Annotated in this window: 56 protein-coding genes (1 of these 56 cut by a window edge); 30 read left to right on the forward strand and 26 right to left on the reverse strand. The window is 53.1% G+C overall.

The annotated features are described in order from the left end of the window. Positions 1-4: 4 nt before the first annotated feature. From nudK to napF, 6 genes are all read right to left on the reverse strand, one after another. Entirely contained in the window at positions 5-580 is a 576-nt protein-coding gene (nudK, locus tag SGR01S_RS18705) for a GDP-mannose pyrophosphatase NudK (protein WP_061808258.1), read from the reverse strand. Between the two features lie 130 nt (positions 581-710). Continuing rightward, entirely contained in the window at positions 711-1,328 is a 618-nt protein-coding gene (gene napC / locus SGR01S_RS18710) for a cytochrome c-type protein NapC (RefSeq protein WP_082797642.1), read from the reverse strand. An 11-nt stretch (positions 1,329-1,339) separates the two neighbouring features. Beyond that, positions 1,340-1,789: a nitrate reductase cytochrome c-type subunit gene (gene napB / locus SGR01S_RS18715; protein WP_037426319.1), complete on the reverse strand. Its 450-nt coding sequence runs from the start codon at positions 1,787-1,789 to the stop codon at positions 1,340-1,342. Positions 1,790-1,844: 55 nt separating this feature from the next. Further along, positions 1,845-4,331 (reverse strand): nitrate reductase catalytic subunit NapA, encoded by a 2,487-nt coding sequence (gene napA / locus SGR01S_RS18720; RefSeq protein ID WP_061808259.1) that lies wholly within the window; start codon positions 4,329-4,331, stop codon positions 1,845-1,847. After that, positions 4,328-4,594, reverse strand: coding sequence for a chaperone NapD (gene napD / locus SGR01S_RS18725; RefSeq protein WP_037426321.1), 267 nt, complete (start codon positions 4,592-4,594; stop codon positions 4,328-4,330). The genes napA and napD overlap by 4 nt, the downstream gene beginning before the upstream one ends. Then, a complete protein-coding gene (gene napF, locus SGR01S_RS18730) occupies positions 4,584-5,081 on the reverse strand; it encodes a ferredoxin-type protein NapF (protein WP_061808260.1) in 498 nt (165 codons plus the stop codon). The genes napD and napF overlap by 11 nt, the downstream gene beginning before the upstream one ends. A gap of 424 nt (positions 5,082-5,505) precedes the next feature. Between napF and narQ the strand changes: the two genes are divergently transcribed. Next, complete coding sequence (narQ, locus tag SGR01S_RS18735) at positions 5,506-7,188, forward strand: nitrate/nitrite two-component system sensor histidine kinase NarQ (RefSeq protein WP_061808261.1); 1,683 nt, start codon at positions 5,506-5,508, stop codon at positions 7,186-7,188. 424 nt (positions 7,189-7,612) lie between these two features. After that, positions 7,613-8,245, forward strand: coding sequence for a response regulator (locus SGR01S_RS18740; RefSeq protein WP_037426331.1), 633 nt, complete (start codon positions 7,613-7,615; stop codon positions 8,243-8,245). 26 nt (positions 8,246-8,271) lie between these two features. Here the strand turns inward: SGR01S_RS18740 and SGR01S_RS18745 are convergent, their stop codons facing one another. Further along, on the reverse strand, positions 8,272-8,550 hold the full coding sequence (locus tag SGR01S_RS18745; RefSeq protein WP_017893610.1) for a winged helix-turn-helix domain-containing protein: 279 nt from the start codon (positions 8,548-8,550) through the stop codon (positions 8,272-8,274). 282 nt (positions 8,551-8,832) lie between these two features. On the opposite strand from SGR01S_RS18745, the gene acrD reads away from it, so the two are divergent. Beyond that, entirely contained in the window at positions 8,833-11,970 is a 3,138-nt protein-coding gene (acrD, locus tag SGR01S_RS18750; protein ID WP_061808262.1) for a multidrug efflux RND transporter permease AcrD, read from the forward strand. A 121-nt stretch (positions 11,971-12,091) separates the two neighbouring features. Here the strand turns inward: acrD and ypfM are convergent, their stop codons facing one another. Then, positions 12,092-12,151, reverse strand: a complete 60-nt coding sequence (gene ypfM / locus SGR01S_RS24265) for a protein YpfM (RefSeq protein WP_112349006.1) — start codon at positions 12,149-12,151, stop codon at positions 12,092-12,094. Positions 12,152-12,654: 503 nt separating this feature from the next. Between ypfM and yncE the strand changes: the two genes are divergently transcribed. The 5 genes from yncE to SGR01S_RS18775 all read left to right on the forward strand — a co-directional run bounded on the left by yncE (position 12,655) and on the right by SGR01S_RS18775 (position 17,292). Continuing rightward, positions 12,655-13,716: a 7-bladed beta-propeller protein YncE gene (yncE, locus tag SGR01S_RS18755; protein WP_073963482.1), complete on the forward strand. Its 1,062-nt coding sequence runs from the start codon at positions 12,655-12,657 to the stop codon at positions 13,714-13,716. 8 nt (positions 13,717-13,724) lie between these two features. Next, positions 13,725-15,896, forward strand: a complete 2,172-nt coding sequence (locus SGR01S_RS18760) for a TonB-dependent siderophore receptor (protein WP_061808264.1) — start codon at positions 13,725-13,727, stop codon at positions 15,894-15,896. 132 nt (positions 15,897-16,028) lie between these two features. Beyond that, complete coding sequence (locus SGR01S_RS18765; RefSeq protein ID WP_061808265.1) at positions 16,029-16,508, forward strand: tetratricopeptide repeat protein; 480 nt, start codon at positions 16,029-16,031, stop codon at positions 16,506-16,508. Between the two features lie 11 nt (positions 16,509-16,519). Beyond that, positions 16,520-16,960 (forward strand): GNAT family N-acetyltransferase, encoded by a 441-nt coding sequence (locus SGR01S_RS18770; protein WP_037426344.1) that lies wholly within the window; start codon positions 16,520-16,522, stop codon positions 16,958-16,960. An 11-nt stretch (positions 16,961-16,971) separates the two neighbouring features. Beyond that, entirely contained in the window at positions 16,972-17,292 is a 321-nt protein-coding gene (locus tag SGR01S_RS18775) for an isochorismate lyase (protein WP_037426347.1), read from the forward strand. 98 nt (positions 17,293-17,390) lie between these two features. Here the strand turns inward: SGR01S_RS18775 and SGR01S_RS18780 are convergent, their stop codons facing one another. Continuing rightward, positions 17,391-17,816, reverse strand: coding sequence for a GNAT family N-acetyltransferase (locus SGR01S_RS18780; protein ID WP_061808266.1), 426 nt, complete (start codon positions 17,814-17,816; stop codon positions 17,391-17,393). Between the two features lie 231 nt (positions 17,817-18,047). Here SGR01S_RS18780 and SGR01S_RS18785 point away from each other — a divergent pair, with 231 nt between their 5' ends. Genes SGR01S_RS18785 through SGR01S_RS18800 form a run of 4 tightly spaced genes read left to right on the forward strand, consistent with a single transcriptional unit; the run spans position 18,048 to position 20,396 of the window. Further along, on the forward strand, positions 18,048-18,413 hold the full coding sequence (locus tag SGR01S_RS18785; RefSeq protein WP_037426353.1) for an ArsC family reductase: 366 nt from the start codon (positions 18,048-18,050) through the stop codon (positions 18,411-18,413). Next, on the forward strand, positions 18,410-19,537 hold the full coding sequence (dapE, locus tag SGR01S_RS18790) for a succinyl-diaminopimelate desuccinylase (RefSeq protein WP_061808267.1): 1,128 nt from the start codon (positions 18,410-18,412) through the stop codon (positions 19,535-19,537). The genes SGR01S_RS18785 and dapE overlap by 4 nt, the downstream gene beginning before the upstream one ends. Next, positions 19,534-20,208 carry a M15 family metallopeptidase gene (locus SGR01S_RS18795; RefSeq protein WP_037426955.1) on the forward strand — a complete coding sequence of 225 codons (675 nt, stop codon included), beginning with the start codon at positions 19,534-19,536 and terminating at the stop codon, positions 20,206-20,208. The genes dapE and SGR01S_RS18795 overlap by 4 nt, the downstream gene beginning before the upstream one ends. 2 nt (positions 20,209-20,210) lie before the next feature. Beyond that, the gene (locus SGR01S_RS18800) at positions 20,211-20,396 is read left to right on the forward strand and encodes a YpfN family protein (protein WP_037426952.1); all 186 of its coding nucleotides are present in this window, start codon (positions 20,211-20,213) and stop codon (positions 20,394-20,396) included. A gap of 28 nt (positions 20,397-20,424) precedes the next feature. On the opposite strand, the gene ypfH is transcribed toward SGR01S_RS18800, so the two are convergent. The 6 genes from ypfH to dapA all read right to left on the reverse strand — a co-directional run bounded on the left by ypfH (position 20,425) and on the right by dapA (position 27,359). Then, complete coding sequence (gene ypfH / locus SGR01S_RS18805) at positions 20,425-21,114, reverse strand: esterase (protein ID WP_061808268.1); 690 nt, start codon at positions 21,112-21,114, stop codon at positions 20,425-20,427. A gap of 116 nt (positions 21,115-21,230) precedes the next feature. Beyond that, positions 21,231-23,231: a tRNA(Met) cytidine acetyltransferase TmcA gene (locus tag SGR01S_RS18810; protein ID WP_255212242.1), complete on the reverse strand. Its 2,001-nt coding sequence runs from the start codon at positions 23,229-23,231 to the stop codon at positions 21,231-21,233. 112 nt (positions 23,232-23,343) lie between these two features. Then, complete coding sequence (gene ypfJ / locus SGR01S_RS18815) at positions 23,344-24,210, reverse strand: KPN_02809 family neutral zinc metallopeptidase (RefSeq protein ID WP_037424454.1); 867 nt, start codon at positions 24,208-24,210, stop codon at positions 23,344-23,346. 360 nt (positions 24,211-24,570) lie between these two features. After that, on the reverse strand, positions 24,571-25,284 hold the full coding sequence (gene purC / locus SGR01S_RS18820) for a phosphoribosylaminoimidazolesuccinocarboxamide synthase (RefSeq protein ID WP_020828051.1): 714 nt from the start codon (positions 25,282-25,284) through the stop codon (positions 24,571-24,573). A gap of 124 nt (positions 25,285-25,408) precedes the next feature. Further along, positions 25,409-26,461, reverse strand: coding sequence for an outer membrane protein assembly factor BamC (bamC, locus tag SGR01S_RS18825; RefSeq protein ID WP_037424458.1), 1,053 nt, complete (start codon positions 26,459-26,461; stop codon positions 25,409-25,411). A gap of 16 nt (positions 26,462-26,477) precedes the next feature. Beyond that, entirely contained in the window at positions 26,478-27,359 is an 882-nt protein-coding gene (dapA, locus tag SGR01S_RS18830) for a 4-hydroxy-tetrahydrodipicolinate synthase (protein ID WP_061808270.1), read from the reverse strand. Between the two features lie 110 nt (positions 27,360-27,469). On the opposite strand from dapA, the gene SGR01S_RS18835 reads away from it, so the two are divergent. Both SGR01S_RS18835 and bcp read left to right on the forward strand, forming a co-directional pair. Beyond that, the gene (locus SGR01S_RS18835) at positions 27,470-28,075 is read left to right on the forward strand and encodes a glycine cleavage system transcriptional repressor (RefSeq protein ID WP_200876003.1); all 606 of its coding nucleotides are present in this window, start codon (positions 27,470-27,472) and stop codon (positions 28,073-28,075) included. A 2-nt stretch (positions 28,076-28,077) separates the two neighbouring features. Next, positions 28,078-28,542 (forward strand): thioredoxin-dependent thiol peroxidase, encoded by a 465-nt coding sequence (gene bcp / locus SGR01S_RS18840; RefSeq protein WP_037424462.1) that lies wholly within the window; start codon positions 28,078-28,080, stop codon positions 28,540-28,542. Positions 28,543-28,591: 49 nt separating this feature from the next. On the opposite strand, the gene SGR01S_RS18845 is transcribed toward bcp, so the two are convergent. Continuing rightward, a complete protein-coding gene (locus SGR01S_RS18845) occupies positions 28,592-29,662 on the reverse strand; it encodes an AI-2E family transporter (RefSeq protein ID WP_037424464.1) in 1,071 nt (356 codons plus the stop codon). 581 nt (positions 29,663-30,243) lie between these two features. On the opposite strand from SGR01S_RS18845, the gene SGR01S_RS18850 reads away from it, so the two are divergent. Further along, on the forward strand, positions 30,244-30,672 hold the full coding sequence (locus SGR01S_RS18850; protein WP_061808271.1) for a TOBE domain-containing protein: 429 nt from the start codon (positions 30,244-30,246) through the stop codon (positions 30,670-30,672). A 45-nt stretch (positions 30,673-30,717) separates the two neighbouring features. Here the strand turns inward: SGR01S_RS18850 and SGR01S_RS18855 are convergent, their stop codons facing one another. After that, positions 30,718-31,335, reverse strand: a complete 618-nt coding sequence (locus SGR01S_RS18855; protein WP_037424468.1) for a LysE family translocator — start codon at positions 31,333-31,335, stop codon at positions 30,718-30,720. A gap of 194 nt (positions 31,336-31,529) precedes the next feature. On the opposite strand from SGR01S_RS18855, the gene SGR01S_RS18860 reads away from it, so the two are divergent. After that, a complete protein-coding gene (locus tag SGR01S_RS18860) occupies positions 31,530-31,985 on the forward strand; it encodes an Lrp/AsnC family transcriptional regulator (protein ID WP_037424470.1) in 456 nt (151 codons plus the stop codon). 29 nt (positions 31,986-32,014) lie between these two features. After that, positions 32,015-32,221: a DUF2767 family protein gene (locus SGR01S_RS18865; protein ID WP_061808272.1), complete on the forward strand. Its 207-nt coding sequence runs from the start codon at positions 32,015-32,017 to the stop codon at positions 32,219-32,221. A gap of 146 nt (positions 32,222-32,367) precedes the next feature. Here the strand turns inward: SGR01S_RS18865 and SGR01S_RS18870 are convergent, their stop codons facing one another. Then, a complete protein-coding gene (locus SGR01S_RS18870) occupies positions 32,368-33,576 on the reverse strand; it encodes an NAD(P)/FAD-dependent oxidoreductase (RefSeq protein ID WP_037424473.1) in 1,209 nt (402 codons plus the stop codon). A gap of 158 nt (positions 33,577-33,734) precedes the next feature. Then, on the reverse strand, positions 33,735-34,277 hold the full coding sequence (locus SGR01S_RS18875; protein WP_037424475.1) for an RrF2 family transcriptional regulator: 543 nt from the start codon (positions 34,275-34,277) through the stop codon (positions 33,735-33,737). Between the two features lie 369 nt (positions 34,278-34,646). Here SGR01S_RS18875 and bepA point away from each other — a divergent pair, with 369 nt between their 5' ends. Both bepA and arsC read left to right on the forward strand, forming a co-directional pair. Further along, on the forward strand, positions 34,647-36,116 hold the full coding sequence (gene bepA / locus SGR01S_RS18880; protein ID WP_037424477.1) for a beta-barrel assembly-enhancing protease: 1,470 nt from the start codon (positions 34,647-34,649) through the stop codon (positions 36,114-36,116). 20 nt (positions 36,117-36,136) lie between these two features. Further along, positions 36,137-36,490, forward strand: coding sequence for an arsenate reductase (glutaredoxin) (gene arsC / locus SGR01S_RS18885; RefSeq protein WP_037424479.1), 354 nt, complete (start codon positions 36,137-36,139; stop codon positions 36,488-36,490). A 51-nt stretch (positions 36,491-36,541) separates the two neighbouring features. On the opposite strand, the gene hda is transcribed toward arsC, so the two are convergent. After that, a complete protein-coding gene (hda, locus tag SGR01S_RS18890) occupies positions 36,542-37,243 on the reverse strand; it encodes a DnaA inactivator Hda (RefSeq protein ID WP_037424480.1) in 702 nt (233 codons plus the stop codon). Between hda and SGR01S_RS18895 the strand changes: the two genes are divergently transcribed. Genes SGR01S_RS18895 through SGR01S_RS18905 form a run of 3 tightly spaced genes read left to right on the forward strand, consistent with a single transcriptional unit; the run spans position 37,213 to position 38,259 of the window. Beyond that, positions 37,213-37,416 (forward strand): hypothetical protein, encoded by a 204-nt coding sequence (locus SGR01S_RS18895; RefSeq protein ID WP_130381657.1) that lies wholly within the window; start codon positions 37,213-37,215, stop codon positions 37,414-37,416. The two genes, hda and SGR01S_RS18895, sit on opposite strands and share 31 nt — an antisense overlap. Before the next feature lie 55 nt (positions 37,417-37,471). Next, the gene (locus tag SGR01S_RS18900) at positions 37,472-37,981 is read left to right on the forward strand and encodes a hypothetical protein (protein WP_037424482.1); all 510 of its coding nucleotides are present in this window, start codon (positions 37,472-37,474) and stop codon (positions 37,979-37,981) included. Positions 37,982-38,010: 29 nt separating this feature from the next. Beyond that, positions 38,011-38,259 carry a GlsB/YeaQ/YmgE family stress response membrane protein gene (locus SGR01S_RS18905; protein ID WP_004941647.1) on the forward strand — a complete coding sequence of 83 codons (249 nt, stop codon included), beginning with the start codon at positions 38,011-38,013 and terminating at the stop codon, positions 38,257-38,259. A gap of 49 nt (positions 38,260-38,308) precedes the next feature. Here SGR01S_RS18905 and uraA read toward each other — a convergent pair whose 3' ends face one another. Both uraA and upp read right to left on the reverse strand, forming a co-directional pair. Next, on the reverse strand, positions 38,309-39,601 hold the full coding sequence (gene uraA, locus SGR01S_RS18910; protein WP_061808273.1) for a uracil permease: 1,293 nt from the start codon (positions 39,599-39,601) through the stop codon (positions 38,309-38,311). A gap of 64 nt (positions 39,602-39,665) precedes the next feature. After that, positions 39,666-40,292: a uracil phosphoribosyltransferase gene (upp, locus tag SGR01S_RS18915; RefSeq protein ID WP_020828072.1), complete on the reverse strand. Its 627-nt coding sequence runs from the start codon at positions 40,290-40,292 to the stop codon at positions 39,666-39,668. A 255-nt stretch (positions 40,293-40,547) separates the two neighbouring features. Here upp and purM point away from each other — a divergent pair, with 255 nt between their 5' ends. The 3 genes from purM to speG all read left to right on the forward strand — a co-directional run bounded on the left by purM (position 40,548) and on the right by speG (position 42,912). Further along, a complete protein-coding gene (gene purM, locus SGR01S_RS18920; protein ID WP_037424486.1) occupies positions 40,548-41,585 on the forward strand; it encodes a phosphoribosylformylglycinamidine cyclo-ligase in 1,038 nt (345 codons plus the stop codon). Continuing rightward, positions 41,585-42,223 (forward strand): phosphoribosylglycinamide formyltransferase, encoded by a 639-nt coding sequence (gene purN / locus SGR01S_RS18925; RefSeq protein WP_061808274.1) that lies wholly within the window; start codon positions 41,585-41,587, stop codon positions 42,221-42,223. The genes purM and purN overlap by 1 nt, the downstream gene beginning before the upstream one ends. Before the next feature lie 134 nt (positions 42,224-42,357). Continuing rightward, positions 42,358-42,912 (forward strand): spermidine N1-acetyltransferase, encoded by a 555-nt coding sequence (speG, locus tag SGR01S_RS18930; protein ID WP_037424490.1) that lies wholly within the window; start codon positions 42,358-42,360, stop codon positions 42,910-42,912. 87 nt (positions 42,913-42,999) lie between these two features. On the opposite strand, the gene pstB is transcribed toward speG, so the two are convergent. Genes pstB through SGR01S_RS18945 form a run of 3 tightly spaced genes read right to left on the reverse strand, consistent with a single transcriptional unit; the run spans position 43,000 to position 47,664 of the window. Next, a complete protein-coding gene (gene pstB / locus SGR01S_RS18935; RefSeq protein ID WP_037424494.1) occupies positions 43,000-43,812 on the reverse strand; it encodes a phosphate ABC transporter ATP-binding protein PstB in 813 nt (270 codons plus the stop codon). Positions 43,813-43,840: 28 nt separating this feature from the next. Further along, complete coding sequence (pstA, locus tag SGR01S_RS18940) at positions 43,841-45,493, reverse strand: phosphate ABC transporter permease PstA (protein WP_061808275.1); 1,653 nt, start codon at positions 45,491-45,493, stop codon at positions 43,841-43,843. Then, entirely contained in the window at positions 45,490-47,664 is a 2,175-nt protein-coding gene (locus tag SGR01S_RS18945; protein WP_061808276.1) for an ABC transporter permease subunit, read from the reverse strand. Before SGR01S_RS18945 ends, pstA begins: the two co-directional genes overlap by 4 nt. Positions 47,665-48,190: 526 nt before the next feature. On the opposite strand from SGR01S_RS18945, the gene ppk1 reads away from it, so the two are divergent. Beyond that, positions 48,191-50,254, forward strand: coding sequence for a polyphosphate kinase 1 (gene ppk1, locus SGR01S_RS18950; RefSeq protein WP_037424501.1), 2,064 nt, complete (start codon positions 48,191-48,193; stop codon positions 50,252-50,254). Between the two features lie 10 nt (positions 50,255-50,264). Next, entirely contained in the window at positions 50,265-51,815 is a 1,551-nt protein-coding gene (ppx, locus tag SGR01S_RS18955) for an exopolyphosphatase (protein ID WP_037424503.1), read from the forward strand. Between the two features lie 28 nt (positions 51,816-51,843). Here ppx and SGR01S_RS18960 read toward each other — a convergent pair whose 3' ends face one another. After that, on the reverse strand, positions 51,844-54,063 hold the full coding sequence (locus tag SGR01S_RS18960; RefSeq protein WP_073963484.1) for an EAL domain-containing protein: 2,220 nt from the start codon (positions 54,061-54,063) through the stop codon (positions 51,844-51,846). Between the two features lie 489 nt (positions 54,064-54,552). Between SGR01S_RS18960 and SGR01S_RS18965 the strand changes: the two genes are divergently transcribed. The 3 genes from SGR01S_RS18965 to SGR01S_RS18975 all read left to right on the forward strand — a co-directional run. Continuing rightward, the gene (locus tag SGR01S_RS18965) at positions 54,553-54,732 is read left to right on the forward strand and encodes a YfgG family protein (protein WP_037424505.1); all 180 of its coding nucleotides are present in this window, start codon (positions 54,553-54,555) and stop codon (positions 54,730-54,732) included. Positions 54,733-54,929: 197 nt separating this feature from the next. Next, positions 54,930-56,363, forward strand: a complete 1,434-nt coding sequence (mgtE, locus tag SGR01S_RS18970) for a magnesium transporter (RefSeq protein ID WP_061808278.1) — start codon at positions 54,930-54,932, stop codon at positions 56,361-56,363. 162 nt (positions 56,364-56,525) lie between these two features. After that, positions 56,526-57,499, forward strand: partial view of a diguanylate cyclase gene (locus SGR01S_RS18975; protein ID WP_061808279.1) — the 5' end (the start) only. 2,368 nt of this gene lie beyond the right edge of the window; only the first 974 of its 3,342 coding nucleotides appear in the window; the start codon lies at positions 56,526-56,528; its stop codon lies beyond the right edge, outside the window.

Genomic DNA, 57,499 nt, shown 5'->3' on the forward strand with positions numbered 1-57,499 from the left:
TTTTTTATTCCATGACTCGGTGAATTTGCAGGTACTGCAACAGCATAATGGTCTTGCCGTCTTTGATTCGCCCATCAGCAATCATCGCCACCGCGTCGGTGAACGGCAACTCCACCACTTCAATATCTTCGTCTTCGATACCACCACCGAACGTATTGCGTTCGTCGTCATGGTATTCAGCAATGAAGAAATGCACGATCTCAGTCACGCCGCCCGGAGACATATAGGCTTCGAAAATCTTCTTCACGTCGCCAACCTGAAAACCGGTTTCCTCCACGGCTTCACGGCGTGCGCATTGCTCCGGTGAGTCAGCATCCAGCAAGCCTGCACAGGCTTCCAGTAGCATGCCACTGTCGTTACCGTTCACATAGGTCGGCATACGGAACTGATTTGTCAGCACCACGGTGCCCTTGGCACGGTTGTACAGCAAAATGGTTGCGCCGTTGCCACGATCGTAGACTTCACGCATCTGCTGAACGGAACCGCCATCCTTACGCTTCAAATCAAAAGTATATTTGTGCAGCACATACCAGTTATCTGATAACAGCTCTTTCTTCACATTCTCAATTTTCGCGGACATGAACCCTTCTTCTTTTCCGTTAGCTGAAACGCAAAAATGATACCGCGATTAAGCCCCAAAGTGGCAATGGATTTGCAACAAAAAACCCCGCAGCTCATGCAGAGCGACGGGGTTTTTACAGCTAAATGCGTTAGAACCCGTTAGGAACGTCGCGCATATCCGGCAGCTTGTGGGCGATGCCCTTATGGCAATCGATACAGGTTTTACCCTCGGTTATTGCTTTGTCGTGCATCTTTGCCGCCACCGTTTTTTGCGCGGTGAAGTCCATGTATTCGAAATTATGACAGTTACGACATTCTTGCGAGTCATTGGCCTTCATGCGCGCCCATTCGTTGCTCGCCATCGCCAACCGATGTTGGTCAAATTTCTGTGGCGTGTCGATCAAACCGAATGCCTTGGCATATAACTCCTTGCTGGCTTTCAACTTGCGCAGCATCTTGGGCGCCCACTCATGTGGCACATGACAATCCGGACAGGTCGCACGCACACCGCTACGGTTGTTGTAGTGCACTGTCCCCATGTACTCTTCATAGACGTTTTCACGCATTTCATGACAACCGATACAGAACTGCTCGGTATTCGCCGCTTCCATGCCGGTATTAAAACCACCCCAGAAGATGATCCCGGCGCCAAACCCCAACAGCAGCAGCGTACCCAGCGCCAGGCGGCTTGGCCTACGCCACCAGCGCCACAATCGTAGTAACAGCCCGGGCTTTTTTTCAGTCATAGTATGTTTGCGTTCGCTCATAGCTCCCCCGCTTAATGTCCAAAGCCCGGCATGGGCTGAAAATCATTGCCGACAATGGGTGCCGCGTCGGTTTGCGGTACGTGGCACTGCAAGCAGAAATAGCGACGCGGTGCGACGTCACTCAATACCTTGCCGTCTCTATCCATAAAGTGTGTCGGGCTGATGCGGGGTGCACCGGTAGTGCGGTAGTGCTCTACCCCGTGGCACTGCAAGCAACGGTTGGTGTTTTTGCTGATCTGGTAACCATCCACGCTGTGCGGGATCATCGGCGGCTGATTGACATAGTTCAGTGCCATCCGCTCCTGCTGTTTCGGCATTGAGATCGGCCCGCCAACGGTGGCGGACACTTCAGGGGATTTGCTGAGATCGACATCACTCGCGGCAAACGCCAGACCGGCGAACACCAGCGACAATAAGGTCACCCACAGGGCAAGCGTCTTTTTCAGAACAGGGCTTTTCATTTTTATTTGGCTCCTGGGTAATTAAATAAGGTGTTCATCGCGCTATTCGTCAGCCTTACGCCTTCTCCAACTTCACCGCACATTTCTTGAAATCGACTTCTTTCGAAAGCGGATCGGTGGCATCCAGCGTCAGGTTGTTCACCAACTGCGCGGCGTCAAAGAACGGCATATAGACCAACCCCTTGGGTGGGCGGTTACGGCCACGGGTTTCGACCGTGCTGATCAGTTCACCACGGCGTGACTTCACCTTGACCTTATCTCCACGACGTAAATTGCGGCTTTTGGCATCAAGAGGATGAATAAACAACACTGCCTGTGGGAAAGCACGATGCAGTTCGGGAACCCGTCGTGTCATTGAGCCGGTATGCCAATGCTCCAACACACGACCGGTGGATAACCACAGATCGTATTCGCTGTCCGGGCTCTCTGCCGCCGGTTCAAATGGCAGCGCAAAGATCACTGCCTTGCCGTCCGGTTTACCGTAGAAACGCACCGCATCCCCCGCCTTCACGTAAGGATCTGTGCCTTCTCGGTACCGCCACAGCGTCTCTTTGCCATCCACCACAGGCCAGCGTAGACCGCGCGCCTGGTGGTAACTGTCGAACGGTGCCAGATCATGACCATGGCCACGACCAAAACCGGCATACTCTTCAAACAACCCTTTTTGCAGGTAAAAACCGACGTCACGGGCTTCATCGTTTAGCTGGTCTTCCGGGATTTCCGTTAATGGGTATTTATTGACCTCACCGTTAGCGAACAACACGTCATATAGCGTTTTACCGCGATACTCCGGTTTCTGTGCCAGCAGTTCGGCTGGCCACACTTCCTCCACCGTGAAACGCTTGGAGAATTCCACCAGTTGCCACAGATCGGATTTGGCCTCACCCGGCGCTTTCACCTGCTGGCGCCAGAACTGGGTACGACGCTCCGCATTGCCGTAAGCCCCTTCTTTCTCAACCCACATGGCCGTCGGCAGGATCAAATCGGCAGCCAATGCGCTGACGGTTGGATAAGGATCAGATACCACCACAAAGTTGCGCGCGTCACGCCAGCCCGGCATCCTGTCTTGATTGATGTTTGGCCCAGCCTGCATGTTGTTGTTACACATCACCCAGTAAGCGTTCAGCTTGCCGTCTTTGAGTGCACGGTCCTGCGCCACCGCATGCAACCCAACTTTTGCCGGGATAGTGCCCACCGGCAATTGCCACTTCTGTTCGGCTGTCTGACGGTGCTTTTCGTTAGTGACCACCATGTCAGCCGGCAAACGGTGAGCAAAAGTACCCACTTCACGTGCGGTACCGCAGGCAGAAGGTTGCCCAGTCAGTGAGAACGGTCCACAGCCCGGTTTGGAAATCTTGCCGGTTAGCAGATGCAGGTTGTAGCACAGGTTATTAGCCCATACGCCACGGGTATGCTGGTTGAAGCCCATGGTCCAGTAAGACACGACCTTGATGTTTGGATCGGCATACAGCTTCGCTAACGCTTCCAGTTGATCTTCCGGCACACCGCTCAATTTCGCTGTTTTTTCCAGCGTATAGTCCGCCACGAAGGTTTTGTACGCTTCGAAACTCATCGGTTCCGAAGCATCGCTGCCCGGGTTTTTCGCCGCTTTTTCCAGTGGGTCCGTCGGACGCAGGCCGTAGCCGATATCCGTCGCCCCACGGCGGAAATTGACGTGCCGATTAAGGAAGTCCTGATCGACTGCATTGTTTTGAATGATGTAATTAGCGATGTAATTCATGATCGCCAAATCGGTCTGCGGCGTGAACACCATGCCGTTATCCGCCAGTTCAAAGCTGCGATGCTCAAAGGTAGACAACACCGATACGTTGACGTGTTCGTTGCTCAGACGACGATCAGTAATGCGCGACCACAGGATCGGGTGCATCTCCGCCATATTGGAGCCCCACAGCACGAAGGCGTCGGCCTGCTCAATATCGTCATAACAGCCCATAGGTTCGTCCATGCCGAAGGTGCGCATAAAGCCCACCACCGCTGACGCCATACAGTGACGTGCGTTCGGATCCAGATTATTGGAACGCAACCCGGCTTTAAACAATTTGGCCGCGGCATAGCCTTCCCATACCGTCCACTGACCGGAACCGAACATGCCGACCGCCTCAGGTCCTTTCTCTTTCAATGCTTGCTTGAACTTATCGGCCATGATGTCGAAGGCCTGTTGCCAACTAACAGGGGTAAACTCGCCTTCTTTATGATATTGACCGTCTTTCATGCGCAGCAGTGGCTGAGTTAAACGGTCTTTGCCATACATGATTTTCGGCAAGAAATAGCCTTTGATACAGCTCAACCCACGGTTGACCGCTGCATCTGGATCCCCTTGTGAGGCAACAATACGACCATTTTGGGTCCCGACAAGCACACCGCAGCCGGTTCCGCAAAAACGACAGGGCGCCTTGTCCCATTTGATGGCGTCAGCACTGCTTGCTACCGCCTGTGCCACCGTGGGAATAGTCAAACCGGCGGCTGCCGCAGCCGCTACTGCGGCATTTGCTTTCATGAAGTCTCGACGACTGAGTTTCATGGCGTTACCTCACCTTGAGTGTCCTGCTGGTGATAAACCAGCGATACTGCCAGCACGCCGTCCAGATTGCGTACCGACTCAATTTTTTCTAGCAGCGCATGAGAGCAAGCGGCTTGCATGACGACCACCAACTTGCCGTGCTCCTGATCCTGCACCGGGATTTCCGTGTCCGTTATCGCCAGTAAAGCCGAAGTCAGCCGTGGGATTTTTTCCGGTCGCGCCTGCACCACCAGCCCGCTGACGTGCCATTCGCTATTCATCATTATTTTCGCTCCGGGTTAAGGTGACAGCACCGGTCGGGCAGCCGGCGACACAGGCTCCGCAACCGTTGCAGGCCGCCACATCCAGCATGGGTGGCGCCATCTTGCCTAAACGGGGCCGAAACCGTATGGCCTGGGGTTCACAGCTGTCCTGACAACTGCGGCATTCCACACCCTGGTGCGCCAGGCAAGCGTTACTGAACACCGCATGTTGTCGCCAGGGCGTTTCCGCCAACGGGCGAAATAACGATTCCGCGCACGCCTGCGCGCAAAGCCCACAAAACGTACATTCCGCACGCTGGAAATTCACTTCAGGAAAACCGCCGCTACCGACGATAAGAACGCCCGTTTCACAGTTTCGAACACAGGCCTGGCAACGGGTGCAACCCGCAATAAAAAGGGATTCTTGCAGCGACCACGGGGGGCGGATCGCAGCGGTTGGCTGACGCCATTGTCCACCGAGCAGTTTGCGCCGCGACAATATGGTCATGCTGTTTTTCCTTGACGTTGCAAACACGCCACCGCGTGTAAAGAGTGCCTAATCCAGTACTGTTATTGTTGTATTGCTCTCAGAGTTTCGAACGGCTGCCCACCACGTAATAACGAGGGGACAAAGGGTATAAACCCTGCTAAAGACGGGGGTAAGATAAAAGGACTGCGGGGGGTATATAATCACCCTAAAGGGGTAAATACGGGGGTAGCTTGCGCCAGATCAATCTATTACCGGGTGCTGTGAGATGTTAGCCACACTATTTCCAGCCGGACGCTATCTAATTGATTATATAACGTCTGTTTATTGGTGCTATGACAGACAACTTAATGCGAAACACCACGCATTTTGGTTGCAAAAGTTATAATTTTGCTTTCGAATGAAACTCAACAATGTCCATCGCACGCGAGAAAAGGATGCATGATTGCTTGTTAAACGTTCAGTGACCAGCAGCCTGGCCAAGGCGCTGTTTTGCATTGTGATTTTGTCCGTGCTCTCCACTGGCCTGGCGTTGACTACCGTCGCTGACAGCCTGCGTGACGCCGAAGCGGTCAACATTGCTGGCTCACTGCGTATGCAAAGCTACCGATTAGCGTACGACCTTGCCCAACATGCCCCGGAACGGGACCAGCATCTGCTGCAATACCAAGAGTCTCTGCAAGCCCCGGTATTGCAAAAGTTGGATCGTTTTTACGTGCCTGCGGATGTCCGTGAAAAATACCTCTCTCTGCAGCATGCCTGGCAACCGCTTGCGCAGCAGATCCAGGCGGGGCAGTCGGCAGACTATCAGGCCAACATTGCCGGCTATGTGAATCAAATTGACCATTTTGTACTGGCACTACAGCGTTATTCCGAACTGAAACTGACCATCGTGGCCGCTATCAGTGTGGTGGGGTATATCGTCATCATTGGCCTGGTGCTGTTTTGTATCCGCTTTATGCGACGCCAGGTCGTCACACCGCTTAAGCACCTGGTGGAAGCCAGCCAGCGCGTACAACAACGGGATTTTCATTACCCGCCGCTGGATACCGAATTGCCAAACGAACTTGGGGTACTGTCGCAAGCCTTTACCGCCATGTCTGGTGATCTGGCCAAACTGTATCGATCGCTTGAACATAAAGTGCAGGAGAAAACCCAGCGCCTACAGCAAGCGAACAAGACGCTGGAGGTGTTGTACAACTGTTCGCAAGCGCTGAGCGTACGGCAAATAGATCAGCAGGCATTTGAGCAAATCCTGCACATCGTGCGCCAAAGTGAACACCTGCACTGCATCAAGCTAAAGGTGGCAGACAATCTCAGTGAATGGCAATTGCACAGCGGCTCACCGTCGACGACGCTGGACTGGCAATCGCTGACCATAATCCAGGGCGACAAGCCGTTGGGCGAACTGAGCTGGCAGCATCACGATCATCCTCCCCACCCGCACTTGATGCAAAGTGTCGCCAATATGCTGAGTCGCGGAGTGTATTTTAACCGTGCGCAGAAGCAACACATGCAGTTTTTGCTGATGGAAGAACGTGCCACTATCGCCCGAGAGTTACATGACTCTCTGGCGCAAGCACTGTCGTTTTTGCGTATTCAACTCACGTTGCTCAAACGAACGCTGGGGGGTACAACCCCGGATGCCCATGAAATTATCAATGATTTCGATCGGGCGCTGGCTGATGCCTATCGCCAATTGCGCGAACTGCTGACGACCTTCCGCCTGAACATTCAGGAAGCCGATTTAAACACCGCACTGGACCAGTTACTGGCGCCATTAAAGGTTCTTACCGACGCGCGGATTCAGTTACACTGTCGGCTTTCTTCCCAGGCGCTTAATGCCCAACAGCAAGTGCATGCGTTGCAAATTGTACGTGAAGCAGTACTCAACGCCATCAAACACGCCAACGCACGGGAGATCGTGATTCGCTGTGGCGTGACGGCCGAGGGTAACAACAGGATTAGCATTGCAGACGACGGCTGCGGTATCGCCAGTCTGAGTGAACCTGAAGGTCACTATGGCCTGACCATCATGAGCGAGCGCGCTGCGCGGCTGAGAGGAACGCTGCGCATCAAGCGAGGTGAGTCAGAAGGCACGGAAGTCCAACTGACATTCCCGCCATAAAATCAGGACTGTTCACCCTTCGTTACGGTTTAGCGAAGTCTAACGGTCATTTCAGGATGTGTGTGGAAATAGGCTGCATCCCATATTTGCACGTGAGCACCGCTGGCGGTTATTTGGACGCGCAGCAAGGCGCGAGTCGTGAGGTTTGGTGGGCCAAATAAGCGGCGCGTAACACAAGTGCGCATTCAAATGGCCCCAGCCCTTCGGGTCGCACCCCAAAAACCCGTACTCTGTGTTGTCGGGTTTGAACGTAGGCCCACTATGTCCTACCCTCTTCGCCTTGATTACGGGCTTTTGGGTCTGCGACAGTGCCACGGTCAAATACGGGATACAGCCTAAGTACCACTATCAAGAGTCTGTCCCACTGTGAAGCGTGCTGCACAGCGCGTTTGAGTGGCTTTACTCGCTACAGGGAGCATATTTCATGGTGATGAAGAATTACCGAGTGATGATCGTTGACGACCACCCACTGATGCGCCGCGGCATCAAACAACTGCTGGGGCTTGACCCGCTGTTTACCGTCGTCGCCGAAGCCAGCAACGGCAACGAAGCTATCACGTTTGCGTTACAACAAACACCGGACGTGATCCTGCTGGATCTGAACATGAAAGGGCTGTCCGGTCTGGACACGCTGAAAGCACTGCGCAATGAAGGTGTGGATGCACGCATCATCGTGCTGACGGTTTCCGATTCACGCAACGATGTCTATGCGTTGATCGACGCCGGTGCCGATGGCTATCTACTGAAAGACAGTGAACCGGAACAGTTGCTGGAACACATTCTCGCCGCCGCAGAAGGCCAAAATGTGATCAGTGACGCGGTGGCAGATTATCTGTTATCCCGTAGCGAACAACACGATCCCTTTGCCGAACTGACAGAGCGCGAGCTGGACGTATTGCAAGAAGTCGCACGTGGGATGTCCAATAAGCAGGTTGCCGCACAATTGCACATTTCTGAAGAGACGGTGAAAGTGCATATCCGCAACATGCTGCGCAAACTGGATGTGCGTTCACGCGTGGCAGCGACAGTGATGTATCTGGAGCACAAGAGTCAATAATACTTCCCCGGCACGCCGGGGAATGTTCATTCGATGGCGGCGAGGAGTGCCTGATGGTGCTGGTGAACCCAGCCCTTGTTGATCGGCCCCCAGTTTTCCAACTGGTAAAAACCGTCATTGTTGCGTACACCCTGCTGAACAAATTGCAATTCGACCCCCAAGCCTGGCAAGGCTTTCAACACGTCTTGCAGGGTACGACGCGGCCACCCCGTCAATTCCATCAGACGTGGGACGTTTGGCCGTTCGCTGTGGCTGATCAACCAGCACAGATAAAGACGACGGGCAAATACCGGGTTAATTTCCATGCCAAGCTCCTGCTTACACTATGAGTCCTGATTATTTTCCGGGCACACTAATCGGTCAGGCCCTTGATAGTCATAAAATTGTCTTAATGACCGTTTTAACAACAATAGCGGCGACCTTGCAGGTTTCTACTACCGTTATTTACATTATCTCCTTTTTTTCTCCACGCTTTACTCCCCCTTCCCGAGTAAAGTGCATAGGCGCCGGAATCCTTCCCAGCCGCTGAGAAACGCAATTCCGATGCGTCTTAAAGATAGAACAAGTCATAACGAGGTTCGCGCTGCATGGCTAATTTTTTTATTGATCGCCCGATTTTCGCCTGGGTCCTGGCAATTATTCTTTGCCTGACTGGCGTTTTGGCGATTTTTTCATTACCTGTGGAACAGTATCCGAACCTCGCGCCGCCGAACGTTCGCATTAGCGCCACTTACCCTGGCGCCTCTGCACAAACGCTAGAAAACACCGTCACCCAGATTATTGAACAGAACATGACTGGTCTGGACAACATGATGTATATGTCGTCACAGAGTACCAATACCGGGCAAGCTACCGTGACGCTGACCTTTGAAGCCGGCACCGATCCTAACGAAGCGATGCAGCAGGTGCAAAACCAACTGCAGGCAGCGATCAAGCGCCTACCGCAAGCCGTACAAACCCAAGGTGTTACTGTATCAAAATCCGGCGACACCACGTTGATGATGGTGGCCTTTGTCTCTACCGACGGTAGCATGGACAAACAGGACATTGCCGATTATATCGTCTCCAACCTGCAAGACCCGCTCAGCCGTATCAACGGTGTGGGCAGCATGGACGTTTACGGTTCGCAATACGCCATGCGTATCTGGCTTGATCCGAACAAACTCAACAGCTATCAGCTCACTACCCAGGATGTCGTCACGGCCATTCAGTCTCAAAATGCGCAGGTGGCTGTCGGCCAACTTGGGGGATCACCGTCTGTCGATAAGCAGGCGCTGAATGCCACCATTAACGCGCAGTCCCAGTTACAGACACCGGAACAGTTCCGCAAAATCACACTCAGGGTCAATCAGGACGGTTCACTGGTCACACTCGGTGATGTTTCTACCATCGAACTCGGTGGTGAAAACTACAACTTCCTCAGCCGCTATAACGGTCTACAGGCCGCTGGGATGAATATCAAGTTGGCCTCAGGCGCCAACGAATTGCAAACCGATCAGTTGGTGAAGGATAAAATTGCCGAACTGTCGCAGTATTTCCCGCACGGGCTGGAAGCCAAGGTGGCTTATGAAACCACCCCGTTCGTGAAAGCTTCGATCAAGGACGTGGTGAAAACACTGCTGGAAGCCATTTTGCTGGTGTTCCTGGTGATGTACCTGTTCCTGCAAAATTTCCGCGCCACACTGATCCCGACTATCGCTGTCCCGGTGGTGCTAATGGGCACCTTCGCCATTCTTTCCGCCTGTGGATTCAGTATCAATACCCTGACCATGTTCGCCATGGTGCTAGCCATCGGGCTCTTGGTGGATGATGCCATCGTGGTGGTGGAAAACGTCGAACGTGTGATGAGCGAAGAGGGTTTGCCTCCCCGTGAAGCCACGCGAAAATCCATGGGACAGATTCAGAGCGCATTGGTCGGCATCGCGATGGTGTTATCGGCGGTGTTTATCCCGATGGCGTTCTTCGGCGGCACGACTGGCGCAATATACCGTCAGTTCTCGATCACTATCGTTTCTGCCATGGTGTTGTCGGTGCTGGTGGCGATGATCCTGACCCCTGCCCTGTGCGCCACGCTGCTTAAACCCATCGCTAAGGGGCACCATCACGGCAAGCGCGGATTTTTCGGTTGGTTCAACCGCATGTTCAATCGCAATGCCGAACGCTACGAGCGTGGCGTGGCGCGCGTGCTGCACTTCAGTGTGCGCTATATGGCAATTTACCTGCTGCTGCTTGGCGGCATGGCGTTTCTGTTTATCAAGCTGCCAACCTCGTTCCTGCCGCAAGAGGACCGCGGGGTGTTTACCGTGCAGGTACAGTTACCGCCGGGATCCACGTTGCAGCAAACCACCAAGGTGGTGGAGAAAGTTGAACATTACTTCCTGACCCAAGAAAAAGAGGACGTACTGTCGGTGTTCTCCACCATTGGTGCAGGACCGGGCGGTAACGGGCAGAACGTGGCACGTATGTTTATTCGTTTGAAGGACTGGGATCTGCGTACCTCAGGTGCCAATAGCTCTTTCGACATCATCAATCGTGCTACCACAGCCTTTAACAAGATTAATGAGGCACGAGTGATCGCCAGTAGTCCGCCGGCGATCACCGGTCTGGGTAACTCTTCCGGTTTCGATATGGAACTGGAAGATCACGCCGGGCTGGGCCACACCAAACTGATGGCGGCACGTGATCAGTTGTTGCAACTGGCCAGCGCCAACCCACTGCTGTCCCGAGTGCGCCACAATGGTCTGGACGACAGTCCACAACTGCAAATTGATATTGACCAACGCAAGGCACAGACACTGGGCGTTTCTATCGATGACATCAACAACACGCTATCAACAGCCTGGGGCTCAACCTATGTGAACGACTTCGTCGATCGCGGGCGGGTGAAAAAAGTCTATGTGCAGGCCGCAGCCCCGTTCCGCATGCTACCTGGCGATATTGATAAATGGTTCGTTCGCAACAAAGCAGGTGGCATGGTGCCGTTCTCGGCCTTCGCCACCTCCCATTGGGAATATGGTTCTCCACGCCTGGAACGCTACAACGGCAGCTCTGCACTGGAGATTGTCGGCGAAGCAGCAGAAGGTGTCAGCAGCGGTACCGCAATGGCCGAAATGGAAAAAATTGTCAGCCAGTTGCCAACCGGCTTCGGCCTGGAGTGGACCGCCATGTCCTATCAGGAACGTCTGTCTGGCTCACAAGCACCAGCACTGTACGCAATTTCTCTGCTGGTCGTGTTCCTCTGCCTGGCAGCGCTGTATGAGAGCTGGTCAATTCCATTCTCGGTAATGCTGGTGGTCCCACTCGGGGTGATTGGTGCCGTCGCGGCCACCTGGTTGCGCGGGCTGGAAAATGACGTTTACTTCCAGGTGGGGATGCTCACCATCATTGGACTCTCGGCGAAGAACGCCATTCTGATCGTCGAATTTGCCAATGAGTTAAACCATAAAGGCCAAGATCTCATGTCGGCCACGCTGGAAGCCTCACGCATGCGTCTGAGACCGATTTTGATGACCTCACTGGCCTTTATCTTCGGCGTGTTGCCAATGACCATCAGCAGCGGTGCAGGCTCTGGTAGCCAACATGCGGTAGGTACCGGGGTCATGGGCGGCATGATTTCCGCTACCTTGCTGGCGATTTTCTTCGTGCCATTATTCTTTGTGCTGGTGCGTCGCCGCTTCCCAGGCAAGCACGCGATAGCCGCAAAAATGCCAGACCAAGGGGAATAACGGGCATAAAAAAGCAGCGTCGGGTAACCGATGCTGCTTTATCTCGAACGCGTACTCTCGTTCCCAAGGTGCTTCAATGTCTGACAAATCAACCAACCTTGTTATCAACCTCAACGCAGTGTCAGTTACCTAACATCTCTTCGATGAAGTCTTTCCAGTTTCCCAACTCACGATCAACCATAATAATTTACAACCTCAATTAATAGACGAAGCGGATTCTACGCCTGTTTTTTGAGCAAGTGAAGGGGTTCGGGAACGATGCCAGCCGCGAAAACCGGGGATAGTGCACATTTTCGTACTTATCTGATCAATGACTAATCTTGGCTATTCCCTTCCGATATTAATCCCTCAATCCAACTGCATAAAAGGTCTAACCCGGCCACTCTTCGCAGTCACTGTGCAAGCCGACTTGGGTTTCACACCGCGGAACTTAGCCGCCGTATTTTTATTTACAGTCTTTAACAGGTCACTGGCATAAGAAACAGAGAATTCCCTCGCATTCCATCTCAACAAAAATCAGCACACAACAAAAAAGTGTCGAGTTCCAGTATGTCAGGCTGCAATAAACCCAATGACTTTCAATAAGTAACAAGTTCAGCATTGCATTACTCAATAAATGATATTGATATTAATTATCAATATCATTAGCATTCGCACATCGTAAGTTAATGTAAAGGAATGTATATGAAGATGCACACCTCAGGCAACCTTAGCGCTTTCAGCGCCCTGGCATCCGCCATTTTGCTGTCATGTTCAGCACTGGCCGCCGAGCTTCCAGAAAGCCATTTTCAAACCAAACCAGTGGGATATGGTCTGTATGAACTGGCGTTTGATGGCCACAATAACAGCCTGTTTGCAGCCTCTACCCCCTCTTTTGCCAAAGGTAAAAACAACGGTATTGTCTACCGCATCAATCCAATGACACTTGCGACTGAGGCTAATATTGTTACCCAGCGCCGCGCATTCGCCACCGCATTGGATGAGCAGCGTAACCTGTTGTACATCGGTAACACCGTAGACGGTTCAGTCACTGTGATTGATCTCTCGAGCGGTAAAGAACTCGCCACCATCCAGCTCAGCGAAAGTATGAAAGAAGACCAATTCACACCGACACGTGAAATGGTGCTTGATAAGAAAAATCAGCGTTTGTATGTCTCCGGCACTTCACAAAAAGGTGTGCTGTGGGTGATCGATACCGCCAAACGTGAAAAGATTGCCACATTGAGCAACGTCGGCGAATACCCGACCGGCATTGCGCTCGATAGTGAACATGGCCATATCTACTGCGTTAATGGCAGCGGCGAACTGATTACCCTGGATGCCGCCAGCCACAAGATCCTCAAGCGACAAGTGGTGGAACCCACCAAAAAGCATTTCTTCCTTAACATCAGCCTCGATACCAAAACGGGGCGTGCCTTTATCACAGATCCAGACCTGCCTAACGTACTGGTTGTTGATACCAACAGCGGCAAAATCCTGCATCAGATTGACGTAATTAACTCATTGGCCGTGCTGTTCAACCCAATGCGCAACGAAATCTACATTACGCATCGTGAAGCCAAACGCATCAGCATCGTTGATAGCAACAGCTACCGGGTCAAAAACAGCATTGTTACCCATGCACTGCCTAACAGCCTGGCACTTTCTGCAGACGGTAATCAACTCTTCGCCAGCATCAAGCAGTCCAAGGAAGAGATGGAGAAAAAGCAGGATTACCTGCTCAAGATTAATCTCGGCGGATTGTGAGGCAGGTAATGGCTAGTTTTATGATTCGACTTTCCGGTGGCGCATTGCTGTGCCTACCGGTCATGATTGCACAGGCCGCTGGCAGCGATCAGGCTCCCCGCCCACAGAAAGAAGAAACCCTGGAGGTGGTTGCTTCACCGTTCAGCGATGACGGCAGTACCGAAAATACCGGTTCCTATACCACCAGCCAAATGAGTACCGCAACCGGTCTGCCACTAAGCATCAAGGATACGCCGCAGTCAGTTTCGGTCATCACTCGCCAACAGATTGATGACATCAATGCATATTCGTTAAAAGATATCCTGCGCTGGTCAACAGGCGTCAGTGAAAGCAATTACGATAGCGAACGCTCCTCGTTCAATTACCGCGGTTTTAGCGTCGATAACTATCAATACGACGGTGTTCCCACCTTCTTTGATTCCGGTTATTCCGGTGGTGAATCAGAAATTGATTCGATCACGCTGGATCACGTCGAGATCGTCAGAGGAGCCGCCGGTTTGCTCAACGGTGTTGGTAATCCAGGCGCCGCCATCAATTTGGTCAGAAAGAAAGCCTCCAGCCTTTCTCCTTTTGCCCGTGTTGAGCTGTCTGCCGGTTCCTGGGATCACTACCGCACCACGGTCGATGCCGGTACACCGCTCAATGATGAAGGTACTGTCAGGGTGCGCATCGCCGCCGCTGCTGACCGCAGCCATTCTTATATGGAACGTCATCAAGAACGTAAGGGAGTGATCTACGGCACACTGGAAGCCGATCTGACCCGCGATACCCTGCTGCGGCTGGGGGCTGATTATCAGCAAAACCGGCCTAAAGCCTCCACCTGGGGCGGTGCCCTGCCAACCGGCTGGTTCAGTGACGGTAGCGAGATTAACTGGGATCGTCACTACAGTGGCGCATCTGACTGGTCAAGCTGGGATACCACGCTGAGTACTCAGTTCGCCACGCTGGAACACCAGTTCGACAACAACTGGAAAGGCGTCGCTAACTACACTCACAATCGCCAGGCCTTCGATGCCAAAATGGCAATGAGTCTTGGCGAACTGATCGATCCGGATACCTGGGCGGTAAAACCGTCAAGCCCCTATGCAGGGCGCTATGAAGGCTACCGCGATCAACATGCAATAGACATGAAGCTGAACGGTAATTTCAGCCTGCTGGGCCGTAACCACACATTTGTGGTAGGCAGTTCTTCAGCCTGGCAACACAGCTACAGCACCTATCGAAGCGCCAGCACCTCACAGTTATTTAGCGGCAACCTGCGTGAGTGGAATGGCGGCTTGGGCGAGCCCGAGTGGTCGGACAAAATGCCGCAAATGGATTACCGTACGCGGCAAATCGGAATTTATAGCAGCGCTGACTTCTCCGTTACGGATCGGTTGGATCTGATACTCGGTGCCCGCTTCAACAGCTTCAAAAACACCACGACTACCATCTCAAACAAAGTGACACCATTCTTCGGCACGGTGTATAAACTGACCGATCAGGTTTCGGCCTATGCCAGCTACACCGACATATTCAAAGATCAGAACTATCTCGACAGCAGCGGTCATTACCTGGCACCGATTGAAGGTGTGAATAAGGAAGTGGGCATTAAAGCCGCTTTGCTCAATGACCGACTCAATCTGTCGCTGTCAGCCTTCCGCATCACGCAGGACAACCTGGGGGTACTGGACGAAGACACCAGCAATCTGGATTGGTTACAGCAGACCTATCATGAGAGCCAGGGGGCGACCAGCAAAGGGATCGAGTTCGAAATGAACGGCGAACTGGCGCAGGGCTGGAATGCGCAACTAGGCATTACGCACTTCTCGCTGAAAGACAAAGATAAAGTCAATCTTAACACCGAGCAGCCGCGCACCCGCATCAACCTGTTCACCACCTACCAACTGACGGGCGCCTTACGCGACCTGACTCTCGGCGGTGGTGCACGCTGGCAGAGTAGCGTTTATGCCAACGTCAACGGGGCCAAAAATGGCGAAATGGTCCAGCGCAAAGCCGAGCAAGGATCTTATGTTCTGGTCGATGCGATGGCACGTTACAAACTGACGCCGCAAACGTCAGTGCAACTTAACCTGAACAACGTTTTCGATCAGAAATACTACTCTCAGGTTAATTTCTACAGTACCCGTAACTATGGCAACCCACGCAATTTCATGCTGACGCTAAAACACGAGTTCTGATCGCCTTGTGCAATAAACGGCCCCGGATAACGGGGCCGATTTCACGCCAACGTCTATATCCCTTGTGTGATGAATTCTTCCGTAGTAGCGTGCCAAAGGTATCAAAAAACCACACGTCTCTGAGGCCATGTCATGTCCCCTACACTGACCGTCGAACAATTGAAAGAATTGGGCCGTTACCAAGAAGCCACCGAGCTGGCAAAACAACAACTTTTGCAAAAGCCAGAAGAAGCCACCCTGCACTATCAATTAGCGTGTCTGTATGACGTTCAAGGTTTTGAGCAGCAGGCTATTCCTTGTTATCTCTCGGCACTGGCGCACAAGTTGCCGGTGAAGCAACGGCAAGAAGCCTGGCTTGGCCTGGGCAGCACCTATCGGGCGCTTGGGCTGTATCAGCAATCACTGACTGCCTTCGACGACGGACTTGCCGAGTTTCCGCAGGCTAAAGAATTGACGCTGTTCCGCGCCATGACGCTGTACAACCTGGGTGATACCAAACAGGCAGTCGCAGACCTGCTCCTGCTACTGGCAGAAACGTCCTCCTACAGCGATATCAGCAGTTACCAACGAGCAATCCGCCAATATGCCGCCGATCTGGATCGGATTGGCTAAACGAGGTCGAAATGGAGATAGTCACCGATCCGAACCGTTATGGCGTCGACTGGCAGCAATTAGCTGAACTCTTGGACGCAGCAGGATTAGGCCAACGTGATCCGCAAGTCCTGCAACGGGTTTATCAACACAGCCAATTTTGCTATTGGGGCTACTGCGATGGCAGGTTAGTCGCTACTGCGCATGCCATCAGTGACATGACGTCCGTCGCCTATCTGGCCGATGTGGCCCTCCATCCAGACGTTCAAGGACGGGGGTTAGGACGGTTATTGATGGATCGGGTGATGCAGGATCTGGCGCCGCTCGGAAAGGTGTTTATCTACTCAGTGCCTGACAAGCTGGATTTTTACAAAAAATACCATTTCCGTGAGCTGACCACAGGCATGGTTTATGCCGATAACGCGTCATTGGAACGCCTGCAACAGAATGGTTACCTGCGCAGCCCCCTTTAAAGGAACGCCCTTTGATCATAGAGAACAAGCTGTCCCCGCAAGATTGTGCGGACATGAATGAGATCCGCGCAGAAATAGATATGATGGATGAAAACATCATCAAGCTGATCGCCAAGCGTTTTGCCTACGTAAAGGCAGCGGCAAAATTCAAGACCAGTCCCGATGCCGTGCGCGCCAAAGCGCGCTTTGAAGCCATGCTACTGCAAAGACGCGTCTGGGCCGATGAACAAGGTTTAAGCCCGGAGGTAGTAGAAAAACTGTATCGCGATCTGGTCACTTACTTTATCAGCGAAGAGATGAAGCATTGGTCCAAGGCCCAAAGTGATGAATAGAACCGGGGTTTCTCCATCATCGACCACGAATGGCCGATGGTGAAAAAAGCCTGAGTTATAAATTACGTCAGGCCAGAGAATAATTTCCGGCCAGTCATCTACAGCGTCTTCATCATAAAGATACGGCTGGTGCCCGCCGGCAGACAGGGCACTTCGCCGAAGCGTGTCCAACCATTCAGCTCATAAAATTTCGGTGCCTGAAAGCTGATGGTGTATAACACAGCTGATACGCAACCCCTGCTCCGCCCTTCCAGTTCAAAACGACGCAGCAGCTCACTGCCCAGCCCAGATCCTCTCAGCGATTTTGGCAAGTAAAACAGATCCAAAAACAGCATGCCCAGTGATGAGCGCCCGGTGATGCCCCCCAATACCGTTCCGCTCATCGAATCTTTCACTACCACGGCCAACGGACGTCGGTCGTTGTTGCCTGTCACTTCATCGTTGTACTGATTCAGACCTTCAGCGATCAGCGCTTCTATTTCATCAATTGCGTTTTCGGTGGTTTCAATACGATATTTATCCATGTTTTTCTTCTTGTGCAGGGAGACTGAATGCCACATTGAGATTAGCAAATAATTCACCGCATTAAATTCGGTCTGTATTTTTTCAGCTTTTCCCCGTCTTTCAGACCATTGGACGGTGGAACTCCCCGTCATTTTTCGGCATGCTGGTCGCTGGCTTTCATTTCACCGCCACCGGCGGTTTACCACCGGCCACACGCGTCGGTGTTGGGTTGCAGAGAAGGTTCTTACTCCATGACGTTAACCATGTACGGCATCAAAAATTGTGACACCATCAAAAAAGCACGCCGCTGGCTGGAAGAACAGGGTGTGGCTTACCAATTTCACGACTATCGCGCCGACGGGCTGGACGAACAGCAGTTGCGTGGTTTTGTCGAACGCCTGGGTTGGGAACCGCTGCTCAATACCCGCGGCACCACCTGGCGTAAGCTGGATGAAGCGCAGCGTAATGCCTGCGACAATGCCGATGCGGCTATCGCACTGATGCTGGCCCAACCGGCAATCATCAAACGCCCACTCCTGGACGACGGCAACGGCCATGCCCTGCTTGGCTTCAACGCCGAAAGCTACCAGCAATTTATTTCCGAGGTGGCAGCATGATTTGCCCGGTGATCGAACTTGCCCAACAGCTGATCAAACGCCCTTCACTCAGCCCACATGACGAAGGTTGTCAGGCGTTGATGATTGAACGTCTCGAGGCCATCGGTTTTACCGTTGAGCCAATGCCTTTCGGCGATACCCTGAATTTCTGGGCCTGGCGCGGCGAGGGGCAAACTCTGGCCTTTGCCGGTCATACCGACGTGGTGCCGACCGGCGACGAAAAACGCTGGGACAACCCGCCGTTTGAACCCACTATCCGCGACGGTATGCTGTATGGCCGCGGTGCGGCAGACATGAAAGGCTCGCTGGCGGCGATGGTCGTGGCAGCTGAGCGTTTTGTGGCAGCCAACCCACACCATCAGGGGCGTTTAGCGTTTCTGATCACGTCCGATGAAGAGGCCAGTGCCACTCACGGTACGGTTAAAGTCGTGGAAGCGTTGATGGCTCGCAATGAGCGTCTGGATTACTGCCTGGTTGGCGAGCCGTCCAGCACCGAGCGCGTTGGTGATGTGGTGAAGAATGGCCGCCGTGGCTCAATTACTGCTAACTTGCACATTCACGGTATCCAGGGTCATGTCGCTTACCCTCACCTGGCAGATAACCCTGTACACCGTGCCATGCCGGCCCTGAATGAACTGGTGGCCATTGAGTGGGATCGCGGTAATGAATTCTTCCCGCCGACCAGTATGCAAATAGCCAATGTGCAAGCCGGTACCGGCAGCAACAACGTCATCCCGGGCGAAATGTTCGTTCAGTTCAACTTCCGTTTCAGTACCGAATCGACCGACGCGACGATCAAACAGCGTGTAGAAGAGTTGCTTGAACGGCATCAGTTAAATTACAGCATCGAATGGCGCCTGTCGGGTCACCCCTTCCTGACTGCACGCGGTGCGTTGGTAGACGCGGTGGTTAATGCCGTCGAACATTATTCCGAACTGACGCCGCAATTACTGACCACCGGCGGTACCTCAGACGGGCGCTTTATCGCCCAGATGGGTGCACAGGTGGTTGAACTGGGGCCCGTGAATGCAACGATCCATAAGGTCAACGAATGTGTACACGCGGCTGATCTGCAATTACTGAGTCGTATGTATCAACGCATCATGGAGCAATTAGTCGCATGATCACGCCAGAAATGCTGACCGGGCGCTCGACCGACCACCTGGCACCGCTTAGCGGTAACCACCGCCTGCAACCTGCGGCAGTCGCCGCGTTCCTTGCCATGCAACAGGCGGCGCTCGAAGCCGGGTTTAATCTACAGCCGGCCAGCACATTTCGTGATTTTGAACGGCAACAGGCGATCTGGAATGGCAAATTTTGCGGTGAACGCCCAGTATTAGATAAGGACAGTCGGCCGATCGACATCACGCCGCTGTCCGCGGCAGAACGTTGCGAAGCGATCTTACGCTGGTCGGCGTTACCGGGCGCCAGCCGCCATCACTGGGGCAGCGATCTGGACGTTTACGATCCTTCGCTGTTGCCCGCTGGGCAGAAGTTGCAACTGGAACCCTGGGAATACGAACAAGGCGGCTACTTTTATCCACTCAACCAGTGGATGACGGAACATATGGCCGAATTTGGCTTTTACCGTCCGTTCACCGAAGATGGCGACGGCGTGGCGGTGGAGCCTTGGCATTTGAGCTACCGCCCGTTAGCGCGCGAGGCTGAACATTTGCTGACGCCAGCATTGCTGCTGGCAGCCTGGAAAAATAAGGACGTTGCTGGTGCACAATGGCTTGAAGAGCATTTGCCATCGATATTTTCGCGTTTTATACGCACTGAAGGAAAGGAGTAAATATGGAATGGTTAGCTGACTATTGGTGGATAATCCTGCTGATTTTAGTCGGGATGATCATCAGTGGAATCAAAGAGCTACGTCGCGTTGACGTCAAACGCTATCTGGCTGATAAGCCGGAAATCCCCCCTCATCGCGATAACAACGCTGAGTGGGATGACGACGATGACTGGCCGAAGAAAAAATAATATCAGGGCGCATAATGCGCCCTGACGTTTACTTGAAGGCGATTAAATCGCCCCGCTTACCAAACAGCGCTTCTTCCCAGTAACGTTGTGGCACGTAATAGTGCAACCGTTCAAGGGCACTATTCATCATCCCTTGGTTAATGGCATGCCCAACGTCCTCCTCCACATCCAACGTGAAGTCGACGCCATTGGCCTGCAGCCGTTCCGCCGCCGCTCTCGCATGTTGCACTGCAATCACCGCATCTTGTTCGCCGTGGATCAAGTGCACCACGCTGTCGCCAAACGCTCGTTCCGGCAGGCTGGCAAAACGCCCACTGAAAGCCACCACACGGCCGGCAAGTTTGGGTTCAACCTTCAAGGCTTCCAGCGCCATGATTGATCCTTGAGAAAAACCGACCAGTGCGGTTCCTGCATCATTCACACCACTGTGCTTCTGCCAGTAACGTACGGTTTCGACAAACTGCGGCATCACTTCGGCTATGCGCTCAGCACGGTTCTCTTCCGTCACACCTTGTACTGAAAACCACTGGCGACCGCTGCCGTTCCCGAAGGGAAAAGGCCCGCCGATGCTCACCACCAACGCCTGAGGAAAATCCTTGGCGAAGTAGCTACCAATCTCCCCCATCGCCACCGGGGTATCGCCGACACCGTGAAACAGCAGGATCAGCTGCGCAGCCGGGGTTGCCGGGCTTTGGACAACGAAATGCTCATGTTTCATCGGTGACTCCTTAATTCATCAGATTCTGCCCGGCGCCAGATGCCCGGGTTTCTGTCAGCTACTATACGCCGCTGAGAAATCAGGAAAATCGGGTTTTATTGAGCAACACCTTCAATTTATTCCAACGATTGAGACCAGTCGTGCCAACGCAGACAGTGCTGCGCATCGAGTTGTTCGAGAGCCAATCCCGCCTCTTGCCGCCAACGGCGCAGCAAGGCTTTCTGACCACTGCAGCCAAGTTGAACCACGCAGGCTATCGTCGTCGCTTGTTGTTGCAAATGCAGACGCAAAGCAGGCAGCGGTAAGGTACTGGCTAACAATAAACGTTGCAGAGCTCCCAGACTGGCTTCGAGTGGCCGGTGGGCAAAGGCAAACCCGGCCAACTCGCGCCAGTCGTCCTCACCCAGTTGTGTATCACCATCATCACCGGTGATCTCCAGTTGCAGATTAATGCGTGGCTGTAGCCAACGCCAATCACGTGCAAGATGCTTATGGGCCGCATGTTGCAGCGCTTCGCCCTGTTCGGTCAACGGTAGGATCGCCATGGCGGTGTAGCAGCCACTGCTGGCTTCCGTTTTGCTACCGATGCGTACCAACTCAAAACCACAGGACTGCCAAAACCGCCACAGCGGCTCGGTGTAACCAAAGCTGACCGAAAGGTAATCCAGCCCCTGTGTTTGCTGGCGTTGCTGCGCGATCATACGGCGAGCAATGCCTTGTTGACGTAGCGAAGGTAACACCGCAATGCGGGTAATTCGTCGTGAACGCAGCGTCGGCGCCCACCACGGCCCGCCATGTGCCGCCAGCGATTGAGCCACCAGATTGCCGCGCGGCCGTCGTCGTCCCGCCCAGACGTCATGAGCCAGTTCGGCGGTCAACCCCCCTTCATCTACCAACCACAGTGCACCGACGACGTTATCGTCCACCTGCGCCATGCCAAAGTGCATGCCGGGGGCATCCATCAGCCGCCGTAAATCAAGCGGCGAGGTGCGGTAGTGGGCACTGCTCAATAAGGCATAAAAACGTGCCAGCCGTTGGGGCTCGGCACACAGCTCGCGTTGTTCAGCATCGCGGATACTGACCGCTTTATCCGACGCCTGCCATGTTGGTTGCTCAGTGAACAGTAACGCGTTATCTATTACACGCTCCAACGCATCGCCTTGGGCCCAACGCATCGGCTGCTCTAGCCCCAGCGACTGAAACGCAGGAAGCCCAGCACAAAACTTCAGTAAAAAACCACGGCCCGTGCCTTCATAACCCTGAACCGTGGTGGTCAGCAAAACACGGGGGAAATGACCTACCAGTTGTTGCAATAACGGGCCGGGGATCGCCGCAGCTTCATCCACCAGCAACCAGCCTACGTCACTGACGTCATGTTCACGACAATGGGCCAGCAGCGCGTCCGGTGCCCAAAATTGAGCACGGCCCTGCGCCCATTCACCAGCGACTTCTGTGGCAGCACGGCTCGGCCCGGTAATCCAGCAGGTGAGTGGTGTATTTGCCACCAGCATGCCTGCCACCGTTGATTTTCCGCGCCCACGCGCAGCAGTCAGCACCCAAATGCCTGACTCGGCGCCCAGCAATTGCGTCAGTAACCTTTGTTGTTCTGTCGTAGGGAGACCCTGCGGCGCTTGCCAGTCTGGGCGTGACGGCAACGGTGCCAATGTCAGCACCTCATCCTGTCGCCAGACGGTCACCTCAGTGTCTGCCGCTAAGTGCTGTTGCAGATGATGAATAAAATTTGGGGTAGTGATCGGTTGTGGGCAATCGCTCCAGCGTAGACTGTCATGATCCGGCTGCTGATGCCATTGTCGCCAGGATGGCGTCAGTAACAGTAACCAACTGCCGGCACGCAAGGTACCGGCTAATGCTGCCAGCGCTTCAACATCCAAACCGGTTGTTGCATCAAACGTCGCATGTAGCCGCTCTTGCCCCAGTAGCGTTTTCACTGCGCCACTCGCCAACGCTTGCACACCCGCCGGTGGTTTTTCTCCCACCCACGGCCAGTCACCCGGTAGCATTGCTGCCAGGTGTTGCGCCTGCTGGCGGCACCATTGCGGCTCGCCACTGAGCACCAACAGGCGCCTGATGCCCTGCTGCTGCATACGTTGTTGCATTGCCTGTAACAAGGCGGTGTCCCTTATTTACGACGGTGCCACGTCCACATGTGGGACATAGCCTAATATCCAGACTTAAAAAAATGCCGGAGTCAGGCTCCGGCAGTGCATGTTAACGGGATGCGAAGGTGTTGCAGGTGTTAGGATCGCCGCTGTCAAAACCCTGTTTAAACCAGGTATAACGCTGCTGTGAGGTACCGTGGGTGAAACTGTCCGGTACAACACGCCCTTGTCCCTGTTGCTGCAAACGATCGTCGCCGATCGCCTGTGCGGCGTTCAACGCCGACTGCAAATCACCCTCTTCCAACATCTGCTGCTTCTCAGCATATTTGCCCCAGACACCGGCAAAACAGTCCGCCTGCAGTTCCATTTTCACCGACAGACGATTGACTTCCGCCTGACTGGCGCCCTGTTGCATCTGACGGACCTTCGCTTCAATACCCAGCAGGTTCTGTACATGATGGCCGACTTCATGCGCCACTACATAGGCCTGCGCAAAGTCACCACCGGCACCCAGTTTGGTTTTCATGTCCTGGTAGAACGACAAATCGATATACACCGTTTTGTCACCCGGGCAATAGAACGGCCCCATTGCCGCCTGACCTGTACCACAACTGGTGCGCGTCACACCGCGATACATCACCAGTTTAGGCGGCTGATAGGTTTTCCCCATACGCTGGAAAACCTCTTTCCAGTTATCTTCGGTAGAGGCCAGCACCACCGAGGTAAACTTGGCCAATTCATCGTCTTTTGGACTGATGCTGGCACTCTGTTGTTGAGTTTGCGGACTCACGCTACCGCCATTCAACAACGGTGAAAGATCGACGCCGTAATAACCGGCGACCAGTACCACCACCAAAATGACGATACCGCCTTTACCGCGCGGCACGCGGAAACCGCCGCCACCGCCACCCAGACCTGAAGACTGCCCGCGACGATCCTCAACATTGTCACTTTCCCGACGCCCTTGCCAACGCATAAGTAAACTCCAGATTAGGTTTTTGTCATTGTACGCTATACCCAAAATAATTGGAGTTGCATCAAGGCGCTAAGGGAATGGCAAATCGGTTTCGAATCGATTTGAACAGCGCTTGCACTGACTCGCAGGCAGACCCTTAATGAGAGGATCATCATCCCGATGCGCTTACTCAAGTAAGTGATTCGGGTAAACGAGTGCAGCCAACACAGATGCAACTTCAAGTATGCCGGATACCATCATTATAAATGCTCAGCGGCGGGGGAAATGTAGAATTTTTCTGGAAATGCAGGTGAAGCGGAACAGATGGCGGGAAATAAAGGGAATGACGGGGTCGGCTGACCCCGTATACAGCAAAAACGCTTAGTCGAGTTTGACGCCGATGCGACGCGCCACTTCTTCATAGGCTTCGATCAAACCACCCAGACTTTGACGGAAACGGTCTTTGTCCATCTTGTCCAGCGTGTTTTTGTCCCACAGGCGGCTGCCATCTGGTGAGAACTCATCACCCAGCACGACTTCACCGTTGAACAGACCAAACTCCAGTTTGAAGTCGACCAGGATCAGGCCCGCATCGTCAAACAGCTTGCTCAGTACGTCGTTTGCCTTGTAGCTCAGCTCACGCATGCGCGCCAGGTGCTCTTTGTTCACCCAGCCGAAGGTTTCGCAATAAGACTCATTGACCATCGGATCGTGCATGGCATCGTTTTTCAGGAACAGGTCAAACAGAGGTGGGTTCAACACCAGGCCTTCTTCAATACCCAGACGCTTCACCAAAGAACCGGCGGCACGGTTACGGATCACACATTCGACCGGCACCATGTCCAGCTTTTTCACCAGCACTTCATTGTCTGACAGCAGGCGTTCCATCTGCGTCGGGATGCCAGCCTCTTCCAATTTGCTCATGATGAAATGGTTGAACTTGTTGTTCACCATGCCTTTGCGATCAAACTGCTCAATGCGCTGACCATCCAGTGCTGACGTATCGTTGCGGAATTCCAACACCAGCAGATCAGGATTTTCAGTGGTGTAGACGGTTTTTGCCTTCCCGCGATACAGCTCAGCTAGCTTTTGCATCTGACTTACTCCAATAAAAGAATTATTTAAAAACGCTGCAAGGATGATGCGTCTATTGTGCCAAATCCGCGACGCAAACGATACCGTATCATTCAAAGAAAAAGGGGCCGAAGCCCCTTTTCAGTTATTTAACGCTGGTTTTGCTGAATGCTGACTGGAATGCCGCAACCAACCCGTCGTTTTGCGACTGGGTCAACGGCTTACCTTTAGGATCGATAAATTGCAGGCTGGTACGGTTGTTCAAATCCCCTACCTGCAGTTTGTAATCACCTTCTTTCAGTTCAGGATCCTTGGCGCCCAACGCATCCCAATCGCTACCGCTCAGGGATTTGTAAGTCACAGCGACGGTGCCTTGCGGACGGCTGCGGTCACCCACTTTCATCCCCAGTTTTTCCAACGCTGCCGGCAGGCGATCCCACACCACAGTGTACGGACCACGCACGACCAACATTGGCAGACCGGTATCATCCGCCGCGCTCTGCACGTCCAGCGCACCGAAACGGTTGGCAGACTGGCTGCTCGCCAGGTTGTCTTGTTTGTCCAGGCCTTCAACGATGGTGTTCATCATCATACCGTTGTAGCGCTGCACTTCAGACGGGTCGGTAACCTGCTCGGTTTTACCCTGCTGTTGCAGGCCGACGGTTTTAACCACCAGCGCCTGCTGATAACCCTGCTGCTGCACGCTGATCTGGTAGCGGCCTTCGTACTGGTTGTCTTCATCCAGACGGTTCCACTTCACCCAGTCAGTAGTCAGGGTCTGAGTAGCGTCCTGGCGTGAGGCAATTGCGATATTTTTCGCCTGCAGCATGCTGGTAACGCGTGACCACAGGTTCTGGTTTTGCGGGCTGTTTTCAAGCAGCAGCGTACCGCTGTCACCCGCATATTGCGCGCGTGAACCACTCAACAATGCCAGAGGCTGTACCGGCGGACGAATATCCAGTTGCTTGCCGACACCGCCTTTCAGCGTGGTAGCCGGAACATCATAGTTACCGCTTTGCACCGGCAGGATCATACCCGCAGGGGTGTTCAGAGCCTTAAGCGGTGAAGCGTCGAGATACGCTTCATCGCCGCTGACCTGGCGCTTGTAGCGCTGATCGCTGCTACAGGCAGCCAACATCATAACCAGCGAGATGCCAACGACTTTTGCTACCGTCGACTTTTGCAATGAATAAACCATCAAATTTCCCTTAGAGTTACAGCAAACCGGCGCTTTTCAGTGCGCGTTCCACTACCGGACGGGCAGCGTCGGTCAACGGCGTCATAGGCAGACGCATCGTATCGGTTGCCATCAATCCCAATGCCTTGCAGGCCCATTTCACCGGAATTGGGTTTGCTTCTACAAACAAATCCTGATGCAACGGCATCAAGCGCTGATTTAAACGGCGTGCTTGGGCAAAGTCGCCCTGCGCTGCCAGCGCGCAAAGTTGCGCCATTTCACGCGCCGCCACGTTGGCCGTCACGGAAATCACCCCTTTGCCGCCCAGTTGCATGAAATCCAGACCGCTGGCGTCATCGCCGCTCAGCAAAATGAAATCTTCATCATCAACCAGCACTTGGATCTGACTTACACGACTTAAGTTCCCTGTTGCCTCTTTAACAGCAACAATATTCTTAATTTTTGCTAAACGCGCAATCACCGGCGGCAGCATGTCACACCCGGTGCGTGAAGGCACGTTATAGAGGATTTGCGGCAGTGCGGTGCTTTCGGCAATCGCCTTGAAGTGCTGGTACAGCCCTTCCTGAGTCGGTTTATTGTAGTAAGGCGTGACCGTCAAGCAACCCACTACGCCGCTATTTTCGAAGCGCTGGGTCAGCGAAATGGCTTCAGCGGTGGCGTTGGCACCGGTACCGGCGATCACCGGAATACGGCCTGCGGCCAGTTCCAGCGTCTGCAATACCACGTCGACGTGCTCGTCATGGGCAAGCGTTGCAGACTCGCCGGTAGTCCCTACGGAAACGATGGCCGCAGTTCCACTGGCTACATGATAATCAATCAATTTTTTTAGGCTCGCGCGATCGACAGCACCTGTGTCGTCCATCGGCGTAACCAGTGCAACTATACTTCCCGTAAACATTGGCCGTCCCCTCCACAAACAAGTCACTCATGGTACTTTTGCTGCCTATCCAAAAGCAAGCAAACAACGGTGTTGTAAGCGCTTGGCAGGCGGTTTTTTTTATGTTTACCATGGTAACCCCATTGTGCACGACAGGAAGCTCCATTTTGCCTAAGCCAGATGAACACTATCTCGTGATTACCGCGCTCGGTACCGACCGCCCCGGGATCGTCAATGCCATCACCCGCCACGTCAGCAGTTGCGGATGCAATATCGAAGATAGCCGTCTGGCCATGTTGGGTGAGGAATTCACTTTCATCATGCTGCTTTCCGGCAGTTGGAACGCCATTACCCTGATTGAGTCCACCTTGCCGCAAAAAGGCGCAGAACTGGACCTGCTCATTGTTATGAAGCGGACCAACTCACACGAAAGGCCGCCAATGCCGGCCACAGTATGGGTACAGGTTGAAGTAAAAGACTCCCCGCACCTCATCGAGCGCTTTACCGATCTGTTCGACTCCAGCCAGATGAACATTGCCGAATTGGTGTCTCGCACCCAACCCGCAGAAGGTGACCTGCCGCCACAGCTGTATATCCAGATCACAGCACACAGTCCCGGCAATCAAGATGCATCAAATATTGAGCAAGCCTTTCATCGCCTATGTACAGAATTGAAAGCACAAGGCAGTATTAGCGTTGTGAACTATCCACAGCATGATGAGAAAGATGGAGAGTAGTTATGAGCCCATTGAAAGCCGGTGACACAGCGCCGAACTTTAGTTTGCCTGACCAGGACGGTGAGGAAATTAACTTAGCCGACTTCCAGGGACAGCGAGTGCTTGTTTATTTTTATCCCAAGGCGATGACGCCGGGCTGTACCGTACAGGCCTGCGGTTTGCGGGATAACATGGATGACTTGAAAAAAGCCGGTGTCGAAGTGCTTGGCATCAGCACGGATAAACCAGAAAAGCTGTCGCGTTTTGCCGAGAAAGAGTTGTTAAATTTCACCCTGCTATCCGATGAGGATCACCAGGTCGCAGAGCAGTTTGGCGTTTGGGGTGAGAAAACCTTCATGGGGAAAACCTATGATGGCATTCACCGCATCAGCTTCTTGCTCGACACTAAAGGTAAGGTTGAAAAAGTGTTTGATGATTTCAAGACCACCAATCATCACGATATCGTTCTGAGCTACCTGCAGCAATAATTCTCACGAAGCGCAGCGGCCTGCTGCGCTTCGTTATTTCGCTTCTCGCTTATTCTTGTTCCGTTTCCACCCGAAGTTCATCCGGCCAAGCGTGAATGACAGCCTTCACTAACGTCGCCAGTGGGATAGCAAAGAACACGCCCCAAAAACCCCACAACCCACCGAAAATGATCACCGACAGAATGATCACCAACGGATGCAGATTGACCGCTTCGGAGAACAAAATTGGCACCAACAGGTTGCCATCCAGTCCCTGTACCACAAGATAAGCGACGATCAGCGTCCAGAAATCGGCGCCGATGCCCCATTGGAACATTGCCACCACCACCACGGGAATGGTCACCAGCACGGCACCGATATACGGGATCAGCACAGAGAACCCCACTAATACCGCCAGCAGCAGCGAATAGCGCATGTCCAGAATCACGAACACCAGGTACGTCGCGACGCCGACAATCACCATCTCCAGCACTTTGCCGCGAATATAATTGGTGATCTGCTGATTCATTTCGAGCCATACCTGCCCGGCTAACCCACGATTACGCGGCAAGACGCGGCGTACAGCGTTGAGCATCTGCTCTTTGTCCTTCAGCAGGAAGAACATCATCATCGGTACCAAGATCAGGTAAATTGCCAGCGTCAGCAACCCTACCAACGAAGCCAGTGAGAATTTCACTACCGACTCCCCCATACCCGACAGACGCCCACGCAGGTTCTCCGCCATCATATCGATGATACCGGCATCCACCAGCGCCGGATAACGCTTCGGTAACGTCGCAGCAAAGTTATAGAACTGATTGAGCATCCCCGGTAAATCAGTCATCAGGTTGATACCTTGCTGCCAGGCCGTCGGCGCTACCACAAATACCAGCAACATCGCGATACCGGCAAACATGATCATGACCATGCTCGCCGCCCAGTTACGCGAACAACCAATGCGCTGTAGCCGGGCCGTCGGCCACTCCAACAAGTAAGCCAGCACAATGGCCACCAGCAGCGGGGTCAAAATACCGTGCAAAAAATAGAGAATGAGGAACCCGGCGACCAGGATCACCAACAGCGCGATGGCCTGCGGATCGGTAAAGCGGCGGCGGTACCACTGTAATAACATCTCCAGCATCAGAGAGTGCTCCTAGAGGATTGACTGGCAGGCATTGCGATTCCTGGGTTGGGTATTTTTATGAAGTGAATTGGGTATACGTTTGGGCACACCAAAACTCAACGTGCTCGTCTTACATCGATATCTGCTTGATGGGATGTGTCATTTGAAGAACGCCAAACCTATAACAGATGCCATGAAAATACGAGAGCACAAGGCAAGCGTATGGTTGTACCATGACAGGCGCTTCTCATCCAATGATGGCTGTCGTCCGTGCCAAAACAGACTCACCTACGTCCACTCAGCAGGCACTAAGGTCAACCATGAAGAAAGCATTAATCATCATAATAGCCGTTGTCGCCACAGTCTTTATTTTCAAAAAGGATATTTACGCCTTCTATCTTAAACAGATTGAATTTCAAAGCGTCAAATAGCTAAACCCCAGCTGCGCGTTACAGAAACTTAGTATGCTGAGATAAGACGTAGCGCCACATAAATTGGCTGAATAATGAGGTAACATAAGAACCCTTTGCCGTTGGCCGCAAGGCAAAAAAACCACTCTGTATGCAAACGCCATCATCCTGCCTGATCAAGGAGAGTTTATGTCAGTATCTGCTCGTAACCAATTATCCGGAGTCGTATCCGCAGTTGCCAAAGGTGCCGTCAACGATGAAGTGGAAATCACCCTGCCGGGCGGGGAGAAATTGGTCGCTATTGTGACTGTCCAAAGCCAGCAATCTCTTGGCCTGGTGACCGGTAAAGAAGCGGTAGCGTTGATCAAGGCGCCTTGGGTGATTTTAGCGTCCGAGGATTGCGGCCTGCGTTTTTCTGCCCGTAATCAATTTACCGGAACCGTCAGCGCCGTAGAGCAAGGTGCGGTCAACAGTACTGTGCACATCAAAACTGACGCCGGTTTCACGCTGACATCGGTGATCACCAATGAAAGTCTGCAGGAAATGGCATTGAAAAACGGCTCACGATTGATCGCGTTAATCAAAGCCTCTTCAGTACTGCTTGCTGTCAGAGCGTAATTCCTCTCGACAGATCCGCCGCCTGCCTGGCGGCGGTCTCATACCTCACTTGAGTGCTTGTTCAGCTAACAACGCCAATGCAATAATTACCATCGCTACGCCAGAGATACGACTGACCATTCGAGCCGCTTGCGGACGCGTCTGCAATACCGATTGTGAGCCAAAACCCACCAACAAATATACCAATCCACAACTGACCAAATGCAGCAAACCCAGCGCGAGGATCTGCATGGGGATTGACCAAACGGCATGGGGATCGGTGAACTGCGGCAACAGAGCCAGAAATAGCAGAAAAACCTTGGGATTCATGCCACTCACGCAAACCCCTTTGCCTGCCCAACGCATCCATGAGCCAGAGTTTTGTTTCTCACCACGGTCAGGCACAGACGGATGAAGCAGCATGTTAACGCCAATCCACAGCAGGTAAGCCGCACCCACGATAGTGAGCCCAGTCAAGATTAACGGGTTGCCAGCAACCAATACCCCCACACCCGCCGCAACAATTAAAATGGCCAGCAAATGTCCAAACAGCAATCCGGCGACAGCAGGCACCACCACACGGCCTCGAATCCCTGCCGATATGACATACGCCCAGTCCACGCCCGGTGTGATAACAAACAAAATTGAGACGGCCCAAAATGCAGCGAAAATAGCGAACGTCATAGTGGCGTGCTCCCTTGTCGAGGTTGCTCTGTCATGCGTATTTCCACTTGCTGTTCCTCATTCTGTGGACGTATGCGTCACGTAAAAATCGCGCAGTCCGGGCCGTTTAATTATTGGAAAGAATATCTGTAAGGCGTTAAAATGTGTTGCCAATTACTTGCTTTAAAATGGTTAAATTGGGGAGATTTTTCCAAATGGATAAGATAGATCGCAAGATTCTTGCCGAACTACAGACAGATGGACGTCAATCAGTCACAGAGCTTGCAGAACGGATCGGGCTCAGCGTTTCACCCTGTCATCGCCGGGTGCGCGCACTGGAAGAGTCTGGCGTGATCCGCGGTTACCGCGCCCAACTTGATCCGGGCAGCCTGGGCTTTAACTTTTCTGCGCTGGTTTTCGTCACCATGCGGGAAGGGGACCGCCATGCTGTCGCGGCCTTTGAGGACGCAATGGTCGATATTCCACAGGTGGTACAGGCACAAAGGTTGTTTGGTGATCCTGACTACCTGCTGCATGTTATTTCCCGAGATCTACCGGCTTTCCAGCAGTTATATGACGAAAAGCTTTCCGCCCTGCCCGGCGTTCAGCGCCTCAGTTCTACTTTGGTGATGAAAACCGTCGTGCCTGAGCGCTCTTTTCTGCCGTTGTAGATTGAAATAAAACTTAAGAGGAAACAGTTATGAGCAGTGGTTTTGAAGATTCCAAAGCCTTATACATCGGCATTTGCACGGTGGTAGGTGATGCATTCCTGACGTTAGCCAATCAAGAGCATGAAATCCAAAAGGCGGACGTGATTAATGAGCTAAAAATAGCCATTACCCGAGAAGGCCGTGATGTCGGTCTGGATGAGGCGCGAGAATTGGCGGTTGAGTGGCTGGAACGATAGTTTGCCGTATGTTGTGACGAGAACATAGGCAACAACAGCATAGTCTGAATGACCAGGGCAACAGTTCCACTACAGGCAGGCCAAGATAGGCTCGCCCTGTCACCCTGGTATTAAAAAATGGGAGCATCTTCGCCCCCGCAGACAACTTAAGGCACTATCACAAAGTCCGGATTAGCAATGGCAAACAACGCATCACGATCCAGTGCCGGCGGATAGATCCACTGGGTGTTGATTTCCTGTTTGATCTTTTTGCCCTCTTCACGCGTGAAGCGTACCTGACGATCCCAGCCTTCGGTGTAGAGTGCTCCCCAAGGCCCCAGATCCAGACAGGTCACATACTTCGGTTGGCTGTAAGGGTGCACCAGTAACCCCACCAATTCCGCAGCAGCATTGTGCCCGGCAACACGCCCCAGGCTCATCGCATGCTGGCAGGTCATAAGGTTATGATTGCCCAATTCATCGGTCGCTGCCTTAACCGTATCCCCAGTAACAAAAACACCATCCACAGCAGGCGCATGCAGGAATGCATCACCAACAATACGCCCTGCGCTGTCTCGCTCTCCTGGGATTTGTGCAACTAATGGGTGCGCCCGTACGCCAGCGGCCAATACCACCGTGTGAGTTGCGATGCGCTCACCGCTCGACAGCGTTACGCTACCTGCGTCGATCGCCGTAACGCGCGTTCCTGCCCGTGATTCAACGCCGCATTCGTCCAATGCTTGTCGGATCACGACGCCTGGCTCAGCCCCCATTCCAGCACCCACTTGTTCCGCGGTATCAACAATCACAACACGGATATTTGCTTCATTGCCCAGAATGGCACGCAAACGCACCGGCATTTCTGCTGCACTTTCTAGCCCGGTTAGCCCACCGCCCACCACCACCACGGTGTTTCGCGCCGAGGTTTCTGGTTGATCTACCAACGCCTTTAAATGGGCATCCAGCCGTTGCGCACTTTCCAGTGTATCGACATTGAATCCATACTCGGCAAAACCGGCAACCGGGGGAACAAACAACTGGCTACCGGTCGCCAGCACCAAACGGTCATAAACCAGTTGGTGTTTTTGCCCTTCGGCACTCACGACCTGCAATGTCTTGTTTTCGCTGTCGATATGCTCAACCAACCCGGCAAAATGGCGAACGCCAATTGCCGCAAGCTGCGCAGAGATATCAGGACTCATGTTTTCCAACACTGCTTCATACAATCTTGGGCGGATGGTGACATTCGGGGTCGGCGAAACCATCGTCACTTCGACGGCCCCTTCTTTACCGGCAAGCGACACCGCCCGCATGGCGGAAACTGCGGCCCAAAATCCAGCAAAACCAGAACCGGCGATCACTATTTTCTGCGTCATGGAATGACTCCTTCATACACGTTTTATCGGGTTGTTGAATTGCCCGTACTATTTTCCAGGCGAGTTGGGCCGTTCCGCCGCCTGTCAAAAGGGTGCAGAAGGGCTACCGCCTGTGGCACACAGGCGGGAAAAAAAGAATCAGAGGAAATACTGAGACGTTATTGAGGCTTTGTGCGAGCTGGCTTGCCGCTACGCGTCGTTCGCTCACTCATGCGTTCATCAATCCAGATGTCGATCTCACCAAAGAACCCTTCTGGTGCCTTGCGTCCGAAGCGAGCGGCAACGGCCCCCAACGTTTGCACTGCAAGTGCATCACGCATCGCCTTTTCGGCCTGTAGCATCACTGCGTGGATCGCACACTTGCCGGATACCGCCCAGTCTGGTGGACTGTCGTCAAACACCGCACAACGACCGCGCACCTCCTGACAATCAAACAACGGTTTATGCCCTTCAATCGCGTCAATGATCTCCAGAAAAGTGATGTCATCCGCAGGGCGAGCAAGTCGATATCCGCCGCGCACGCCTTCACTCGCAGCGACGATCCCTGCCTTCTCCAGCTTCGGAAAAATTTTGGCAAGGAAACTGGGTGAAATCCCCTGCAGTTCGGCAAGATCGCGGCTGCTAAGGGCACGCTGATTTTCGCCAACCAGCCAAAGTAAACAATGGATGCCATATTCAACGCTGGTAGTGATGTAAGCCATGTTGGTTTGAGCTGCTCGTATGAATTCAATAACACAGACTATATTAGTCCACGTTTTTCCTGTCAATTAAAACACGGACAAAGTTAGTCTTTGTTTTATTAAACCCACAGAGCGACGTAAATTCGCAGATAACACCTGGGAGGTTCAGAAATGAAAAATAAAGCATTTCTGCTCGATTATTGCCGTGCAGACGTTTCCTTGTCGCTTTCGGCTGACTATGATGTTATCTGCCGACAGGCCGCCATAACGCATGCATTTTTGTGAGCTAACACGCTTTCGCACTGATTGTTCTGGTGAGTCCGGTATGTAAGAAGAACTCTTCGGTAATGCTGACGTCTTAGAAATGACTCTTTAAGGGAAGGCCTGACTATGACCACCCGGTTGACCAAAACAGCGATTGCAGTACTGTTGCTTGGCACTCTCAACGCCACAGCGATGGCGCCGGTACAGGCGGAAACTCAGGATCAACTGCCGGATATGGGCACTTCTGCGGGCGGCACCCTGAGCATTGGCCAAGAAATGGCGATGGGAGATTTCTACGTGCGTCAGCTTCGCGCCAGCGCACCGCTGATCAACGACCCACTGCTGACCCAATATATTAACCAGTTGGGTAACCGACTGGTGGCGAGCGCCTATTCGGTGCGTACACCCTTTCATTTCTATCTGGTACGTAACGACGAAATCAACGCCTTTGCCTTCTTTGGCGGCAACGTCGTGTTGCACTCCGCCCTGTTCCGTGAAACCGACAATGAAAGCCAGTTAGCGTCAGTTTTGGCGCATGAAATCTCACACGTTACCCAGCGTCACCTTGCGCGAGCAATGGAAGACCAACAGCGCAACGCCCCACTGACCTGGGTCGGTGCCCTTGGCTCCATCTTACTGGCAATGGCCAACCCGACCATGGGGATGGCGGCGCTGAGCGGCACTTTGGCCGGTACACAACAGGGTATGATCAGCTTTACCCAATCAAATGAGCAAGAAGCTGACCGTATCGGCATTCAGGTGCTGCAACGCGCCGGTTTTGATCCAGAAGCCATGCCCGACTTCCTGCAGAAACTGTCTGACCAGTCGCGTTACGCCTCAAAACCGCCAGAAATGCTGCTGACCCACCCATTGCCCGACAGTCGCCTGTCCGACGCACGCAACCGTGCCAACCAAATGCCCAAACATTTGGTGCAGTCCACACAGGATTACCTGATGGCCAAGGTACGCTCACTGGGCATGTACAGCTCGGAGGGTTACGGCCTAAATGAAGATCTGCTCAATACCTACAGCAAAGGCAATATTCGTGAACAGACAGCAGCCAAATATGGCCGCGCGATTCTGTTCTATGAGGCAAAAAAATATGATGATGCCCGTAACATCATTCAGCCGCTGCTGACGCAAGATCCAAAAAACGTCTGGCTGCTCGACCTGATGACCGACATCGATCTCGGCCAGAAACGTGCACCGCAGGCCATCGCCCGCCTGCAGGCGGCCAATGCAGCGCAAAGTAATAACCCTGTGCTGCAACTCAACCTTGCCAATGCCTATGTTGAGGGCAACCAGCCGGCTCAGGCATCCAAAATTCTTAACCGTTATACCTTCGCCCACCCGGACGACCCTAATGCCTGGGATCTGCTTGCTCAGGCCAGCGCCGCGCAGGGGTTGCGCGATGAAGAACTGTCCGCCCGTGCTGAAAGCCTGGCGCTGACCGGCCGCCTTGATCAGGCTATCGGCTTGCTCAGTAACGCCAGTTCGCTGCAAAAACTCGGCAGCCTGAAACAGGCGCGTTATGATGCGCGTATCGACCAATTACGTCAGTTGCAAGAGCGTTTCCGCCAGTACCAACGCAGCTGATTTTGAAAAGGATGAGTTCAATGAAAAACGTTACGATTTACCACAACCCTCGCTGCTCCAAGAGCCGTGAAACCTTGGCACTGCTGGAACAACAAGGTGTAACACCTGAAGTAGTACTGTATCTGGAGACACCACCGTCGGTGGCCCAGCTAAAAAAACTGCTTAAGGAGCTGGGTTTCACCTCGGCACGCGATCTGATGCGTAAGAAAGAAGACGTGTACAAGGAATTGAAACTGGCAGATGAAAGCCTGAGTGAAGATCAGCTGTTAGCCGCCATGGTAGCGAATCCGAAACTGATCGAGCGTCCTATTGTGGTCAACGGCAATAAAGCGCGTATTGGTAGACCGCCGGAGCAGGTGCTGGAAATTCTGTAAGCAGGATAGTGGGCACAGCATACGGTGCCCTATTTAACTCAATAGAACCTGTTAAAGCCCCAGGATCTCTTTCACAAACGGGATGGTCAGCTTACGCTGTGCAGTGATCGAGGCATGATCGAGCTGATCCAATGTCATAAACAGTGTCCGCATCTCACGATCCAACCGTTTCAGCAGAAAACGGCCCACGTCTTCCGGCAGTTCAAAGCCGCGCAGTTTGCCACGCAATTGCAGAGCCAGCAGTTTCTCTTCATCCGACAGCGGCTGTAACTTGTAGATCTGGCCCCAGTCTAACCGCGAAGCCAAATCAGGCAGATGGAGATTCAATTGCCGTGGCGGGCGATCGCCAGTGATAAACAGACGCGTACGTCCGGTTTCCAGAATGCGGTTATAGAGATTGAAGATGGCCATTTCCCACTCTTCGTCACCCGCGATACATTCGATATTATCGATGCACACCAAAGCCAGCTGCTCCATGCCATCCAAAACTTCCGGCACGAAATAAGCACGCTTATCCAACGGCACATAGCCCACGGCTTCGCCGCGTTGTGAAAGCTCCGCACAGGCTGCATGTAACAGGTGACTACGCCCACCACCCTCGCGTGACCAGAAATAGATATAGCTGCCATGTTCCTGACGAACGGCTGACTGGATCGCGGCTAATAGGGATGGGTTCTCCCCCGGATAAAAACTGGCAAAAGTTTCATCATCGGGAAGATAAAGTGGCAGTGAAAGCTGTGCCGGCGTATTCAGAAAAGCACCTCAACCAAAACTGGCAGGAAAACGCGGTAAGTCTACCACAGAAAACAGGCTCTGTTGAATCGGCAGGATTTTATGCCGTAATAGTGAACAACAACCCCGACAAAGCCACGCTAACAGCGATTCTGACCAGTCAGAATTTGTACTTTATCCATGAGTTATCCTAGTATAGTGAGGCGAAATGCAATCGCCATTAATAAGATTTCTACAAGGATATGGACAATGAAAGTATGGAATAAAGTGCTTTTGGCCTCAATCATTGGGCTATTGCTTGCCGGCTGTGATGATTCATCCAAAGTCGACGCCAATCTTGAAAAAGCCAAAGACAGCGCAGAGCAGATGAAAGACGCCGCACAGAAAAAAGCGGACGATCTGACCGATAAAGCTGCTGCAGTGGCCAAGGACATCAAGAAAGAAGCTACCACGCAAGCGGACCAGCTTAAAGACAAGGCCGCTGCGATTAAAGACGACGCCGCCAAGCAGGCAGATGCCATCACCAATGATGCAAAAGCCAAGGCTGACGCACTCAAAGAAGATGCCAGCAAACAAAGCCAGCAGTTGGTCGATCAGGCTAAAACCATTAAGAACGATGCAATTAATGGCGCCAACGATTTGACCGAGCAGGCCAAAGCGAAAACCGAAGCAATCAAAAACAGCGCTGAAAATAAAGCGGAAGACTTAAAACGTGATGCCGACTCTGCAGAACAAACGCAACCGGCTACACAGCAGTAACGCCTGACATCACAAGAAAGGAGCAACAAATGGGGATTATTTCCTGGATTATCTTCGGCCTTATCGCGGGCATTTTAGCCAAGTGGATTATGCCAGGTAAAGACGGTGGTGGTTTTATTCTGACCGTCGTATTAGGGATCGTCGGCGCTGTGGTAGGGGGCTATATCAGCACCTTCTTCGGCTACGGCAAAGTTGACGGTTTCAACTTCGGCAGCTTCGTGGTGGCCGTAATCGGCGCTATCGTTGTGCTGTTTGTTTACCGTAAAATCCGCAGCTAATTTCTTGCGTATTAACAAAACGGGCAGCCTAGTGGCTGCCCGTTTTCTATTATGACTTCCGTTCAGCCGGTTCGTCCGGCGCGTCGATCACATCCTCTTCCTTGCGGTACAGGCTGATGACCTTGAACAACAAGCTCAGACCAATACCCACAATGGTCGCCAATGCCATGCCTTTCAGCTCGGCGGCACCAATATGCACCTTGGCACCGCTGACGCCGATAATCAGGATCACCGAGGTCAGGATCAAATTCTGTGCCTTGTTATAGTCCACCTTGGACTCAATCAATACGCGAATACCAGATGCCCCAATCACCCCGTACAGCAGCAAAGATACCCCGCCCATGACCGGTACCGGAACAGCCTGAATGGCTGCCGCCAACTTGCCCACGCAGGAAAGCAAGATAGCCAGAATCGCGGCGCCACCAATCACCCAGGTGCTATAGACTTTGGTAATCGCCATCACACCAATATTCTCACCGTAGGTAGTGTTTGGCGTTGACCCGAAGAAACCTGAGATTACCGTCGAAATGCCATTGGCAAACATAGAACGGTGCAAGCCAGGATCGCGGATCAAATCTTTCTTCACGATATTGGCCGTTACAACCAAGTGACCAACGTGCTCAGCAATCACCACCAACGCCGCAGGCAGGATGGTAAAGATAGCAAACCACTCAAACCGCGGAGTATAGAACGTTGGCAGTGCGAACCAATGCGCTTCGCGGATCGGGGTCAAATCAACCACGCCCATAAAGAACGACAACGCATACCCCACCAGCACGCCAATCAAGATTGGGATAATCGCCAGAAAACCGCGGAACAGCACGGAGCCCAGGATTGTCACGCCAAGCGTCACCAAAGAAATTGTTATCGTAGTTGTGTCAGCACTGACGCCATCGGCTGGCAGCAAGCCTGCCATATTGGCTGCCACACCCGCCAGCTCCAACCCAATGACCGCGACAATCGCCCCCATCGCCGCTGGCGGGAAAATCACATCCAGCCAGCCAGTTCCGGCTTTTTTAACGATCAGCGCCACCAGGCAGAACAATACCCCGCACATGATGAAGCCACCCAGCGCGACCTCATAGCCCAGCGGCAACAGCAGCAAAACCGGGGAAATGAATGCGAAGCTAGAACCGAGATACGCTGGGATCTTACCCTTACAGATAAACAGATACAGCAGCGTGCCGACGCCGTTAAACAGCAGCACCGTCGCCGGGTTGATTTTGAACAGGATAGGCACCAACACGGTAGCACCAAACATGGCGAACAGGTGTTGGAAGCTGAGCGGAATAGTCTGGAGTAGCGGCGGGCGTTCGCTCACGCCGATGACGCGACGGGTCATGGATGTTTTTCCTCTGGTTATAATTTTATGCAAAAAAAAGCCGACTCATCAGTCGGCTAAATTTTTATTTGGTACCAAATATCTTGTCGCCCGCGTCACCCAAGCCCGGCACGATGTAGCCTTTCTCGTTCAGGCACTGATCGATAGAGGCAGTGTACAGCTCAACGTCCGGGTGTGCTTTCTCCAGCGCGGCAATACCTTCCGGCGCGGCAACCAATACCAGCACCTTGATGCTGTTACAGCCGGCTTTCTTCAGCAAATCAATGGTCGCGATCATCGAGCCACCGGTCGCCAGCATTGGATCAACCACCAGCGCCAAACGCTCTTCGATATTGGAAACCAGCTTTTGGAAATACGGTACCGGCTCCAGAGTTTCCTCGTCACGGTAAACACCAACCACGCTGATACGCGCACTTGGGACGTTTTCCAACACCCCTTCCATCATACCCAGACCGGCACGAAGGATAGGCACAACGGTAATTTTTTTCCCTTTAATCTGATCTATTTCAACCGGACCACACCAGCCATCGATGGTCACCTTCTCTGTTTCCAGATCGGCGGTCGCTTCATAGGTCAGCAAACTACCGACTTCCGAAGCCAACTCACGGAAGCGTTTGGTGCTGATGTCATTTTCACGCATCAGGCCAAGCTTGTGTTTCACCAGCGGGTGTTTCACCTCAACGATCTTCATCATTTTTCTCCTATTAAGGTGGTTGACGGCCAAAAAAATCGCCGGATTATACCTCCTTTTGCCGACAGCGCCACCCACAATAGCCCGATCGGGATCAACAAAAGATTGAATAACAGTATAGATGACGAAAAAGCGGAGCTGCTTCACAAGCCACTCGCAAACGTTTGCCTGCGCTGTTAGAATTGCCGCGCCTTATTCCGGAATCAATGCCGGAAGCACAGTTTTCAAATCGCAAACCGTCGTGGGGATCGCGCAGTGACCGACAAAACCTCTCTCAGCTATAAAGACGCAGGTGTCGATATCGATGCTGGCAATGCATTGGTAGACCGCATCAAAGGTGTAGTTAAACAGACCCGCCGCCCGGAAGTCATGGGTGGTCTGGGCGGTTTTGGCGCCTTGTGTGCGTTGCCGCAGAAATACCGCGAGCCAATACTGGTTTCCGGTACCGACGGCGTAGGCACCAAGCTGCGTCTGGCGATGGACCTGAAACGACACGACACCATCGGCATCGATCTGGTCGCAATGTGTGTGAACGACTTGGTAGTACAGGGCGCTGAGCCGCTGTTCTTCCTGGATTACTTTGCCACCGGCAAACTAGACGTGGACACCGCGGCCAGCGTGATCACCGGCATCGCCGAGGGCTGTAAGCAGTCCGGTTGTGCGCTGGTGGGGGGTGAAACCGCCGAAATGCCTGGCATGTACCACGGTGAAGATTACGACGTTGCCGGCTTCTGCGTTGGCGTGGTCGAAAAATCCGAAATTATCGATGGCAGCAAAGTGCAGTCTGGCGATGCTCTGATTGCCCTTGGCGCTTCCGGCCCACACTCCAACGGCTACTCGCTGGTGCGCAAAATTCTGGAAGTCAGCAACACCGACCCAACCACCACCGATCTGGACGGCAAACCGCTGGCTGACCACCTGCTGGCACCGACCAAGATTTATGTGAAATCCGTGCTGGAACTGATCGAGAAAATTGACGTGCACGCTATCGCCCACCTGACCGGTGGCGGTTTCTGGGAAAACATCCCGCGCGTGCTGCCAGAAGGCATGCAGGCAGTGATCGACGAATCAAGCTGGCAATGGCCGGCAGTATTTAACTGGTTGCAGCAAACCGGCAATGTGAGTCGTCACGAAATGTACCGCACCTTTAACTGTGGCGTGGGTATGGTGATTGCACTGCCAGAAGCGTCCGTTGAATCTGCTATCGCCTTGTTGACCGCAGCCGGTGAAAAAGCCTGGAAGATTGGTAAACTGACCGCTTCTTCTGACGAACAACAAGTGGTCATCAACTGATGAAAAAGATCGTGGTGTTAGTCTCTGGCCAGGGGAGCAATCTCCAGGTACTGATTGACGCCTGCCAGCAGGGCCGGATTGCCGCCGACATCGTGGCGGTATTCAGCAACCGGGCGCAGGCTTATGGCCTGCAACGCGCAGAAGCAGCAGGTATTGCCGCCCATGCGCTGGATGCTAAAGCTTTTGCCGACCGTGTGGCGTTCGACGCCGCATTGGCGGAGGCTATCGACCAATACCAGCCTGATCTGGTGGTGCTGGCCGGTTATATGCGCATTCTCAGCCCACAGTTCGTGCAACACTATGCCGGACGCATGCTGAACATCCACCCTTCTCTGCTGCCTAAATACCCGGGATTGCATACCCATCGACAAGCTATCGACAACGGTGACAGCGAACACGGCACCTCAGTGCATTTCGTTACCGAACAGCTCGATGGCGGCCCGGTGATCCTGCAAGCCAAAGTGCCAATCTTCCCCGGGGACGAGGAAGATGAGGTGGTTGAACGGGTGCAAGCTCAGGAACACACTATTTACCCGCTGGTGGTAAATTGGTTTGTCGAAGGTCGGTTAGCGATGCGTGATGGCGCTGCCTGGCTGGATGGCGAACGCCTTCCCGAGCAAGGGCATGCAGCGGACTAAAGTGCAAAACCGAACGTTTTCTAAACGGCGCCTCTAACGGCGCCGTTTTTTTTCGCAGCATCAGCACCGCCAGCGCTATACTTGCCGACAATATAAGGCACTATTTCCTACAATAACGACATTAAGGAATCCCCATGTCCAGCTCTACCAACGTCAAACTACGCCCACTGGAACGGGATGATTTGACGTTTGTCCACCAGATGGACAACAACGCCAGCGTGATGCGCTATTGGTTCGAAGAACCCTACGAAGCCTTCGTTGAGCTTTCCGATCTGTACGACAAGCACATCCACGATCAAAGCGAACGCCGCTTTATTATCGAACACCAGGGTGCCAAAGTCGGTCTGGTAGAGCTAGTGGAGATCGATCACATCCACCGCCGCGCGGAATTCCAGATCATTATTGATCCGACTCATCAGGGCAAAGGTTACGCTACTATCGCCGCCAAGCTGGCAATGGACTACGGCTTCTCAGTACTGAACCTATACAAGCTGTATCTGATCGTCGACAAAGAGAACCCGAAAGCGATCCACATTTACAGCAAGCTGGGCTTTGAAGTCGAGGGTGAGCTGATTGATGAGTTCTTCGTTAACGGCGAATACCGCACCGTGCTGCGCATGTGCATCTTCCAGCCGCAGTATCTGGCAAAGTTCAAAACCGCTGCCAGCGATAAGCCTCTGGTGAAGTGATATGACATAAAGAAACCCGCGAAAGCGGGTTTTTTATATATTGGCATCTGAATTGTACTTCACCGTCAGGAAGGGATGAAAATGCCCTTAACCATAGCGCCCGGTAATATAATCCTCGGTACGCCGCTGGCGCGGTGAGGTGAAGATGTCGTCGGTGTCGTTGTACTCTACCAGTCGGCCCTGGTGAATAAACGCCGTGTAGTCAGATACCCGCGCCGCCTGCTGCATATTGTGCGTCACCAACACCACGCTATAGTGCTGTTTCAGCGCGGAAATCAGCTCTTCGATAGTCAGGGTCGAGATCGGATCCAGCGCCGAGGTTGGCTCATCGAGCAGCAACACCTCAGGTTCAATGGCTATCGCCCGTGCAATCACCAATCTCTGCTGTTGACCGCTGGAAAGACGGAATGCGTTCTCACGCAGTCGGTCTTTTACCTCATGCCACAGCGCCGCAGCACGCAACGAACGTTCTACCGCTTCATCAAGAATGCGTCTATCGCGCACGCCCTGTAGACGCAAACCGTAAACCACATTTTCATAAATCGACTTCGGGAACGGATTCGGCCGCTGGAACACCATCCCCACTCGGCGTCTTAACGCCGCAACGTCGATTTGCGATCCGTAAATAACCTGACCGTTAAGCTGCAAGTCGCCCTCGATTCGGCAATTATCCACCAAATCATTCATGCGATTGAAGCAGCGTAATAGCGTTGATTTACCGCAACCCGATGGGCCAATCAGCGCCGTCACACGGTGTTTTGGAATACGCAGAGAAATATCATGCAGCACCTGTTTTTCACCATAGAACAGGTTGAGATCCTTTACCGCCAACGCGGTATGTTCATCATCAAGATGCTGGACATCCAGCCGGGGCAAACTGCCTGGCGTCATCAAACCCATTACGCACTCCCCAAGAATAACGTCATTATTACTGCGACCATGCTCTGTACCGCTCCCTCAGCGAGTGTCGGATCCCCATCGCCGCCAAATTCAACCCTACCACAATCACCACCAGCAGGAAGGCGGTAGCGAACACCAAGGGGCGGGCCGCTTCCACACTTGGACTTTGGAAAGCCATATCGTAAATTTGGAAGCTCAGGTGCATAAACTTCCGCTCCAGATGCAGATACGGGAAAATATCATCCACCGGTAGCACAGGTACGGATTTCACCACGCCAACCAACATCAGTGGTGCAGTCTCTCCCGCTGCGCGCGCAACCGCCAGGATCAAGCCCGTCATCATTGCTGGCGCAGCCATTGGCAAAACAATGCGCCACAGCGTTTCAGCCCGGCTGGCGCCCAGCGCCAACGAGCCTTGACGCAGTGAAGCAGGAATGCGGGACAGCCCCTCTTCAGTGGCGACGATCACCACCGGCAACGTCAGCAACGCCAATGTCAAAGCCGCCCATAATACGCCTGGCGTACCAAAGGTTGGGTTAGGCAGCGACTCCGGGAAGAAAAGCTGATCAATCGTGCCACCAATCATATAGACGAAGAAGCCGAGACCGAACACGCCGTAGACAATCGACGGCACACCGGCCAGGTTAACGACCGCGATACGTATCAGGCGCGTCAGCACATTATTCCCGGCGTATTCGTGCAGATAGACGGCGGCGATCACACCAAACGGCATCACGACGATCGACATCAGAATCACCATCAGCACCGTGCCGAAAATGGCCGGGAACACCCCTCCTTCGGTGTTGGCTTCACGCGGGCTATCGCTGAGGAACTTCTTCACCTGCTCGCCCCAGTGCACCAACTTTTGCGTGGTATTCATCGCATTGGGATACCAGGCATCGCGCACCTGACTGAGCGCAATAGTATGGACCTGACCGTGCATATCACGCAGCAGCAGCACATCACGGTGGCGATCGCGGTTCAAACCGTCCAACCGGTCAGACAGCACGCGATACTGACGTTGTAACTCCAATCTTTCGGCGTTAATGGACGCCTGAGCACGCGCGTCCAACTGCTCACTGTGCTGCAAGCTTTTCTCGCGCAGGCGTAACGCGTCAAACCGTTGGTTGATGCGCGCCATATCGCGGAACTGAATGTCATGTGCCTGACGTGAAAGCGCAGCAATTTGTGGCAAACGCTGTAACAGCGCTTGGCTGAGATTACGTCCGGTCAAGGGTTGGCCGTCCTGCAGCATGCCGGCCAAATAGCCATAGGCGGTGCCGTTGCTGTTGCGCTCCAGCACCAGTAAATCACGAGGCGTGCTTTGACGAAGAATATCTCCGGCCAGCAGTGTGCGGAAATCCTGCCCTTCACTCTCGCGATTGCCTACCTTGATCAGATAACGTTCAAAACTCTGCGCATTTCCTGGTGGTAACTCAACGCCAGACTCCAACAGTTGGCGGCGCGGAATGCTCTGTTGTTGGTACAACTCACCGATCATCGTCACCGGGCCGGCAGCGCTTTGATTGAGCTCAAATTGGTAGACAGGACTAGGCCAGAAATAACGCATACCCTGCCCGGCCAACAGCAACATAATACCGATCAACGCCAATAGACTGACCGCGACCGATCCGGCTGTCAGCCAGATCCACGGTGAACCACTCTTCGCCCAACGTCTCATGGCGCCTCCTGGTTCAAGGTATAACGTTCACGTAAACGCAGACGGATAGCTTCCGCCAGCGTGTTGAAGACAAAAGTGAAAATGAAGAGTACCAGTGCAGTCAGGAACAGCACGCGATAGTGGCTGCTACCAGCAACCGCCTCCGGCATTTCGATGGCGATATTGGCAGCCAAAGCCCGTAAGCCCTGGAACAGACTGCCGTCGATAACCGGTGTATTTCCGGTCGCCATCAGCACGATCATGGTTTCGCCTACGGCCCGACCAAAACCAATCATCAGCGCTGAGAAAATCCCGGCGCTAGCCGAAGGTAAAACCACCCGCATCACGGTTTGCCATTGAGTCGCCCCCAAGGCCAAAGACCCCTGACTCAAGGTTGCCGGCACACTGAACAAGGCATCTTCCGCCAGAGAGAAGATAATCGGTACCAGCGCAAAACCCATCGCCACGCCGACCACCAGCGTATTACGCTGGTCATAATCATCACCCAGCCAAAAATGCAGCGGTTCACCGAACAGTTTTACTTCCAGCCAAGGCCCAAGGCTAAACGCCAACCAAACGGTGAGTGCTATCAGCGGCAACAGGATCAGCAGATCAAAACCAGGCGGCAGACGACGCGATACCAAGCGGTTCACCAGCGCCCCGCACGCCAGAACGACCACGGCCAGCAACAGCGGCAACGACAAGACCGCCAGCAAATAATGCTCAATCACGGGCGCCAGCCAAATACCGGCCACCAGCCCGATCACCACCGTCGGTAAGGCGCCCATGACCTCAATCGCCGGTTTGATCACCCGCCGCAGTCCGGCAGACATGAAATAGGCCGTATAAATCGCCCCGGCTAACGCCAGTGGAATGGCGAACAGCATGGCGTAGGCCGCGGCTTTGAATGTACCGAAAATGACCGGAATCAGGCTAAATTTGGCCTGATAACTGTCCTCACCGGAGGTTGACTGCCAAACATAAGCCGGTTCGGGGTAATTTTCATACCACACCTTGTGCCACAGTGAGCGCCAGGTGACATCGGGATACGGGTTATCGATCGCATAGTGTTGCCAGCCCTGCGCGGTTTCCAACAGCAGGCCATCACCCCGCGGAGCGAATGCCATCTGCTGTACCCCGGCGCTGAGTCTGCCATTCAGCAATGGCTGCGGTTGAATACTGGAGAACAACGAAAAACCACCGTCAGGCCTCAGCGTAGCAAACACCCGGCGATAAGGTTCAGCCACCAGCAAATCCTGTGGTTCGGACTGATGGTCGAAATGTTGAACTGGCATCAACTGCCAGCGCTGGTCTTTTTCCACATCAAACCATTCACGCATAACGCCATTTGCCGCCTCGATCAATAACGCACTGCCGCCGGGCAACGCCGTCAGTTGATAAGGGGGATGGTCGCCGAGAATACGGCTTTCTTTTAGCTGCAACTGGGTATCGTTTATTTGATAGCGGGCTAGCCGATTACCTGCCAGCAAGTACAATTGACGACCGTCCGGTGTTAGCACCAGTTGCTGTACCGTGCTGTTAAGCGGGTGTTCACTCAGTTGTGGAGGTTGATCATGGCTAAAACGACCGAACACCAAACGGCGATCGATGGTGATCCCGGCCAGCAAATACTGTCCATGCCGTGCCTCGGACAGCGTCAACAAGGTCAACGGCTGCCCCTGCTTGTCCAGTGTAAGCGGCCGTTGCCCAAGCGGGAACAGCCACTGCGGTAACGACGTACCGGCGGCAGCAAAATCCGCGCTGGCGACAATAAACCGGCCGTCGGCCTGCGCCAAAGCGAACAGATCGCGCTCGCCGGCCGCCTGGGTCAACAACGCCGGTTTGCTCAGCAAGGATTGTTGCGTCAACGGCGTACCTGCCTTTGTACCTTCTTGTGAGGTTAAGGTGTAAAACTGCCCCACACCCTGTTCATCAATGCGATAACCGATGCGCTGTTGTACATCCATACCCAGCGCCAGCGCCGGTGCCGCAGCACTGATCGGCAACGGCTTTGCCTGGCCCATCGCCGCCGGTTTAAACAGGGGGAGTACGGCAAACAACAGGTAAACGAAGATCAGCATCAACGTCATCAGCACCAGCAACCCGCTGACGGTGACCGCCGCCTGCACGCTACGGTCGATGCGCGCTCGCAGGCGATCCCGGGGATGTTGGTTTACCGTAGTCTGTGCCATGTCTCTCGCTATCGCTGATGTAAGCAGGCTTGCGCCATAGAATAACCGGGCATCTTATGTCAGTTTTATGACGTTTGCATGACAAAGTTACCCGGAGCTTTCAGCGAACTTTACGCTGCAATACTGCATCATTAATCACATATGTTGCTGAAAAATGATGGCAATACCGATCATATCCATAAATATAAAGCACAATAATCACAATTTTATGCTACGCAAACATGTCCGGCAGCTCTGATGCCACAGTAAATATTTTTACGTATTAAAATGCCTCATGCCAACGTAATGGATATGTTGGACTTTCCTGTCAATCTCTCGCAATAATGATGCAAGATAGTAGGCTGTGTCCCGCAATAGGTCATGGCGCCGTCGCAGTCCCAAAAGCCCGTAATCAAGGCGGTGGGTACTGGGCATCGCGGGCCTACGTTCAAGCCCGACAACGCAGCGTTCGGGCTTTAGGGACGCGACCTGAAGCGGCATCCGGGCTGCGTCCCGGATCCTTTTCTAAAATTGAACTGGAGTGGCAATGGGTCAGGAAAAGCTCTACATCGAAAAAGAATTAAGCTGGTTATCCTTTAATGAACGCGTGTTGCAGGAAGCCGCAGATAAGAGCAATCCCCTGATTGAGCGCATGCGTTTTCTGGGCATTTACTCCAATAACCTTGATGAATTCTATAAAGTCCGTTTTGCCGATCTCAAACGACGCATCCTGATCAGCGAAGAACAGGGTTCTGGCGGCACTTCTCGCCATTTGCTCAAAAAGATCCAGGCCAAAGTATTAAAAACCGATCAAGAGTTCGACAGCCTGTATAACGATTTACTGCTGGAAATGGCACGTAATCAGATCTTCCTGATTAATGAACGCCAGGTGTCCGAGAATCAGCAAATCTGGCTGCGACAATACTTCAAGCAGCACCTGCGCCAACACATCACGCCCATCCTGATCAACCACGAAACCAATCTGGTGCAGTTCCTCAAAGACGATTACACCTATCTGGCAGTGGAGATCATCCGCGGCACGCGCATTGACTACGCACTGCTGGAAATCCCGTCCGATAAGGTGCCGCGTTTCGTCAATCTGCCACCAGAAGCTCCGCGTCGTCGCAAACCTATGATCCTGTTGGATAACATCCTGCGTTATTGCCTGGACGATATCTTTAAGGGCTTCTTCGATTACGACGCACTCAATGCCTATTCGATGAAAATGACCCGTGACGCGGAATACGATCTGGTGACCGAAATGGAATCCAGCCTGCTGGAACTGATGTCCTCCAGCCTGAAGCAGCGTCTGACCGCCGAGCCGGTGCGTTTTGTTTATCAGCGTGATATGCCAAATGAAATGGTAGAACTGCTGCGCGGTAAACTTGGCATATCTAACTATGATTCAGTGATCGCCGGCGGCCGTTACCATAATTTTAAAGATTTTATCGGCTTCCCTAATGTCGGTAAGGCTAATCTGGTCAACAAACCGCTGCCACGCCTACGCCATATTTGGTTCGATAAGTTCCGCAACGGCTTTGACGCGATCCGCGAACAAGACGTGTTGCTTTATTATCCGTACCACACCTTTGAGCATGTGCTGGAGCTGCTGCGCCAGGCATCCTTTGACCCTAGCGTGCTGGCGATCAAAATCAATATTTATCGCGTAGCAAAAGACTCACGCATCATTGAGTCGATGATCCACGCAGCCCATAACGGCAAGAAAGTCACAGTGGTGGTAGAGCTACAGGCGCGCTTTGATGAAGAGGCCAACATCCACTGGGCTAAACGCCTGACGGAAGCTGGTGTACACGTTATCTTCTCGGCGCCGGGGCTGAAAATCCACGCCAAGCTGTTCCTGATCTCACGCCGTGAAGGCGATGAGATTGTGCGCTATGCTCATATCGGGACCGGTAATTTTAACGAGAAAACCGCGCGTATTTATACCGACTATTCGTTGCTGACCGCCGACTCACGTATCACCAACGAGGTGCGTCGGGTGTTCAACTTTATCGAAAACCCGTATCGACCGGTCACCTTCGACAACCTGATGGTGTCGCCGCAGAACTCGCGCTTGAAGCTGTATGAGTTGATTGATCAGGAAATTGCCAACGCACAGGCGGGGCATCCTGCTGGCATTATGCTGAAAATCAACAATCTGGTGGATAAAGGACTGGTAGATCGGTTATATACCGCCTCCGGTGCCGGTGTAAAAATCCGCCTGTTGGTGCGAGGGATGTGTTCTTTGATTCCCAACCTGCCGGGGATCAGTGACAATATTCAGATAATCAGCATCGTCGACCGTTATCTGGAACACGATCGGGTTTACGTTTTCGAAAACAAAGGTGACAAACTGGTTTATCTGTCTTCCGCAGACTGGATGACCCGTAACATAGATTACCGCATCGAAGTCGCGGTATCGCTGCTGGATCCAACGCTGAAACAACGGGTTCTGGATATTCTGGAAATCCTGTTCAGCGACACGGTCAAGGCGCGTTACCTCGATAAAGAACTGAGCAACCAGTACGTACCACGCGGCAATCGCCGTAAAGTCCGTTCTCAGGTTGCCATTTATGAGTATTTAAAAGCTCTGGAACAACCAGGACAGTAGGCCAGCAACTATGCCGCTAAAAAGCACAGCAACGAACAAACCGCAGGAAATCGCTGCCATCGATCTCGGGTCGAACAGCTTCCACATGGTGATTGCCCGCGTCGTCAACGGCGCCTTACAGGTATTAGGCCGTTTAAAACAGCGGGTACACCTCGCCGATGGATTGGACAGCAACAATGTGCTCAGTGAAGAGGCAATAGAACGTGGCCTGGCCTGTCTGGCGCTGTTTGCCGAACGGCTCCAGGGCTTCCCGGCAGATAACGTTACGATCGTCGGTACCCATACGTTACGCCAGGCAGTAAACGCGGAGGTCTTCCTCAAGCGCGCTGCCAAAGTTATCCCCTACCCTATTGAAATCATCGCCGGGCAGGAAGAAGCGCGTCTGATCTTTATGGGCGTGGAACATACCCAGCCGGAAAAAGGCCGCAAACTGGTGATCGACATCGGAGGGGGGTCTACCGAGCTGGTGATCGGCGAAGACTTTGAGCCACTGTTGGCAGAAAGTCGCCGCATGGGTTGCGTGAGCTTCGCCCAACAGTTCTTCCCTGGCGGTGAAATCAGCAAAAATAACTTCAAACGTGCACGCCTCGCGGCAGCACAGAAACTGGAAACCCTGGCCTGGCAGTACCGCATTCAGGGCTGGCAATATGCACTAGGCGCATCCGGTACCATCAAAGCCGCACATGAAGTGCTGGTGGAAATGGGTGAGAAAGACGGCCTGATTACACTCGAACGACTGGAAATGTTGGCAGAACAGGTGCTGCAGTTTAAAAACTTCAGCGCGCTGAGCCTGCCGGGACTGTCGGAAGACCGTCAGTCGGTGTTTGTACCGGGTTTGGCTATCCTGTGTGGCGTATTCGATGCGCTGGCAATTCGCGATCTGCGTCTTTCCGACGGTGCACTGCGCGAAGGCGTGTTGTACGAGATGGAGGGCCGTTTCCGCCATCAGGACATTCGCAGCCGTACCGCCAAAAGCCTAGCCGATCACTACAATATCGACCGAGAACAAGCTAAACGGGTGCTGGAAACCACAGAACTGTTGTATGCACAGTGGATGGCGCAAAACACCAAGCTGGCGAACCCGCAATTGGAAGCCCTGCTGAAGTGGGCAGCCATGCTGCATGAAGTGGGCTTAAGCATCAATCACAGCGGCATGCACCGCCACTCGGCCTATATTCTGCAAAACACCAACTTGCCGGGCTTTAACCAAGAGCAGCAGTTACTGTTGGCTGCGCTGGTACGCTTCCACCGCAAAGGTATCAAGCTGGAAGAACTGCCACGCCTGAACCTGTTTAAGAAAAAACACTACCTGCCGCTGATCCAACTGCTGCGCTTAAGCACCCTGCTCAACAACCAACGTCAGTCGACCACCACGCCAGAAACGTTGCGTCTGAGCACTGACGACAACCACTGGACACTGCGTTTCCCTGCGGGTTATTTGGCGCAAAACAGCCTGGTGCAATTGGACTTTGAACGTGAACAGGCCTACTGGAACGACGTCGTGGGCTGGAAACTGATTTGCGAAGAAGAAGGTTCTCAGGACGAGCAGCGCTCAGCCTAAATCTATCGCCCCCGTCTGGGGGCGATAATCAATCTTTTGCCGGCAACAGTGCCGTTAGCAACTGCGGTTCGCTGATAAAATAGCCCTGCATATAATCCACACCGACGCCCTTGAGCGCCGCCCACTGTTCCGCACTTTCGACATACTCTGCCACAATAACCAAACGCTTCATCCGTGCGACCTTGCAGATAGACATAACGACCTGGAAATCTACCGGATTAGTCAGCATATCGCGTACAAAACTCCCGTCTATTTTCAGCATGTCGACAGGCAGTATTTTGAGTCGATTGTAGCTGGCATAGCCCGTGCCAAAATCATCTAACGCAATGCGGCACCCCATCTCACGCAACACTTGCAGGTTGGTCCCGGCATAGTCGGTATCCTGTAGCAAATGCGATTCGGTCACTTCCAGCGTCAATTGATAGGGTTCAATCCCGTACTGCTCCAGCAAATCCTGTACGTCATGGCACAACATCGGCCTGCACAGCGAAGAAGGTGACAAATTAATCGCAAAGCGCACACTGGGCAGTTCGGTTCGGTGTTGATCCATAAATTTCAACGTATTGCGCAATACCCACATATCCAAACGATAGGACAGGCCGAACTCATGTACCACCGGCAAAAAATCATTCGGTGAGATGATCGCCCCCCGATCATCGCGCATACGTAACAGAATTTCGTGGTATCTATCGCCACGCAGCCCCACAATCGGCTGCGCCATCAGGATAAATCCATCGCTATCCAGAGAACGTTGCACCCCATGCAGTAACGCCACCTTGCGTTTGATTTCGTCCTGCACCACATGACCGCCATTCTGTGTGCTCTCCGGCTTGCCACTGGTCAGCGAAACCTCAGCCAACGAGCTAAGCTCCCCCAACAAAAGATACAGATGCTCAAAATCGGCAACCACGCTGCAATACCCTAACCCCAACGGCGGATGGATTGGCAAGCCATTCCAAACCAATCGGAATTTCTCCAGCCCGCGGAAGATCTCCGCGACCTTTTCTTCGCTATTGCTGCCATCCACTCGCAGTAACAGGTCATAGCCCGGTAAATGATAAACCCCTTCGCCCGGGGCCAATATTTGGTGCAAAAGCGCGGCTAACTGCTGCTTGAAACGAATGCGCAACTGCATACCGTAATTACGGCTTAACAAATCCAGCTCACTCACGCGCAGGAAGCACAATGTCGAAGGCGGTGACTGCGCCAGATCGCGTTTAAGGGCGCGTAGATTGGGCAAACCAATCACCGGATCCTGCAACGCGGCGCTTTGCGCCCTGGCATGGCTCAACCGTTGGCGGGTATTGAGCGCCGACATCAGGAAAATGCACAGAGTAAACACCACCATCATCGATGAAATGACGGCCAGGTTATGCAGCAGGTCTTCACGTTGCGCATAGACAGGATGATGGGAAAACAACACCAGAAGAGTCGAAGACCAGATGATGCAGTTAAATTGGTAGCCAAATCGCATCGCGCCGTACAGCATCACCGGCAGCAGTAATATCAGACCGTAGCCGCCTAACAACAGAGGATTGGCATCTTTCGCGTGATAAGACAACAACGCTACCATTGCGCACAGGGTCAATAACCACAGCGACATCTCTTTTTTGTCGACGTTTGGGGCCATCTCACGACCAAAACGCCGCCATAATCTTAAAACGAATCCAGGTTTATTCAGTATGCGCAGCATAAAGTAAAACAGCGGCATGGCAGAAAGGCACCCTAACAACAACGCCTGGAAGTTAACCAAAGCGAGCAGATAGCCATTATTGCCGGGCATCATTCCCAGCTCGTCAGGCAATTGCTCTAGCCCCACCAGCAGCTTCAAACCGAGAACAAATAACAGTGCCGGTAACACAACCAGCCAGATTAACCGCGCTTTAACCAACGTGGGTACACCGGGGGCAGCACACCATCGACGCTGGGTTTGGTTACGATATCCCAGCCAACACAGGCCCAGACATAACAAATACAAGGCGGTGACTAACACGCCGATTTCAGGGCCAAGTCGGTAGGTGTAACGCAGCATGATCGCAAGCGCAATCCCAGGTAGCGCTCGCCAGTCATAAACCATCAACAACGCTATGCAGGCTGCCAGCGGCAGGTAGAGCAGATAAACCTTGCTCTCAGGTAACATAATGCGGGGTGACAACCAACCGGCGAACGGGATCAACAACAAGCTCCAGATAAGGGGATATCCCCACCAGCGCTCACGTAAATTTTTCCAAAATGTTGGTTTAACCATAAAAATAACGAGTCCGTCAGAGCGTAATTCCATTCACGCGTTCAGGTAGTAAGGCAGGTTCCTTTTCATACCTCTATCCCTTCATGAGGCAAACTGAAAGTAACATATGCGACAGGAGAACGGGGGGGAATTTTATGCACCAGGGGCGCTGGAGGCTTGACTCCGATCAATCAAGAAGGAAAAGTTGGGTAAAAATATGTAAGCCATTTTTTGTCACATCTTAACATGCTGATCCAACAGATAAACTCAAACCCAAGCTAAACACCACCCAAATACTCTGCTTTGGCAGCCGGAAATAAATAGACAATATTTGTCACCAATCGCTAGAATCCCATTTACACTTTATCGGCTTTCATTACCCACTCCCTTGCACGGTAAAGGCGTGGTCTATTGCGCTCATATGAGTCGTGGGGCTCAATTCTCTCACCACAATGGTTACCGTTTGAAAGGCGACGGGTATAACACAGGAACCGGCATGCCGGGTGATATATGCGTAAAAAAACCACCGGACAGATGACGAAAATAGTGCTGTTTATCAGCTTTATCATTTTAGTCGGCCGTCTGCTGTATGCCGCCGTCGTCGCGGTGCCCCATCATCAGGAAAAAAAACTCGCCCCCTATCAAGAAACCACCGAGATAGAGGGAGAGAATCAGGACACTTCCCCCTGAACCGACAGACTCAACACCTCCTGCAGAGCAATCGAATAGTTAAGCAGCCTGCCGTCGGACCGCATCTCGGCATGCCAGGCCCCTTACTTATTCCTTGGCATCTGTACCCATTTCATAAAAATGACGCCTGCATTCACTATGCTCTATCTTGTGTAGAGATCGCCTGTAAGGATCACTGAGTGCCAGTAAGGAATACCATGTCCGCCGCAACGCATAATGTTAAAAAAGTCGCTGAGCATCGTCAGCGCATTCTTGCCCTACTGTTAAACAACAAAGACTTGGTCGATGGCATTCTCGGCAGACCAGGGGATGAAAACGCCCTCAGTAAAAGTGAACTGCTAAACCAGACCGCTGAAATTACCGGGCTGCTGGACGACATGCATGCCGCTGACCTGGCCGACTTGCTGGAAGCATTACCGCAGGACGAACGCCTGGCACTGTGGCGGTTGGTTGGCAATGCCAAACGCGGCCAAACACTGGTGGAAGTCGCCGAACCGGTATGGGACAGCCTGATCGAAGAGATGAGCGATAAAGACCTGCTCAAAGCGATCAAAACGCTCGATGTCGACGAACAGGCCTACCTGGCTCAATATCTGCCGCGTAACCTGATGGGTCGCCTGCTGACCTCGCTGGAGCCGGATCAGCGTGCGCAGGTACGCGAGATGATCCACTACGGTAAAGACACCGTTGGCTGGATGATGGATTTTGAACTGGTTACTGTGCGCCCAGACGTCACCCTCGGCGCCGTGCATCGTTTTTTGCGACTGCGCAAAACTATCCCGGCAGCGACCGATAAACTCTTTGTCACCGACCGTAAAAATACGCTGCTCGGTGAGCTACCGTTGACCGCGGTACTTCTCAATGATCCAGAAACGCCGGTACACGCGGTAATGGACAGCGATCCCACCCGTTTTCTGCCGGAAGACAAAGCGGAAGCCGCAGCCAGTGCGTTTGAACGTTATGACCTGATCAGTGCCCCGGTTGTCGATGCCAAGGGCAAACTGATGGGCCGCCTGACGATTGAAGAGATTGTTGACGTCGTCAACGAAGAAAGCGACAGCAACCTTCGCCGTATGGGGGGGTTAAGCCCGGAAGAAGACGTGTTTGCCCCTGTCAGCAAAGCGGTGAAAACCCGTTGGGCATGGTTGGCCATCAATCTGTGCACCGCGTTTATCGCTTCACGCGTTATCGGTCTGTTTGAACACACCATTTCGCAATTGGTGGCATTGGCGGCTTTGATGCCTATTGTCGCAGGGATCGGGGGTAACACCGGTAACCAAACCATTACCATGATCGTCCGCGCACTTGCGCTGCACCAGATCGAAGTCGGCAATATTTCGCGTCTGATGCTCAGGGAGCTCGGCGTCGCTATCATTAATGGCGTCGTGTGGGGCGGTATCATGGGGATAGTCACCTGGCTGCTCTATGGCGACTGGGCAATGGGGGGTGTCATGACGTTAGCCATGATCCTCAACCTATTGGTGGCGGCATTGATGGGGGTTGTGATCCCAATGACCATGCTAAAAATGGGCCGAGATCCCGCGGTCGGCTCCAGCGTATTGATCACGGCGTTAACCGATACCGGCGGCTTCTTTATCTTCCTCGGCCTGGCCACGCTGTTCCTGCTCTAATGCTTTCAAGCCGGCGGCAACGTCGGCTTTTGCGTTCGCTCACTAAAGCCGTTTGATTCAGTATGTTTTCTTGCTGCGCTGTACTACCCTTTGGCAATAAACTTTTTATCCCATCCGCGTCATGACGTAGTTCAGTGACAGATGCCAGCGTTAAGGTTGTCTATGGATATCAGCGCACCGAATCATCTCACCACGCGCAAAAGCGTACTGTTCACGCATACCTTGCTGGCAGCCGTAGCGGTTTTTCTCTTGGCCTTGTTGTGCCTGACGCTCTCAAATGAATCCAGCCATTTTACGCCGCTGTGGTTCCCTACGGCCGCCATCATTATCGTGTTATATCGCCATTCGCCGCGCCAATGGGCATTACCGTTACTGGCTTGTGGGCTGGGTATCATAAGCGCCAGCGTTATCCTGTACGGTTTTAGCTGGTTGCCGGTAAAGCTTTCGCTGATCAACCTGCTGGAAGCCTCAGTCAGTACCCTAATGCTGCGCCGCATGCTGTTGCCTGACGATCCCCTGAACAATCTGGCCAGTTGGCTAAAGTTCGTGGTCTGCGCGGTAATTTTCACTCCGTTATTTAGCGCCTTACTGGCCGCCTGGTGGGCCCCTGCCCCTGAGCAATCCTTCTGGCAGCCATTCAATACCTGGTTTATTTCAGAAGCCATAGGTGTCCTGTCACTGGCACCGATTGGGTTGGTCTATCGCCGACGTATGCTGGAGCAGTTGAACCTGTTCTCATTGCTGCTGACACTCATGATGGCGCTGATTTTTTGCTATCTCGCGCTGACCTATCTGCCTTTCCCGTTTACCTTTGTCATTCTTCCTCTGCTGTGGGCGGCGATCGCACTGCCACGCCTGGAAGCCTTTATTACCTGTTTTTGCACCACGTTGATGATCACCGTGATGATTTCACTTGGGTTGCTGCATTTTAATGTGCCCGCAGAACCGCTCAGTGACATCGAAATATACTTACCGATTCTGTTGATTTTGATCCCGGCGCACTCAATGGCCATGGTCATGCACGCCTTCCGGGTAGAAAAACAGCACATCGTTGAGAGCGAAGCCCGCTTTCGGAATGCGCTGGAATACTCTGCTATCGGTATGGCGCTGGTTTCTCCGCAAGGGAAATGGCTACA

It is taken from the genome of Serratia grimesii NBRC 13537 (assembly GCF_001590905.1).
GTDB classification, from domain to species: Bacteria; Pseudomonadota; Gammaproteobacteria; order Enterobacterales; family Enterobacteriaceae; genus Serratia; species Serratia grimesii.

Bases quoted from the DNA above. Each gene is read 5' to 3' on its own strand.
- nudK (WP_061808258.1), bottom strand. From the start codon at position 580: ATGTCCGCGAAAATTGAGAATGTGAAGAAAGAGCTGTTATCAGATAAC.
- napC (WP_082797642.1), bottom strand. From the start codon at position 1,328: ATGAGCGAACGCAAACATACTATGACTGAAAAAAAGCCCGGGCTGTTA.
- napB (WP_037426319.1), bottom strand. From the start codon at position 1,789: ATGAAAAGCCCTGTTCTGAAAAAGACGCTTGCCCTGTGGGTGACCTTA.
- napA (WP_061808259.1), bottom strand. From the start codon at position 4,331: ATGAAACTCAGTCGTCGAGACTTCATGAAAGCAAATGCCGCAGTAGCG.
- napD (WP_037426321.1), bottom strand. From the start codon at position 4,594: ATGATGAATAGCGAATGGCACGTCAGCGGGCTGGTGGTGCAGGCGCGA.
- napF (WP_061808260.1), bottom strand. From the start codon at position 5,081: ATGACCATATTGTCGCGGCGCAAACTGCTCGGTGGACAATGGCGTCAG.
- SGR01S_RS18740 (WP_037426331.1), top strand. From the start codon at position 7,613: ATGGTGATGAAGAATTACCGAGTGATGATCGTTGACGACCACCCACTG.
- SGR01S_RS18745 (WP_017893610.1), bottom strand. From the start codon at position 8,550: ATGGAAATTAACCCGGTATTTGCCCGTCGTCTTTATCTGTGCTGGTTG.
- acrD (WP_061808262.1), top strand. From the start codon at position 8,833: ATGGCTAATTTTTTTATTGATCGCCCGATTTTCGCCTGGGTCCTGGCA.
- yncE (WP_073963482.1), top strand. From the start codon at position 12,655: ATGAAGATGCACACCTCAGGCAACCTTAGCGCTTTCAGCGCCCTGGCA.
- SGR01S_RS18760 (WP_061808264.1), top strand. From the start codon at position 13,725: ATGGCTAGTTTTATGATTCGACTTTCCGGTGGCGCATTGCTGTGCCTA.
- SGR01S_RS18765 (WP_061808265.1), top strand. From the start codon at position 16,029: ATGTCCCCTACACTGACCGTCGAACAATTGAAAGAATTGGGCCGTTAC.
- SGR01S_RS18770 (WP_037426344.1), top strand. From the start codon at position 16,520: ATGGAGATAGTCACCGATCCGAACCGTTATGGCGTCGACTGGCAGCAA.
- SGR01S_RS18780 (WP_061808266.1), bottom strand. From the start codon at position 17,816: ATGGATAAATATCGTATTGAAACCACCGAAAACGCAATTGATGAAATA.
- SGR01S_RS18785 (WP_037426353.1), top strand. From the start codon at position 18,048: ATGACGTTAACCATGTACGGCATCAAAAATTGTGACACCATCAAAAAA.
- dapE (WP_061808267.1), top strand. From the start codon at position 18,410: ATGATTTGCCCGGTGATCGAACTTGCCCAACAGCTGATCAAACGCCCT.
- SGR01S_RS18795 (WP_037426955.1), top strand. From the start codon at position 19,534: ATGATCACGCCAGAAATGCTGACCGGGCGCTCGACCGACCACCTGGCA.
- SGR01S_RS18800 (WP_037426952.1), top strand. From the start codon at position 20,211: ATGGAATGGTTAGCTGACTATTGGTGGATAATCCTGCTGATTTTAGTC.
- ypfH (WP_061808268.1), bottom strand. From the start codon at position 21,114: ATGAAACATGAGCATTTCGTTGTCCAAAGCCCGGCAACCCCGGCTGCG.
- SGR01S_RS18810 (WP_255212242.1), bottom strand. From the start codon at position 23,231: ATGCAACAACGTATGCAGCAGCAGGGCATCAGGCGCCTGTTGGTGCTC.
- ypfJ (WP_037424454.1), bottom strand. From the start codon at position 24,210: ATGCGTTGGCAAGGGCGTCGGGAAAGTGACAATGTTGAGGATCGTCGC.
- purC (WP_020828051.1), bottom strand. From the start codon at position 25,284: ATGCAAAAGCTAGCTGAGCTGTATCGCGGGAAGGCAAAAACCGTCTAC.
- bamC (WP_037424458.1), bottom strand. From the start codon at position 26,461: ATGGTTTATTCATTGCAAAAGTCGACGGTAGCAAAAGTCGTTGGCATC.
- dapA (WP_061808270.1), bottom strand. From the start codon at position 27,359: ATGTTTACGGGAAGTATAGTTGCACTGGTTACGCCGATGGACGACACA.
- SGR01S_RS18835 (WP_200876003.1), top strand. From the start codon at position 27,470: ATGGTAACCCCATTGTGCACGACAGGAAGCTCCATTTTGCCTAAGCCA.
- bcp (WP_037424462.1), top strand. From the start codon at position 28,078: ATGAGCCCATTGAAAGCCGGTGACACAGCGCCGAACTTTAGTTTGCCT.
- SGR01S_RS18845 (WP_037424464.1), bottom strand. From the start codon at position 29,662: ATGCTGGAGATGTTATTACAGTGGTACCGCCGCCGCTTTACCGATCCG.
- SGR01S_RS18850 (WP_061808271.1), top strand. From the start codon at position 30,244: ATGTCAGTATCTGCTCGTAACCAATTATCCGGAGTCGTATCCGCAGTT.
- SGR01S_RS18855 (WP_037424468.1), bottom strand. From the start codon at position 31,335: ATGACGTTCGCTATTTTCGCTGCATTTTGGGCCGTCTCAATTTTGTTT.
- SGR01S_RS18860 (WP_037424470.1), top strand. From the start codon at position 31,530: ATGGATAAGATAGATCGCAAGATTCTTGCCGAACTACAGACAGATGGA.
- SGR01S_RS18865 (WP_061808272.1), top strand. From the start codon at position 32,015: ATGAGCAGTGGTTTTGAAGATTCCAAAGCCTTATACATCGGCATTTGC.
- SGR01S_RS18870 (WP_037424473.1), bottom strand. From the start codon at position 33,576: ATGACGCAGAAAATAGTGATCGCCGGTTCTGGTTTTGCTGGATTTTGG.
- SGR01S_RS18875 (WP_037424475.1), bottom strand. From the start codon at position 34,277: ATGGCTTACATCACTACCAGCGTTGAATATGGCATCCATTGTTTACTT.
- bepA (WP_037424477.1), top strand. From the start codon at position 34,647: ATGACCACCCGGTTGACCAAAACAGCGATTGCAGTACTGTTGCTTGGC.
- arsC (WP_037424479.1), top strand. From the start codon at position 36,137: ATGAAAAACGTTACGATTTACCACAACCCTCGCTGCTCCAAGAGCCGT.
- SGR01S_RS18900 (WP_037424482.1), top strand. From the start codon at position 37,472: ATGAAAGTATGGAATAAAGTGCTTTTGGCCTCAATCATTGGGCTATTG.
- SGR01S_RS18905 (WP_004941647.1), top strand. From the start codon at position 38,011: ATGGGGATTATTTCCTGGATTATCTTCGGCCTTATCGCGGGCATTTTA.
- uraA (WP_061808273.1), bottom strand. From the start codon at position 39,601: ATGACCCGTCGCGTCATCGGCGTGAGCGAACGCCCGCCGCTACTCCAG.
- upp (WP_020828072.1), bottom strand. From the start codon at position 40,292: ATGAAGATCGTTGAGGTGAAACACCCGCTGGTGAAACACAAGCTTGGC.
- purN (WP_061808274.1), top strand. From the start codon at position 41,585: ATGAAAAAGATCGTGGTGTTAGTCTCTGGCCAGGGGAGCAATCTCCAG.
- speG (WP_037424490.1), top strand. From the start codon at position 42,358: ATGTCCAGCTCTACCAACGTCAAACTACGCCCACTGGAACGGGATGAT.
- pstB (WP_037424494.1), bottom strand. From the start codon at position 43,812: ATGGGTTTGATGACGCCAGGCAGTTTGCCCCGGCTGGATGTCCAGCAT.
- pstA (WP_061808275.1), bottom strand. From the start codon at position 45,493: ATGAGACGTTGGGCGAAGAGTGGTTCACCGTGGATCTGGCTGACAGCC.
- SGR01S_RS18945 (WP_061808276.1), bottom strand. From the start codon at position 47,664: ATGGCACAGACTACGGTAAACCAACATCCCCGGGATCGCCTGCGAGCG.
- ppk1 (WP_037424501.1), top strand. From the start codon at position 48,191: ATGGGTCAGGAAAAGCTCTACATCGAAAAAGAATTAAGCTGGTTATCC.
- ppx (WP_037424503.1), top strand. From the start codon at position 50,265: ATGCCGCTAAAAAGCACAGCAACGAACAAACCGCAGGAAATCGCTGCC.
- SGR01S_RS18960 (WP_073963484.1), bottom strand. From the start codon at position 54,063: ATGGTTAAACCAACATTTTGGAAAAATTTACGTGAGCGCTGGTGGGGA.
- SGR01S_RS18965 (WP_037424505.1), top strand. From the start codon at position 54,553: ATGCGTAAAAAAACCACCGGACAGATGACGAAAATAGTGCTGTTTATC.
- mgtE (WP_061808278.1), top strand. From the start codon at position 54,930: ATGTCCGCCGCAACGCATAATGTTAAAAAAGTCGCTGAGCATCGTCAG.